The sequence below is a fragment of the Paenibacillus sp. sgz302164 genome (genome assembly GCF_056120505.1).
This window is the reverse complement of sequence record NZ_JBVYOL010000045.1, coordinates 1-41,786: the sequence shown is the minus strand read 5'-3', so window position 1 is coordinate 41,786 and position 41,786 is coordinate 1. Positions and strand designations below refer to the sequence as shown.

Below are 41,786 nucleotides of genomic sequence, written 5' to 3'. Positions count from 1 at the left end.
GGTTCGGGCTATCGTCCTTTTTCAAGCGAATCTTGTACGTATGGAATTCGCTCGCTTTTAACCCCCCATGATGGTAGATCGTATTGCTTCCATTGTCGGCAAGCAGGCCGTCCACCTCGATGTCGTATCTGGCCTCGGGAGCTACGGTATCCCAGGATAATGTGATCGCTTTGTTCGTCACCACCGCAACAACATTAGTCAGGGACAGACTTCCGTCGCTTCCTTCGGGGAATGTAGACAAGGTGACCGGACTGCTCCACTCGCTGCTGCCGCTAATATTGTTGGCTCTGACCCGGTATGTGTGCTTGCTGGAAGGTGCCAGAGCGCTATGAACAAACTGGTTATCCGTGACATTCGTGACGGATGTCCCGTCGATTTCTACTTCATACCCGGCCGCATGAGAAACTTTGTACCAGGTCACGGTGATCGCTTTCTCTTCCGCTGTCGTCATGATATTCGCGGGAACTTCCGGCTTTTCGGGATGTGTCGTTACGCTGACCGGGTCGCTCCACACACTCTTGCCGCCGGCATTGGTCGCTCTGACCCGGTACGTGTGCCCACTCAAAGCGTCCAGCCCCTGATGAACATAGGCCGTGCTGCTGCCGTTATCGATGATCAGTCCGTCTGCCTCAACTTCATAGGCATCCGCTCCATCCGATTTGCTCCAGCTTACCGTCACTTGATGGATCGAAGGGGTCGCCGCAACATGTCCCGGCGACGCAGGGGGATACGGCAATGTTTGCTTCACCACCGGCTGACTCCACTCGCTGACGCCGCCTTTATTGGCGGCTCTGATCCGGTACGTGTGGTCAGTAAGCGGCTGCAGCCCCTTGTGTACGAAGGTCGTCTTGCCTCCGTTGCCGATTACGGTTCCGTCTACCTCAATATCGTAGCTCTCCGCACGGGCAACGACGTCCCACGAAACGGCTATTTCCGTTTGCAGCGGCGTTGCCTGAATGTTCATCGGAATCGCCGGCGGATCAGGCAGCGTGAATTTGCTGATGAAGGCGCTCCAATTCCCTGTCCCTCCGGCATTTCGCACTCTAACCCGATACTTATGCTGCGTATTAGGGGCAAGATCACCATGTAAAAAGGTTGCGGACGTTTTGTTGTCCATAACGACGCCGTCCGCTTCGATGTCATAGCTCGCTCCCGCTGTCGCAGGCCAAGTTACTTTAATCGACCTCTGGGTTGCTTCAGCCATTATATTTACAGGCGGGATTGCCAGCGTGCCGACACTCACCGGCGAACTGAACGCAGTTTCCTCACCGGCATCATTGCGCGCTTTAGCCTGAAAAATGTACGACTTGTTAGGCGATAGCCCTTTTACCGTCACCTTCTTGCCAGTCTGTGTGAACCATGCTGGATTTGTCGTCAGAACTCCGGTCTCGCTGACGTATTGGCCATCTGAAAACAGTTGGTAATACGTGCGGGAAGGATTGGCATCCTGAAACGAAATATCCAACTGATTTTCGCCGATTTGACTTGTACTCAATACGGGCGTCTGCGCCTTTGTATAGATGGTTTGTTGCTTCGACGCTATATGCTCCAGCTTATCTTTAGCCTCAATCTGTACGCTGAAGGCCGTATTAGGCGTTAAATTGCTAAATGTGTACGAATTGGCAGTCCAGGCGCTCGCTATAGATCCGATTGTGTAGCGGTAAGGTTCCGATGCCAAGCCTGATCCGGTATCCGTTGCCGATCCTGTAACAGTAATTGCAGTATCTGTCGATGCCGAGCTGATGCTGTCTATAATTGGCGGTGATTTGTCCAGAATGAAATCAACTGTGCTCGAGACAGGCCCGTTCAAGTTATTGGACAATACAAATTTAAGTGTGTGTTTTCCTTCCGGCAGTCCATTGAATTGAAACGCATTAAAGGCCACAACCTGAGATGTTACGACATTTGTAATTGTTTTACTGTCACGGGGAGAAGCTTCATCATCTAAAAAATAAGTACTGATCAACGTATCGCCATTCCGACCGGTTACTGATATTTTGGGAACTAGATACGTATCGGTTTGACCGAATATTTGATTCAAATTTGGCGAAATGATGGAAATCGATGGCGATACTTCTCTTTTTATATACCAATACCCGTCGCCTGCTTTCCCGTTATCCGGATATGTGCCGTCTGGAGCGACAATATCTTTCTGACTTAAGGCGCCTGCTTTGTAGGCCCCTTCTTTTTGCCTGCTGTCTCTAATATAGGAACTATAGCGACCAACACCGACATAAGTAAGTATTCCATTACTCAGCGTATAACCTGGACCGTCATTTGAGCCTGTCCAGTTGCTTAGAATCCATGTATTATTTACTGTGTCAAACGTTGCTGTTTGGTAACCGGCTGTCCCATAGAAGGAATAATTACCTGTATTGAACTCTGGAGGTTCGGAGTATCTGTATACTGCCTCGTATTTGTCAAAATAATAAAGGGTTGATACCGTTGAAGGTGCAGGTGCAATATTCTTTTTTACATACCAATATCCGTCGTCACCTACTCCATTGTTTGGATATCTGACATCAGAGGCTACAATATTCGCTTGGTTTAAGCTCCCCATTGTACAAGTACCCGTATTTTGCCTGCTATCCATAACATAGCTGCTATGTCGCGAAACATAGGTCAGCATCCCATTGGACAGATTGTATCCCGGACCGGTATTAGAGCCGGTCCAGTTGCTTAAAATCCATGTATTTTTAGACGTATCAAACGTCGCTGTTTGAAAGCCGGCTGTTCCGGAGGGTGAATAATAACCCGTATTAATCGCCGGGGGTTCTACATAAGTACAAGCCAGGTTGTACTTGTCATAGTAATAATAAGTCGTGGACGCCGCATAAGCTGCCGGCGATCCGATTTCCAAAATTGTGCTTAGCAAGAGCACGATGGAACATATCAGTTTTATCGTTCGCATTGATTTCCTCCCAAACCTCGCATTTCGCACGTGCTCTCCTTATTACTCCACTATATAGGTGACCTTCGAATCCTCATTGGTCTTCGCTATAAATTTGATGCTGTTTATGGTTGTCTTATCGGCGTTCTGAACGTTAAATACGATTTCGCCGGGTACAAACTTGCTGACCGTAAAGTTCGTGCCACTTATCGGGCCGGCTTTCAATTCCAACTCCGGTGTGATTGCGCTCAGATCCTGAACCTCCACATCGTCCGGACTATACGTAACAACGATTCTACGTGCTGTAACCCCGTCTTTCTTTGGCGCAATAACGACCAGATTAAATATGTTGTCTTTTCCGACATTAACGATCAATTCGGAAATGGTTTTGGCTTCGAGTTTCTCCGACCATTCACTGTGCTTGCTGCCGTTCGCGGCTTGAATGCGGTAGCGGTGCATCGTGTTGGGCTCCAGCCCTGTGTGCTTATAACTCGTTTCCGTAATGTTATCAATGACCCGGCCGTCCACTTCAAGCGAATAGCTCCTCGCTCCGCTAACTGCATCCCAAGTTAAAGTAACTGAATCCACAGCTGCCTTTGCTTTGAAATTGGCAGGAACGCTTGGAGTGGTGATCTGGATGACGGCTTCTGTCCATTGACTCCGCTCGCTCCATTCACTTACACCGTCATCGTTCTTGCTCCTGATTCTGTAGGTGTGCAGCGTATCTGGGCTCAGATTACGGTGGACAAATGTAGTATACATACCGTTATCCAACATTTGGCCGTCCGCTTCCACCTCGTACCCCGCAGCTCCTTCAACGCTATCCCAAGACACGGTAATAGTGGAACTGGTAGAGCTTAAACGAATGTTGCCCGGAACTCCAAGCAATGTCGCTTTAGATAAAGTCTCAGACCACACGCCCGGAATGCCTCCGGCTATGGCGCGAACTCTGTATACATGCCACGAATATGGCGTTAACCCATCATGCGTGAAGGTTAGTGCCGAGCCATTATCCCGAATAACCCCATCCACCAGTACTTGGTAACTTTCAGCCCCGGAAACAGCATCCCATCCCAAAATTATGGATGAAGTTGTAGCGTGAGCGGTAAAATTTTGCGGTTGCCCGAGAAGTGCGGATTGCATGACCGCCTCGCTCCATTCGCTTGCGCCTCCCTGATTTTTGGCCCTGACCCGATACGTATGCTGTGAATTCGAAGCCACTCCTTCATGGGTGTATAGCGTGATGAGTCCGACATCGACAACATTACCATCCACTTCCAAATCGTAGGATGTCGCTCCCAGAGCAGGGTCCCATGTCACTTCTATTTTGTCGCTTGCGGCAGTAAATCGGACGTTCTGCGGTTTCATCGGCGGCATTTTACGAATTGCTTGAGCACTCCATAACCCGGTAGCTTTCACATTTTTTGAGCGTATCCGGTATGTATGTTCCGAATTGGGTTCCAATGGAGTATGGATAAATGTACGAGTAGTGCCGACCTTAATAATGGCCCCATCCACTTCCAATTCATATTCGCCTGCCTCATCTATACCGGACCAACTAATTTGAATCGCGTTAGCAGATGATAAATCTGTAGTAAGTACCGGGGTTCTTGGAAGCGTTGTAGCCTCGATTTCAGAGCTCCATGGTCCGGCGCCTTCCACATTTTTCGCCCGTACCCGATAGTGATGCGTAGTATATGGCTGTAAATTTCCATGTAAATAAGAAATTGCATGATTCGTGTCGACAACAAGCGCGCCATCTACCTCAATATCGTAGCTTTCGGCGCCTGCTATTCGATTCCACGTCACTTGCACACTCGAATCGGTTGCGATTGCCGTAATTTCCGACGGGACTCCGGGTAAAGTCGATTTCGCAACTACACTGCTCCATTGCCCCGGGCCGCTGGAATTTTTCGCTCTGACTCTGTAGCTGCGCTGAGTATTCGGATTCAATTCATTGTCCAAATAAGTAGTTGCCGATCCATTGTCCACTACATTTCCGCTGAATTCTATATCGTATCCTGTTGCCCCTGCAACCGGATCCCATTCTACTTTTAACGTATGGCTAGTCGAATTTAGCCGCGAATTTTCGGGAATTGCCGGCAGCGTCCACACGGAGGCTAAAGAAGACCATTCCCCAGTGATGTCTCCGCTGGTTGCCCTAACTCTATAGGAATGAAGAGTTCCAAGACCCAGGTTTTCATGAACAAATGTCGAAGTGGGGCCAATCGGGTATATAACGCCATCCGCTTCCACTTCATATCCATCGGCATTAGAGATTGGATTCCAGGTTAATGTATGACTTGTTTCTGTTGGTATTTGCGATACAACCGGTATCCCAAAAGGAAACAGTTGACTCTGTGGAACGCGTTCTTTCTGTTGGGAATTGCTTGACCAGTACAATGCCGCCCGGGGATTACGGTTTGCACTTAAATATTCCACCTTGATATTCTCTCTCTGGCCCGCTGCCAAATAGACGGAACCTGTTACAGTGCCCTGGAAACTTGCATCTTCTTTATTTATTAAAAGATTATTATTTACCCATAGCTTGATCGGTCCGCTCGTTTGCAATTCAAACTGATACATTTCGCTGAACGGAGCCTCAATTTGTCCGGACCATCTGACAGAAATGTCCTGATCATTGAATCCTGCAACAGGGAACTCAGGACTATTTTGCAAATCAATAACCGGATCCACCCTGGTTACGGTATTTCCCTTGAAATTCCCTTCACTAAAATACTCCGCCTTTAATCCATGCAGCGCATATTTCAAACTTGTCGATCCGTTTCCTCCGACCCCTGTATCGATGAACGGCCGTTGATTGGCCGTCATGTTGCCGCCGATGGCAAACAAACCGCCTGTTTGAATATGCAGTTGATTGTTCACATGCACATCGTCGCGAACGAACAAGTCACTGTTATTTACTTTGATGTTGGCAGTACTATTGTTGGAAACGATCCCGCCAACCATCATCTCTTGCTCTACGTTCATATCCGCTTGCGTGTTGATATGCAATTGATCTTGGATCAAGACGCGCTTTGCCCGGACGTTCAACTGTCCGCTGTTAAAAGTAAGGCTGTCAGCTGATAACAAACCATCCACGCTAATCGAGGAATTGTTGTTAAGATGCCAGTTCCCCTTCACCCAAAGGCTTCCATCGGCAGGCTCCGTTGCATTCGAAGACGAATGCACTTGCAAGTTTAGCTCCGAATTGGCATTCATGCTGCCCTTAACAATCAACAGGCCGTATACATCTATGCTTAATTTGGTATTCGTATTGATTCCATCCGCAATGATTACAACCGGTTTGGAGGGACTTCCGAAAACTACCGAAGAATTCAGATTCAAGTGCCCCACCTTAATAAATGAAGGGGTTTGCGTACTATTGTCGATTGCGCGCTGCAGTGAGACCGGATCGCAATTCGCGTATGCAACAGCTTTTTGTTCAAAATCAGACAGCAATTGGTTCACTCGCTGCACTTCTACATCCATATACCTTCCTATTTCCTCCTGCAGACCATCCACTTGCAGATAAGATGGAGCATTATGCTCGTTATTCATCTTGCCCGAAAGCAGTACTTTGTCCCCATGCACTTTTCTCGGTTCGGGCGGCGGCCCTATAACAGGCGTGCTGGCAGCAGAAAGGGCGAGCAAAGTGCTGGGAGAGCCAACTTTGGTTAGCTCTATGAACTGTAAAGCCGTCTCCGCTTCCTCCGCATCGCCGGAACTGACCGTTAATCTGCCGTCCGCAACTTCAACAGATTTTGCTGCAATGACATGCTGCCCTCCCTCAAGAGGGATACGATCGAAAAAGCTTACTCCTTCAACAACTACAGTATTGTTGCTTGAATACACGGACTCGCCGACACTTACCTTAACTTCATAGATGCCGTTGTTTACTTCGAATTCCCAGACCCCGCCTTTATGAACGCGAATTGCGGTATCATTCGGAGTAGTTTGATAAGTACTGCCGCTTACCGTAGAATCCGTGTGAGAACTATTCCACCCATAATTGAATCCATTTTGCGTGCTGAACGGCATTCCCGAGTCTGGCAAAAATCCTTCAGGTACAGGTGAAGTTGCAGGCTGGAAATTAACCTTTACATTCCACGCTCCTGTATCGGCATATGTATACGACGATTCTGCAAAAGGAATGAACAACTGCAGCAGCAGGCATAGACAGAGCCCCCTGACAACAGCTTGAAACCCAAATTTCATATTTGTATCCTCCATTTCCCTTTCAATTTACACAAAAAAGACCAATTGCAATAGGCGGCCCGGCTGCCGTACCGTTTCGGTCTGAAACGGTTTAGGCCCGTGGCTTTGCGTCCCTGTCTTTCGATCAGGTTTGCCTTTTTCAATTTCAATTGGTCTTCGCTTATGTGCGGCACTCAAAACTCGTTTGATGCTATCATAGGTAAAAAGATTTGTTCATACCTACCTTTATACTATAAACAAATATGCCTGTATACCTAGTTACAACATAATATACGACTAGATTTAAATATTTCCTCTTTTTTTGGAATCTTTTGTCGATTTTAATTTGATGCATATTTTGCATAACTAATTTCATAAAATCTCCTTAACCTCGGCGAGTCCTTCGGCGTTTTTTCGCGTATAATTTATCAGACATTCTGCCTCATACCTAATTAAATTAAAGGAGAAGATTTCATATGCAAAAGAAACATCGGCAATGGTGGATTTCCGCCGCGCTTGTTGTGCTGTTGATCGCCTTGACAGGCTGTCAGGCCGTGCAGGGTCTTGATCTCGGGCAGGCTATGCAAAATACCGGAACCGTTAAGTCCTCGGTATCCAAAGGTTCAATTGCGCTGGAGCTAATTACAGGCAGCGGCGATCAGATGGATCCCAAAGAAAAGGCGCTGATTGAAACGTTCAAACATACAAAGCTGACGATCAACAGCGCTAAAATGCAGGACGCTCAGCACGCATCGATCGATGGGGAATGGAATTACGCCAAAGGGACGATTCCTTTTCAGCTCGTCATCGACGGTACCAAGATGATCGTACATATTGACGGCGCCAAGAAGCCTATCGTCTTTGACCAGGCGGCATTGGCGGCTGACGGAAGGGTGGCGCCGTTATCTCAAGAAATCAGGCAAAAGCTGACGAATAGCGCAGAGCAGCTGCGGCCTGCCCTTTATAAGTTTTTCTTCAACAATGCGCCGAACCCGAATACAATCTCCGTAACCGACGCTACGGAGCAAGTGAACAATGAGACGCTAAACATGCAAAAAGTGCATGTGGAGTTAAAAGGCAGCGAGCTCGCCGGTCTTTTGAAACTGTTCCTGACGAACGTCCTCGCCGATGAGCAAGGCTTGAAAGAGCTGCTTGGCCAACTGTACGATGCGGTCGTACCGATTGTGAAGGAGCAAATGAGAATTTCTCAGGAACAATTGAAGGAAGAGTACCCCGATTTGGAGGAACAATCGACTACGTCGGATTTGATGATGGCCTATCTTAACAATAAAAACCTGGCGGTCGAATTCGCTTATACAACGATTCATGAGTACTTGAAAAAAGCTGTAGACGAATTTGATAAAACGATGAAAGACACTGCTGCTTCCGATTCACCGGCCAACGAGGAAGTGTCGGCGATTCTCAGCGATAAATTGACGTTCAAAGCCGATTATTACGTCGATCGGAACAAGCAGATCCGCAAGGTGCAGGCTGAGCTCAATATTCCGGCTCCCAATAAGGATGGCGCAGTGACCGGGATAAAATGGACCTACGCCTTGGAAAACTGGAGTTTGAACCAGTCCGTGACTGCGGATACGATCGATACTTCCGGCGGGGCGTTGAATGTGGATTCCGATACGTTCAGAGGCTATGCGATTTTGAACAATTTTGACAAGAGTTCTTCGTTTTACAAGCTGCTGAAGGAAGATTTGCAAGTTACCAAAAAAGAGCTTCATTTCATTGTCCAAAGCCAAGAAGCCGCGGACGAGGATCCATACGGCTCCTACAGCCCGTATATGAACGACGATGAGGTCGTCATGGTTCCGGTGAGATTCCTTTCCGAGCAGCTTGGGGCTGACGTCAAATGGAATGCCGAATGGAAGCAGGTTACGATTAAAGACGGAGTAACCGGCACAAGCATCGTAATGTCCGTCGACAGCAAGTCCGCAACAGTGGGCGGAACGAACGTGGAACTGGACAGCGCTCCGGTTATGCGAAACGGGACAACGTTTGTTCCTATCCGTTTTATCGCCGAAAAGCTCGGCGCAACCATCAAATACGATCCTGAAACCCGTCTCATCACCATTAAGCGGGATTAGAGGATCAAGGAAGCAGGACAATGGCCAAGGCGAGCGATCGCTTTGGTCATTTTTTTATATGAATAGGCGGCAGCCTATACCTTTCGTGAGCGCGTGAATAGGCTAATAACGTAATAGGCGAATAACACGAGTGCAGAAAGGGGCAAGAACGCATCATGTATATGGAACCCCAGGTTATTTATCAGGCTGATTTTTCGGAGGAGCAGGAGCTGCCGCAAAACAGAGACAGACTCCGCGATACCTTGATTCCCCACATCGGGCGCACGGTTCATGTTCAAACCTTGGACGGATTCACGTATGAAGGCATTTTGGTCTATGTGGATGAACAACATGTGCATCTCCAGGTTTCGATGTATGAGCATCCCTATCATGGCATGTATCGCGGCTTCTACAATCCGGCTGCTTCCACGATCCTGACGCTGGTGCTGTACGAACTGCTCGTGATTGCCCTGCTGGCTTAAGCGGATGCCGAGCCGCCCTCCCCGAACAGGCAAAAACCCGCGCGAAACCGCCCGAGTCCAAACCTCGCAGCGTTCGTGCGGGTATGTTTTGTTATCGCAGCTAGCCGGGCAGCCTGGATAAGTACTGCCGGCTGAAAAAGCGGACCATATCCCCGCGGCTGATAATGCCGGCCAGATAGCCGCCGTTTTTTTCCACGACGACTTTTTGGAGATGCTTTCGGCCGAGCAGGGTCGCAACGTCGTTCAGCGGCGTGTCCACATTGACCGTGATAACCTTGGCTCTGGCGTAATCCATCACATTGGCATCGGCAATGTCGCGGCACTTCTCCTCCATCGTCTGCGTATCCATCCAGGTGGAGGTAAAAAAAGGTGATACGACGACGACATTGCTGTGCGAGCTGACTGCGCGCATAATATCTCCATCGCTAATGTACCCTTTGATCTGATTGCAGTGATTCACGATAGGCATCCCGCCGATTCCACGGCTGACGAACTTCTCCAAAACACATTTGATTGTATCCGCTTCCAAAACTTTCACTACTTGGTCAACCATGATGTCCGATGCTTTCATTATCGCTCGACCTCCTTGCTTGAAACTGTTTATGGAAGCTATCGGGAGAACCGGTTCAAAACGCTGCCGGCTCTCCGGCTTGCACGATAATTAAATTGTAAGACAATTAGCAAAGTTCAGTCAATGGTTGCCTCTGCGTGCGGAAACCTATTTTCGCAAGCTTTCCGCTTGCTGCCGCTTAAGCGATTTGCCGCCCATGAGACTTGCCGAATCCCAGGTCAGCTTGCGGACGTTCAGACCCAGCTTACCGGTAAGCAGTATATCGATCCCCCATTTTTGCGCCCACACGATGCCCTTTTCCGGACCAAGCCCGATGCAAAATAAATTCATAAAGGATGCATGCTCGGGACCGGTCTTTCCCGAATATTCCGCTTTTATGATTTTGGCGAGGCGCTGCGCTTGAGGAATGGCCTCTTTGCAGGTCATACCGTCGGCTTTGCCGGTGACCGAGTCGACGATGTGCGCACAATCTCCGATCGCATACATGTCGGGGCAGCCGCGCACATGATACCTGCCGTCGACGCTAATCTTCCCGTTCGCTTCCGTCGGCAGTCCGAGTCCGGCAATCAGCGGATTCGGCCGAAGGCCCAGCGTCCAGACGCATAGTCCCGCTTGTACAGCGGCTCCGCTGTCCAGCGTCAGACGATACTGCTGATCATGATACACAGCCGCCCTTGTGCCATGCATAACCCGAACGCCCAGTGCGTTCAGTTCTTTTTCGATTCTCCGGCCTACTTTGGCAGGCGCGGTTTCCATCAAACGCGGCTGTGAATTCACCAGGACGACGGATGCCAACGCCGGGTCCAGTCCCGCCTTAGCCGCTTTCTGCCGCAGGGCGTGCGCAAATTCGGCAGCCGTCTCAATGCCGGTAATGCCCGCGCCGACAACCGCGGCGGACAGAAGCGTTCGTCTCGACGCTTCGTCGTCTACGTGCAAAAGAGCCTGCTGCACATTGTGATCCATGCGGCCCCGAATCTGTGCGCCGCTTTCCAGGCCTGACAAGGATATGCCGCCCTTACCGGGAGGAACCGGCACAGCCGTGCTGCCCAGACACAGGATCAACCGGTCGTACGCCATTGCACCTTCCCGCCCGTCCGGGTACTTCAAGGCGAGGCGATTTGCGCCCGGATCAACCGACACAAGCTCCGCCTGCACGATCTCCACCGCAGAATGAAAAAAGCGGGAAAGCGGAATCTTGAGATCAGCCTCACCCACCGCGCCGCGAAACAGCAGCACTTTTCTGAGATGATAGCTTTCTTTATCGATTAAAATGACCCTGTACTCACGCTGTCCTTCGAACTGCTTCAGCAAAGCGTTCGCCAGATTAATTCCGGCGTACCCGCCGCCTATGATTACGATTTTTTGTTCCATATGCCTCTCCCCCTCAAGCTTGATGAACATGAGACGGATTTGCACCTTTCTTTGTGACACGCCGGCTCTGCGAATTAATTTTTGGAAAAAGAGGAATAAGCTCTCATGAAAATGGATATATTAACAAAGCTGTGCATTTCACTTACTAATGAGATACCTTCATCAGGTTTTTCGAAATTACTTTTTGTAACGTGTGAATGCATCACACAAATTAGGGTTGGAGGTTTTTGTACACATGGAAACAGGTACAGTTAAATGGTTCAATGCGGAAAAAGGTTTTGGCTTCATCGAAGTTGAAGGAGGCAAAGACGTATTCGTCCACTTCAGCGCGATCTCGGGGGAAGGCTACAAAAGCCTGGACGAAGGCGAGCGCGTTCAATTCGATGTCGTTCAAGGTAACCGCGGACCGCAAGCCGAGAATGTCGTAAGGCTGTAGTCCTGCACATATCCTTTTTGGAGAACAGCGGTTCCAGCCGGACAAACTGCACCGGGGAGGGCCGCGAACGGCCATGACCAATCCAAGCTGCTTGCTGGGAGTCAGTCCGACGGAGTCACTTTTGCACATGCCGGAGTGAAGTATACCTTCTGCTGAATTCATCGGACAGACTCCCGGCTGAAAAGGAGGAGTTAGTTTGTATTTTTCAAAGAAAACGATGGAACCCGTCCAAGAAGAAGAAACGAGCATCTGGACATGCAGTACGGAGCAATGCTCCTGCTGGATGAGGGATAACTTTTCTTTCGATGAAAATCCGGTCTGCCCGATTTGCAACTCGGCGATGGTGAAAGATACCAAGCTGCTCCCCGCTTTGACGAACACGAGCGGCAAAAAGTAATTGAAAAGCGCCGGTCCCGCGGGATCGGCGCTTTTTATGTTTCTGGGAACGGCGTCCCAGCCGTTCGTGACGCGGCTTGACAGGCCTGGTAACAACGCAAAACCTGCAAAAACTCCCCTGACGTCGTGGACGTCGCCCACAGAATGAAAACCGCGCGCAGCTCCCAGCGTGCGGTGTGAAGCTCGGAATCGGATCGAAAAACCACGAAAACCTGCAAAAGTGCTCAAAAGTACAGGCTTTTCCGTGAGAGCGGCTCGGTTTGGAGAAAGCCTGCGATTGTGCAGGAATCTTCGGCGAAAATGGGGCTCGAGATCGGGCATGCGCTGAAAAACTGTATTTTTGCAGGCTTTCTCTACGCTGCCCGGCAGATTGCGCTACCTCCGGCGTGCAAGCTGCTTCTCCGTCGCTCCAGTTTGCCGCCAAGACGCGGTACAGCCCGTTCGATAGGCGGTTAGCGGCCCGCGCCCCCAAAAGCCTGCGAAAGTGCAGGCTTTTTCCATGAAAGTAGCTCGTTTTGGAGAAAAGCCTGCGATTGTGCAGGAATTTTCGGTGAAAATGGGTCCGGCCCCGGGCATGCGCTGAAAAAACTGTATTTTTGCAGGAATGTTTCACTTCCAGCGCATCAATGGGCAAAAAAACTGCACTTTTGCAGGTTTTCTGCACGTGAACGAGCGCAGTGCCAAGCAGATGTGCCATTTCCAAGCATGCGAGGGTCGCTTCTCGCAGCTTTTCCGGGGCCGCGGGCGCGGGTGAGCCATTTCTACACGTGCGAGATTTGATTTCTCGCAGGTTTTCCGGGGCACAGGCGCGTGTACGCGCCATTTCCACACGTACGAGGGTTGCTTCTCGCTAGGTTTCCGGGGCGCGGACGCGAGCGCTTGTGCAGATGCCGGTAATGTCTTGCCTTTGAGAGCAGGCATTTTCGGCAAAGCACAAGGGCATTCGGCCAGGAGTCTGTCCGATGAACTCATGTAGAAAGTATGTTTATGCGAAGTGATAGAGCAGACAGGGGGACGCAGCCCGCGGTCCGATGGCGTCGAGAACGACAACGCCATTGGGTGTGCGCTCCGTCGGCAACACCGCGAGCAGCCCCCGACGCACGGCGCGACGCCGCGCTGCACAACCTCGCCCGGCCGACCCCAACAGCCCCCTAACTCTCGGTCGGGTGCACCATCAGCTCCGGCCGGACGTAGCTGTCGAACTGCTCGGCCGTCAAAATCCCGCTCCGCAGCGCCGACTCCTTCAGCGTCAGCCCCTCTTTATGGGCTTGCTTGGCGATGCTCGCCGCTTTTTCGTACCCGATGTGCGGGTTCAGCGCGGTGATGAGCATCAGCGACTGCTCCAGATTGCGCCGGATGACCTCGCGATTCGGCTCTATGCCGACGGCGCAGTGGTCGTTGAACGAGCGCATCGCATCCGCCAGCAGTCTGACCGACTGCAGGAAGTTGTAGATGATGACGGGCTTGAACACGTTCAGCTCGAAATTGCCCTGGCTTGCGGCGAAGCCGATGGCGGCGTCATTGCCCATGACCTGGCAGACGACCATCGTCATCGCTTCGCTCTGGGTCGGGTTGACCTTGCCGGGCATGATCGAGCTGCCCGGCTCGTTCTCCGGGATCGCGATTTCGCCGATCCCGCAGCGGGGGCCGCTCGCCAGCAGACGCACGTCATTGGCAAGCTTCATCAAATTCGCGGCAAGCGCCTTGAGCGCGCCGTGAGCAAAAACGATCTGATCATGGCTGGTCAGCGCATGAAACTTGTTCGCGGCCGACGCAAAGCGCGTGCCGGTCAATCGCTCCAGCGCCGCGGCGACCCGGGCGCCGAACTCGGGATGCGCGTTCAGCCCGGTGCCGACGGCCGTGCCGCCGATCGCCAGCTCGCGCATCGTATCGATGCTGCCGCGCGCCATCCGCGCGGCTTGCTCCAGCATCGCCGCCCAGCCGCTGATCTCCTGCCCCAGCGTCAGCGGGGTGGCGTCCTGCAGGTGGGTGCGGCCGATTTTGACGACGTCCCCGTACGCGTCCATCTTGCTGCGAAGCGTGGCATGCAGCAGCTCCAGCGCGGGCAGTAACTCCTCTTCGACCGCGATCACACCGGCGACATGCATCGCTGTCGGGAACGTATCGTTCGAGCTTTGCGAGCGGTTGACGTCATCGTTGGGATGGATGCGCTCGCTGCTTCCCGCCGCTTCCAGCCATTCGTTCCCGCGACGGGCGATCACCTCGTTGACGTTCATGTTCGACTGCGTTCCGCTGCCCGTCTGCCAGACGACAAGCGGGAACTCGCCGTCCCAGCGCCCCTGCGCAATCTCGTCCGCCGCCCGGCAAATGGCGTCCGCTTTCTCCTGCGTCAGCCCTCCCAGGTCGCGGTTCACAAGCGCAGCCGCCTTTTTCAACAGGGCAAAAGCATGGATCAGCCTGACCGGCATCCGCTCCGTGCCGATTTTGAAATTTTCGTAGCTCCGCTGGGTCTGCGCCCCCCACAGCTTGTCCGCAGGCACTTTGACTTCCCCCATCGTATCCCGTTCAATTCGAAAGTTTGGATCCACCGCTCTTTGGGCACCTCCGCTGATTGGTCTAAACTGAGCCCGAGCCCAGGCTCATTTCCTTTTTCCTGTTATAGCATTCCCAGACAACGTGAAAACCTGCAAATTTCAGGCTATTTATCTGCCTGACTGCACGAAAAAACCTGCAAAAATACATGAATTTGCATCCCTTGAGCGCTGACCACGAACAATTCCTGCAATTGTGCAGGCTTTTCAGCGAACACATAGACTCATACTCACTTTCAGCGAAATTCCTGCACTTTTGCAGGTTTTTAGCCAAAACGAGCTAATCTCAGAGAAAAAACCTGTACTTTCGCAGGTTTTCTCCTTACCAAGCTGCTTCCTGCCCAATTATGCATTTCCACGACCTACACCGGGAGAAGCACGCGCCCGGAAAAAGCGGCTGTCCCCCCACCGGTTCCCCTAGCCCTACAGAGGTGTCGCGACTGTGTCCGCTTTTGAAAATCATATATAATAAGCCTAGCAACCGAACCGATGAAGGAGCAGTGATCCCATGGAAACGAAACTGGAAATTATCGTGCGCTCGACCGAAATCGATGTGAACGGGCAACCAACCCAACAGTATAGCCAAGGGAATTTCGCCATGTTTGAAGTAGCTATTTTAGTAAATCGAGGGGGTCGAACTTAATGAAATCATCACTACCGATCATAGTCCGCTCAACGGAAATTGATGTCAATGGGCACGTAAACAACGCGAAATATCTGGAATATCTCGAATGGGGCCGTGAGGAATGGTATGAACAGTGCGGGCTAGCCTACGAGGTTTTCGGAAATAAGGGTATTCAAACGGTTACAGTGAACATTAATGTGAACTATAGAAGAGAGTGTCGACAAGGTGAGGCATTAACCGTCACTTGTCAGCCAGAAAAAGTAGGTCGTTCCAGCTACGTGCTGAAGCAAGAGATCGTGGATGAGCATGACGAAGTACGCGCTGATGCACTCGTGACAAGCGTGACAATGGATAGTTCAACTCGCAAAAGCCGCGAAGTGCCTGATGAGCTGCGGAAGTTTTTTGAGTTTGAAAAGAACCAATAACATCATTCTGTTTTCAAATGTTTGCTCAAGAGCAAAACCATAGCGGACAAGGGAATCGAGTCGGCGAGATGAGCGGGTTGTGGCTCCACGCTGAAGCGATTCTTTTTACTTTAATGTGGTTGTACTGCAATCTTGATTTTATTTAGTGTTACATAGGCCGTGGCGATGAAATTCTCAACCGTACGAGAAACCCTCTGGCTTTACGTTTTGTGGCTTGAATGAGGCTATTGAGCCCTTCTAACAGACCATTGGTCATCTTGGTTTGAAACCATCGCAAAATACCTTCTTCGTGTCGTTTTAGCGATTTCGCTACCTGGGCCATGGGTTCGATCTGGGAGCGAACTACCCAACTGTACCAACTGCCAAAATACAGGTCAGCTAATATGGCAGGGTAAGTCCATAGTTCCTGCAATGCCAGTCTGATTCGATATGCCCTTCCTGTCAGGAGGTTCATATCCTTTAGCTTCACCAGCTTTTCCTTCTGTTCAGGCGTTAAATGATCTTCATTTTTTAACCAGACATAGCGACTCTTTTTGAGTTCAAGTCTATATATTGTTTAATTTCTGATGTGTTTTAAGAAGCCATAGGTCCTGGAATGCATTGTTGGTTGTTTGTAAATGTCAAACAACTTCACAATTGATATAACATAGTATACTATACTAAATAAAGCGAACAGACTTTGCGATGATTAATGCCAAATATGTATTGAAGGTGAATCAGTATGTTTAACAAAAAATCATTCAAACCGCGATATGAACAGATGTATGCCACGTTATACGAGAGAGTTAATTCTGGTGAATACAAGCTAGGGGATCGAATACCTTCGGAGAAGGAATTGTTGGAGGAGTTTGGGGTTAGCCGAATTACCTCGAAGAAGGCTCTTGATATGTTAGTTAACGATGGGTTAATTATGCGGCAGCCGGGACGGGGATCATATGTCATTAATCGGAACCTTAACTCAAACAAGCAACCGGTTCCTGAAGAAGAAGCGAGCGTTAAGCGGGATGGGTTTAAAGACCAGATAGTGATTGGATTGGTCATGGAAGATTTCAGCGATAGCTATGGGAAAGAAATGTTAACCGAAATGGAGAGAATGGCGCAGCAGCGCGGCGTATACCTGATGCTTCGACTGTCCTTCTCTCAACCGGAGATTGAGGAGAAAGCCATTCAAATGCTGCAAGAATTTGGCGTGGATGGCCTGATCATCTACCCGACGCGAGGCCAGTACTTCAGTCCGGAAATTCTTAAGCTGGTTATCAAGCAATTCCCGCACGTGCTTGTGGACCGTTACTTGAAGGGCACCACAACAACAGCAATCAGTACGAATAATGTGGAAGCAGCCTACGTTGGAACGTCTCATTTGCTTGATTTAGGTCACAAACATATCGGAATATTGGCTTCAAGAGTCATGGATAATGTGGCCATCGAGGAACGGATTGAAGGATTTGTGCAAGCCCATGCAGAGCGAGGGGTAATCCTTGATCGTTCTTTCTGGCTCACGGACATGGAGTGGGCAGTTAACGATGATTCCAGCCAGTATTTACTCGCTCAAAATGTAGAGATGGTACAGCAATTTTTGCGCAAGCATCCTCATATTACAGCGTTATTTGCTTTGGAGTATGAGTTGGCGCTGATTGCGAAAGAAGCCGTAGAGAAATTAGGAAAAAAAATACCGCGGGATGTATCTATTATATGCTTCGACAGCCCGCCGGGCAGTTCTGCGCTGTACTCATTCACCTACTTGCGGCAAAATCAGCGCGAACTGGGCAGATTAGCCGTAGATAGCGTATTGAAATTAATTCAAGGGGAAACGGTCCCGAGTAAAATATCTTTACAAGCAGAGTTAATTCAAGGCATATCGACTAGCCAGGTTTTGGAAAGAGCTAATAAGTAAATGGATTAGAAAAAGAAGATTAGGGGGAACTATAATAACGCGAACCGCTTGTTGTAACGGCGGTAAGCGTTTTTTTATGTGTATTTTAAATGATATGTTAAATGGTTTTATTGATATGTTAATATAAATAATGTATTGACAATAGCATGTTATTAGATTTAATATAATTTTACAGCTTCCTTGCAAACGTTTACAAAAGAAAGGGTGTTAGATTATGAATTCAATATCAGATACGCTGCCTGAATCAATAACCCAATTGATTCAAGACGTGGGAACTAAGCTTTCAGATCGTCCCAAGCTGGCGCGTATGTTTGCTAACTGCTTCTCCAATACACTGACAACGACAGTAAAACCCTTGTCAGACGATACGACCTTTATTATTACAGGGGATATCCCAGCGATGTGGCTTCGAGATTCAGCGGCTCAAGTGCGGCCTTATCTGATTTTGGCGAACCAAGACGAACAACTGGCAGAGCTTGTGGAACGTGTAGTTAAACGACAATTCCGATTTGTATTGCTGGATCCTTATGCAAATGCTTTTAATGAGTGCGATAACGGCAAGGGCCATCAAAATGATCTTACTCAAATGAATGGTTCGCTGTGGGAGCGTAAATATGAAATTGACTCGCTTTGTTATCCAATCCAATTAGCCTATCTGTTGTGGAAAACAACAGGCAGGACCGCTCATCTGGATCAGGCCTTCTCTGATGGTTGTGCGGCTATCTTGAAGGTATGGCGGACGGAACAGCAGCACGAAACGGAGTCAACCTACCGATTCGAGAGAACGGATTGCCCGCCGCTTGATACCCTTGTTCGTCAAGGGAAAGGAAGTGTGACGGCGAGAACGGGAATGACTTGGTCAGGCTTTCGCCCGAGTGATGACGCTTGCACATACGGGTACTTGATTCCTTCTAATATGTTTGCTGTTGTGGTACTTGGCTATATGGCGGAAATGTCGCGAGTTGTCCTGCAAAATGAGTCGTTGGCACAGGAAGCGGAGACGCTGCGAACGGAGATCGAACAAGGCATCCGCGATCATGCGGTTATCGAACATGCGGAATTTGGTCCAATCTATGCTTATGAAACGGATGGGCTGGGCCATTATCATCTGATGGATGATGCTAATGTACCGAGCTTGTTGGCACTTCCTTATCTGGGTTACTGCGCACCGAATGATCCGATTTATTTAAACACTCGTAAGTTCGCTTTAAGCGACAGCAATCCTTATTTTTATCGTGGCAAGGAAGCAGAGGGAATTGGAAGTCCACATACACCAGGCAATTATATTTGGCATATTTCGCTGGCCGCGCAAGCGCTTACATCATTAGATCAAGCAGAAGTCTTGCGTCTGCTAGATGTGTTAGAGCGAACCGATGCTGGAACTGACTTCTTGCATGAAGGCTTTGATGCCGATGACAGCACACAGTACACCAGAGAGTGGTTTTCATGGGCTAACGCTTTGTTCAGTGAACTGATTTTATCGCATTGTGGCTACGTGGTTCCTTCCAGTCCGCTAACAAGTATAAAATAGTCTTTCTATTGGAGAGGATTGATTGCAGATTGCGGATACGTAGCTCCACCTCATCTGCAATCTGCCAATGTGAACTTGAGGGCGAAGAGGATACTAAACAGCAAGGTTTTGGGGGAAATATTGCAAGTATGTCATGAACAAATTTAACTAAGGGGAGATCAACAATATGTCAAGAACAAATAAAGGGTTAGCATTGATGGTTGTTAGCTTGAGCTTAATCGTAACGGCGTGCGGTAATAACGTATCCAAACCTAGCGCAAGTAATGAAAGCGGTAACGGAAACAAGACGATTAAAGTGGCCTACGGAAAATGGAATGAAACAGACAAATGGGGTAAATGGCTGACTTCTGTGAAGCAAGAATTCGAACAAACGCATCCTGGTGTTAAGGTTGAGCTTCAACCCATTGAAGGTTCTCAATATGCGACTAAAGCGCCATTGCTGCTGATGGACGAACGGACGGCTCCTGAAGTACTCGCTGAGGATTCCTTCTTGATTAATGCGGATAGCGCAGCGGGTTATTTGCAGGAATTGAACGTGGCTTCATGGCCGGACTGGAGTAACTTTAATGAAGGAATTAAAGCGGCTGTAACGGCTAACAACAAGGTGTACGGAATTCCTTTTTCTACGGATGTACGCGGACTTTATTATAATAAGGAATTATTTGCGAAGGCGGGTCTTCAAGTTCCATGGCAACCGAAGAGCTGGGATGACATTCTCACAGCATCGAAGACGATCAAAGAAAAGCTGCCTGACATTATTCCATTCTGGATGAACACAGGTAAAGCCGGACAGGAAGCAACGACAATGCAAACCTTTGAAATGCTATTATATGGTACTCAGGATAGTTTGTATGAAAATAATAAATGGGTTGTGAAGAGTCCAGGGATTTTAAGCACCTTCCAGTTCATTAACAATATTTACTCGCAGGGATTAGGGCCTAAGTTGTCTCAAGTTCTCACTGCTCAAGCCGGGCAAGTATTGGAAACCGATTTGATGCCGAATCAGAAGGTCGCGATTGTTCTGAACGGGAACTGGTTGACGGGCAACTGGATGGAAGGCGGAGGAAAACCATGGCCGCAAGCGTTGAATGTTTATGATTATGTGAAAATGCCAACACAGAATGGACAAAAGCCTGGTTTTACATCCATGTCTGGCGGATGGACACTAGCGGTAGGCGCAAAATCGAAAGAAAAAGAGCTTGGATTTGAATTCGTTAAGTTGGCAACGAGTGAGAAGCATAATAAGGAATTCGCGCTTCTTGACGGCGCATTAACGCCTAGAAAAGATGTAGCGGCTGACAAGGAATATACTGGACAGCCAGGCACTTTGTATGGAGTTGCAGCTGATTTTATTACGTATACGCACGTTCGTCCGTCGAACTCTGAATATCCAAGTGTATCGACGCAAATTCAAGAAATCGTGGAGAAGGTTGCTGCACAGAAGCTGACCCCCGAAGCAGCGATGGAAGAGTACGCCAAGAATGTAGAGAGAACGGTTGGTGCTGACAAAATAACGAACAAGTAGCTAGTAGGAGAGCCGGTTGCTGCAGGAATATTTTGCTGCCAACCGGCTTCACTCATCAGTCAGGAGGACTCAGGATGTCAGTATTTGATCAGCAAGCCCCCGGGAAGAGGCGAAATAAAATTGGCGGCAATGAGCAACTGCGGGCTATTATGTTTTTATCGCCGAGTTGGTTGCTATTGTTAGTATTTTTTTTCCTCCCTACCATTTTAACGTTTTATTTTGCTTTCACAAATATGTCCTTAACAGGTGCAGCCGCAGCGCAGGCTCAATTTGTCGGCTTTAAAAACTTTACGTATATGTTCAATGACCCAGGGTTTCGCACATCTGCGTGGAACACGATCGTTTTTCTTATATTTTCAGCAGTAATCGGTCAGCAGGTCATGGGATTTTTGATCGCTATTTTAATGAATGGACGCAGCCGCGGCTTTCGCAGCACGATAGGAGCCATTGTTATTGCAGGATGGGTAGCTCCAGAAGTTGTATGTGCTTTCGTGTGGTTCGCTTTTCTGAATGATACGGGGACCGTAAATACGTTTTTAGAGGGTTTAGGTCTGTCACCTGTGGCATGGCTGTTCACTTTTCCAATGGTGTCTGTCATTATCGCAAATATTTGGCATGGAACAGCCTTCTCGATGATGGTCTTCCAGGCTGCACTTGGCGATGTTCCCAAAGAAGTTGAAGAATCAGCGATGATCGACGGTGCAAGTGCTTTTCAGCGTTTATTCCGCATTACGATTCCCATGATTATGCCTTCTGTGGTCACGAATATGGTGTTGGTTACCTTGCAGACGCTTGGTTCCTTTACATTGATCTATGCATTGACAGGCGGAGGACCAGGCAATGCAACGGAAACGCTTCCCGTATACATGTATCATCAGGCCTTCGTAAATTATCAGTTAGGTTACGGGACGGCAATTTCGCTCATGCTGTTATTGATCGGTATTATTGCAAGTCTGGTTTATATGCGCGCACTTAAGGTAAAGATTTAACCTACAAACAAGGAGGTTAAGGGATGAATTCTCAATCTAGGAAGCCCAATAAAATGAATCGTTTTTTCGTTAGAAGAACGTTGCCTTATGTGATACTTACGTTGATCGGGTTGCTGTTTTTCATTCCGTTGTTATGGTTGGTGCTCGCTTCTTTTGATGCCAATGCGACATTATCATTGAAATTTCCCGATCACCTTACAATGAATAATTATGTGATGACGGCAGCAAGCTCAAGTAATCAGCGTTCCTTTGCGAATGGTCTATTGCTGGCGGTAGGGCAGGCACTTCTGGTTGTCATTGTGGCCGGACTTGCTTCTTATCCGTTGTCCAGATACCAGTTGCGTTACAAGCGACCGTTCATGTATGTCATTTTATTCTCGACAGGTCTGCCGATTACAGCAGTAATGGTTCCGGTGTACCAATTCTTTCTTTATCTGCAACTGCAGGATTCGTTATTTTTCACGATTCTGTTCTTGACGGCATCTGCATTGCCTTATTCGATTTGGATGATGAAAAATTTCATGGACTCGGTTCCAATCGAATTGGAAGAAGCAGCGTGGGTAGACGGCGCTTCGATTTGGACCTCCTTCAGAATGGTCGTTATGCCACTGATGCTTCCAGGTATTTTGACGATTGGCATCTTTGCTTTTTCAGGAAGCTGGGGTAACTTTTTGGTGCCGTTCATTCTATTGCAAAGTCCAGAGAAACTGCCCGCGGCGGTTACAATCTATCAATATTTTGGACAAAACGGCATTGTACAATATGGGAAACTGGCGGCTTTCTCTGTGATCTATACGATTCCTGCGATCCTGCTCTATATTTTGGGTCAACGATTCATGTCGCAAGGCTTCAGCTTCGGCGGAGCAAGTAAAGGTTGAGGATTTAGAAATAGCTTCAAGGATAGGAGTGGCTTACATGTCAAAACAGACGGTGCATATCGTTTCACATTCTCATTGGGATCGAGAGTGGTATATGCCTTTTGAAAATCATCGTATGAAGCTGATTCAATTGATGGACGAATTGATAGATCTGTTCGAAAAGGATCTGGAATTTCGCAGTTTTCATCTCGATGGGCAGACGATCGTATTAGACGATTATCTGGAAGTAAGACCCGATCGTCGGGAGCAAGTAAGCAGACTTGTTCAAGAGGGCAAGCTGCATGTAGGTCCTTGGTATATTTTGCAGGATGAATTTCTGACCAGCAGTGAATCGAATATTCGCAACCTGCTGATCGGACATCAGGATGCAGCCAAATACGGTGCTGTATGTAAGGTAGGCTATTTCCCGGATTCGTTTGGCAATATGGGGCAAGCACCGCAAATTTTGCGCCAGGCGGGCATCGATACGGCTGTATTCGGCAGAGGTGTCAAGCCGGTGGGCTTCAATAATGAAGCTCTCGGTCACTATGAATCTGCGTTCTCTGAAATGCATTGGCAAGGGCCGGATGGTTCAACGGTATTGGGCATTTTGTTTGCCAATTGGTATTGCAATGGAATGGAAATCCCGACAGATGAGCAAGCAGCTGTCTCGTATTGGCAGCAGCGAATAGAGGAAGCGAATAACTTCGCTTCTACGAGGCAGTTATTATTGATGAACGGGTGCGATCACCAGCCCGTGCAAGCAGACATTACGAAAGCCCTCCAAACCGCCAGAAGGCTTCACCCGCAGGTTGAATTCATTCATTCTAATTTCCCAGACTATATTCGTAGTGTGAAGGAGCAATTGCCAGAACAAATATCTACGATTCACGGCGAGTTAAGGAGCCAACGAACAGATGGATGGTTTACACTGGTGAATACGGCTTCTGCTCGTATCTATATCAAACAGGAGAATCAACGCTGTCAGACGATATTAGAGAAAGTCGCGGAGCCTTTGGCTGTGCTCGCTCATGTACTCGGTCAGCCTTATCCTCAGCAACAGCTCACCTTTACATGGAAAACATTGATGCAGAATCATCCCCACGACAGCATTTGTGGATGCAGTGTGGATGAGGTGCATCGGGAAATGATGACTCGTTTCGCCAAGAGCTACCGGTTAGCTGAGGACATAGCGAACGATAGTTTGCACTATATCGCTTCTCATATCGATACCACAACAGCATTTAGTAAGCATGATCCGCAGGCGATTCCTCTAACCCTCTTCAATACATCAGGGTGGGATCGTTCAGGCGTTGTAACGATAGATGTTGAGATTGCCAGACTTCGTCTGAACTATGATGGTCAGCAGGCGCAGCTTGTGAAGGAACTCCATGCCGTAGAAATCGATGGCTGCCAACTTATCAATGCTGCGGGCCAACCGGTTTCTGCCAAGGTTGAGGATTTAGGCGTTGTTTTCCACTATGAGCTGCCTAAAGACACATTCCGAAAAGCTTACATGACTAGAAGGATCAGGTTAACGTTTTATGCAGAGTCTGTACCTGCACTTGGTTACAAAACGTATGCCTGGGCTCGCGGACAAGCGCCGATTTCTATAATCACAAGCGAATCGATTACGGATGGCATATTAGAAAATGACCGCTTGCGCGTATCAATCCAAGAAGACGGCACGTATGATGTTCAAGACAAGCGCAGTGGAAAGCTATATAGAGGTTTAGGCGCCTATGAAAATGTTGGCGATATCGGTAATGAATATATATTCCGCCAGGCTGAGGGTGACCACGGGCTTAGTACGCGTGGTCTTGCCGCCAAGATTGAATTAAAGGAACAGACCGATTTCCATACCGTGTATGAATGGGTGCATGAGTGGCTCGTTCCTGCGAGTGCGGATGAGACTCTGGAGAGAGAAATGAATGAATTTGTGCCGTTTTTGGAGCGTAAGGCAGGACGCGGCCCAGAACTGGTTACCTTAAAAGTGACAACCCGCTTAACACTTGAACGAGGAGATGCTCCATTAAGAATCCGTACGACGCTGAACAATCAGGCTAAGGATCATAGGATTCGCGTGTTATTCCCGACGGATATCGATACACCGATCCATCGTGCGGACTCTGTGTTCGAGGTGGCTGTGCGGGACAACCTTCCTGAACGGGAGTGGACGAATCCGAGTAATTGCCAGCATCAGCAAGCTTTCGTAAACATCAGCGACTCGTCAGGAGGCCTGACAATTGCGAATCAAGGCTTGAATGAATATGAAATTGTTAGAGACGGGCGCAATACCATTGCTGTTACTTTACTGCGGGCCGTAGGCGAACTAGGGGACTGGGGGGTATTCCCAACACCCGAGGCTCAGTGTCTAGGTGAGCATCAGTTCGATTACACGCTTATTCTCCATGATCAAGAGGAGATGCTTACATCCTTCCAACTCGCTTATCAGGAGCAAATACCGTGGACAACCAGACAGGTTCCCTTGCAAGCCGGCAAGCTGCCAGCAGAATATGCCTTTGTACGCTGGTCTGGAGAAGGTGTTGCTTTATCTGCTTTGAAGGTAAATGAGCAGGGCAATGGTCTTGTCCTGCGCTGGTACAATTTGTCGAATCAAGAAAAGGCGTTGGACGTTTCGTATGCACATGGTGAATACGGTTGGCATCGCAGTAATGTGTTGGAGGAGATTCATGAACCTGTTAATCTGGAGGATTCTTTGATCCTAAAGCCTCACGAAATATTTACGATTATTAGTTTGTCAACATAAATATTACCATATAAGCCGCTTTACCTTTGAATGAGGTAGGCGGCTTTTCCTATGTGACACTTATTGATCACCCAATAGATTAATCGCCGAGAAATCGCCTTACCTGCTGCAATATGCTCACAACCCTTGGAGCCAAGAAGCATTCGACAAAGCAAAACGAGAAAATAAGCTTATTTTCTTGTTTACTATGAAATTGATATTCGGGGAAGACGAGTGGCTATTGAATTTTACATAAAAGGGAAACGGTTAAAGACGGATTTAGGACCTGCGTGCTGAGAGCGCTGGAATCCGGAGTTTGTTAGCGGTCATGTAGACCATGGCAATTAAATTTTGAACGTTTCTGTAACCGCGAGCTTTTCGTTTGGCTGCTTGAACGAGTCCATTAATACCTTCGAGCAAACCGTTCGTCATCCGGCTGTGGAACCACCGTAAAATGCCCTCCTCATGCTGTTTAATCGTCTTGGCCAAACAGACCATGGGCGCAAGCTTTGAGCGGGTCGCCCAGCCGATCCATTCCCGCAGATAAACATCCGCTAAAATATGCGGAAGCGTCCAATTTGAAAGTGCTACATCTTATACTGGAAGGCTTTATGCAACAAGTGGAAGTACCATTTACGAGATCAACCTTGATCCTTTGATATAATTTATCGTAAAGTGAGATACACTTATCATTTTGACCGTGAGAAATAAATTTCACAAATACGAGGTGAGAATCATATGAGTTTTTTTATTTTTTACTACTACTGCTCCCGCAAATCTGGATTATAACATCCTGTACAAATTCAACAAATGAAATATTGCAAGAAAAAGATATTATTTATTTGCACAATAGCGCAGATAACTTTGATAGATTTTCTGAATTTTTAGCCAATACCCAGAGTAATTCTAGTGATAAAATCAGGATCATTCAATAGAACCAGCTATGTGCTGAAGCAGACGATCGTGAACGGGCAAGGCCAAATTTGTTCCGATGCGCTCGTCACCAGTGTGACGATGGACAGTACCACTCGCAAGAGCCGCGAAGTGCCCGATGAGCTGCGCAAATGGTTTGCCTAAACAGGAATATGGAAAATTCATGTTTCCTGAATAAAATTTTTCCATTTGAGGGATACTTGGATTGTGCTTGAACGAGGAGGTGAATACACTATGACAACCAATAACAACGATGTGGTCAATCATGGATTAAACGCCGCCGAGGCCAATGCGGATGACAGCAAATCCAAACAGCAGGTAGAGCAGCTGTCCTCCGAACTGCAGGAGACGACCGGGGCCGTTTCCTCCGCCGAAGAAACTACCGACACGGAACAATAAAGCAGGGCCAGAAACCGCAGAAGCGCCGGGTGCGTTCTCTGCGGCTTTTGTTTTTCCGGCGGCATCAGGATCGAACCACTCGCCCATTCCCCGAATAAATTGGTTAAAAAAGCAGGGATGGATGAACTAATGAACGGACTGGAGCCCGTTAGCATACAAACCCGCAAAGTACAGCGCCCCAGGCTGAAGCTTTCTTATCCGGTTGTGACGAGTCTGCCGTCGCACGCGGCGGAGCAGCGAATCAAAGCGCTGGTCATTTAACAAAACCATCATATACGACAAAACCGGTTTCCTGTACGTCAAAGGCTAGCCGGTTTTTTATTTGTTTTTTGTGTAAAAATTTGGATTTCCCCTCTGCCCAGGGCAATTATCGGATTGACGTCCGGAAAGATGAAAGATATAATGAGCTAGTAATTTAGTAAATTACTAATTTAGTAAACGAAAAGAGGAAAAGAAAATGAAAATACCAACTACTTTAAAACATAAGCCTGTTGTCGTGTCGGAAAATTATGAGCGGGTTGACGGCCGACTTGCCCAAAACACGGATGCTAAGGGCCTCTCTTTAGGACTCGCCCAATGGAATGACAGAGGAAAGGTCGATATTTCCGCCAAGGTATGGAGATACACAGGAGAAAAATGGTCAAGGCAATCGGAGGAGCTTCCTCTCCATCGCGTTCTTGATTTGTCCATTCTGATTTGCCGGTCCTTGGAGCATTTTCGCGAAGCATACAGATATGAACATTTATATGATCCGAATGAGCCCGTCATCGACCGGGTTGGCCTACAGGGGGATGCCATGACCGTGGCGATATGTACGGACAATGAGAGAATCAATGAAGATATTAAGCTGTTCGGCCAAGCTCTGAGCGACGACGATGAGATGATCAGCGAACGTCTGCGCACATTATCAAAAATTTTAAAAGATATGGGGTATTAACGTGTTTTCCAATCGTTATGTTCGAACTATTATCCTCTCCCGGGTGCTGCTGCAGCTGGGGGTTTGGATTCGGAATTATGCCGTCCTTCTTTATGTTACCGATTTAACGAATAATAATCCGGTTTACGTATCGCTAATTTCGGTTGCGGAATTCGCGCCGATCTTTCTATTCGCCCTTATCGGCGGAACCTTTGCCGACCGATGGCGGCCGAAGCGGACGATGGTTTGGAGCGATCTGCTGTCCGCCTTGTCCGTTGTGGCTGTGCTGCTTGCCGTCATGAACGGCGGATGGATCGCGCTGCTCGTCGGATCGTTTGTTTCCGCCAGCCTGTCTCAATTTTCTCAGCCTTCGGCCATGAAACTGTACAAACGGCATGTGCCAGGGGAACAACTGCAAGGCGTGATGGCGATGTCCCAAACTCTTGTCGCTGTCTTTATGGTTTTAGGCCCGGTCATCGGCACGTTTATTTTCATACAGTTTGGTATTAAAATTCCGCTCGTCCTGACGGCAGTTCTGTTCCTGGGGTCCTCTCTTGTATTATCGACGCTTCCCCGCGACGAGGCGGAACCGAAGTCCGGTGCCGGCAGCTTCATGAAGGAATTGATGGCCGGGTTGCGCTATATCGGTTCCAATCGATCCTTGAGAACGCTCAGCTTGACTCTCGCGGCTGTCGGATTGGCCTCGGGAATTACTCAGCCGCTCCAGATTTTCATTGTCATCGAGAAGCTGGGGCAGAGCAAACAATTTCTGCAGTGGGCGGTTATGACTAATGGGGCAGCTATGTTAGTAGGCGGAGCCGCCATAATGGGGATTGCCAAAAAGGTGAAGCCGCAGCTGCTGCTCATGACAGGCTTGCTTGTCACCGCCGTCTGTACGATCGGAATTGGCGCGTCTACGATGGTTTGGCTGACCATTGTCCTTTTAGTGATCAGCGGGTTGTTTTACCCTTGCATTCAAGGCGGAATCCAGACGCTGCTTGTGCGGAATACGGAAGGAGCTCTTATGGGCCGGGTATCGGGAGCGATCACTCCGGTTTTTATGGGAATGATGGTGATCGGCATGTTTTTATCCGGTTATCTGAAGGATGCGTTCTCCCTGCTCACGGTATATGTGATCAGCGGCGGTTTGATTGTTGTCGGTGCGATGCTGCTGCTCCCTCTTGTTGCCCGGAAAAAAAGCGAAGCTGCGAGGGGCCCGGCATTATGACGGAAAGGAGAAGTGTTATGAATGACCATGAACCCTGTTATTTGTCGCCTGCAAGACAATTGACGGACGCGGAAAAAGGGCTTGTCTGGAAAAAGCCGGCATCTCATAAAGTCAGCGAAGAAGAACGGCGTATTTGCAACGAAATACAGCGCAACTGGCATCGCGGCGAAATGAAAATCGCCAATATTTTGCTAGAGGGCGACGCCGGCTCCGGTAAAACGCAGCTCGCCAAGGCGTTGTCGGCTAATTTCGGGCTGCCTTATACGAAAGTGACCTGTTTTGCCGATATGGATAAATCGGACGTGATTGGCGCTATTTTGCCAGTGATTTCGCACGAGCGGCTGGAGAAGTTTGAGCCTGCGGAACAAACCGTTTTGAAGGCATTGTACGAAAGCGACGGTTTTCAAAGCGCGGCTGAAATTTTGATGGACATTCTGGGGGTCACCCGGGAACAAGCCGCTTTAAAAATGAAGCGGTTGATGAAGCTGGCCGCCGAAAACACCGGGGGCGAAGCGGTTGAGTATCGTTTTTACCCATCCGAGATCGTCAGAGCCTACCAGAAAGGTTATCTCCTGGAAATACAAGAACCGACCGTTATTCGCGATGCCGCGGTGTTAATGGCGTTAAATTCCGCCTTGGAGCCGGATGGCAGCATTAATCTGCCTACGGAAATCGTGCGCAGACATCCGGACTTCATCGCGGTCATCACGACAAACCGCAGTTATGCGGGGTCCAGACCGCTCAACGAAGCGCTGCGCGACAGAGTCCAGCATACCGAGAAGATGGACTTGCCGACGAAAGAAGTCATGATAGAACGCGCCATCGCCAAAACCGGTTATACGGCCGACAAGGTGCTGGGTGTTCTGGCGGATATCATTATTGTTTTGGACAAAACGGCCCGGGCCCATGCGATCAAAGGCGTAGCCGGAATGCGCTCCTACTTCTACTGGGCGGATGCCGTCGCCGAGGGCGCTCCTGTCAGGGAATCCCTGTATCATAAAGTCATATACAAGATAACTACCGATTCCGAGGAAATCGAAATTTTGGAAAATGCGCTTACAAGCAGCGGTTTGTTGGCGAGCCTTGATGAAGTCGGGATGGAAGTAAAAAAAAACGGCATTTTGACGCAGTAGAGATCAGGACGTGGGGAAATATAGACAGTGCCGATTTTGACCGCGGCAACGATTTGGAAGAAGACGGCATCGCCTTAAAAAAATCCGCTGACAGCGACGAAAGTTCATCCGACGGTTCCGAGCATTCCTCCGATACGGAAAGTTCGGATTTGGGAGAGAACGGCTCCCCCATTTATCACCAGGCAAATCCTGAAGCCATGTCAGAGGATGCGGTACAAAAAGAGCGCGATTTCCGCAAAAAACTGAATCGGGACGCGAGGGAAGTTGTATCCGATTCGATTCACGGCCATGTCAGGCTCATCGTCCACCGCCCGGACTACGTTTTGGAAAACCAGCACGAATATGCCGGTCTAAGCAAAGGGCTTATGCCTGTCGTGCGGGAAATCGCCAGAAAGACGCTTCCGCTGTTGGAACATGAGGTATCGTCCGAGTTCGCGAGAAATCATTACTATGGCAGCAAATTTCAAGCGGACAGCATCGCTTACCGGGATTTCAGGTATTTTGCCAAGAAACGTCCGCCAACCGAATCCCCTTCCCTTGCGGTCGGTCTAAGGGTCGACGAATCGGCGTCGATGTCGGCTTTCGGGAGATTGGAAGCGGCCAAACGCGCGGTGATCGCGGTATATGAATTTTGTCAATACTGTCATATTCCCGTATTGATTTACGGCGATACTGCGGATGTCTCCAAAATGGAGCAAATGTCGGTCTTTGCCTATTCCGATATGGATAAACCGGACCCCAACGACCGATTCAGGCTCATGGGGATTCGCGCCAGAAGCAATAATCGCGACGGAATGGCTCTGCGCATTATTGCCGAACGGCTGGCGGCCGCGCCGCAAAAGACCAAGCTGCTGATTAGCATCAGCGACGGGCAGCCCAAAGCAATGGAAGATTACACCGGAAATTATGCGATCCGGGACATGCAGCAAACGATAGCCGCGTACGAACGGAAAGGAATTGCCTTTCTGGCAGCCGCAATCGGCCAGGACAAAGATGTGATTCAGCACATCTATGGGAATGAGCGGTTTTTGGATATTACCGATCTGCATGAGTTCCCGGCTAAATTGGTTCGCATTATCGCCCGGTATTTGTGAGAGGAGAAACATATATGGACAAGAGCAGACGCAAGGAACTGCAAGAGGAATACAAACAAATCAAGACTTACATGGGTGTAATCCAAATAACGAACAACACTAACGGCAAAATTTTCATAGACAGCTATCCCAATCTGAAAAACAAATGGATCATGATCCAAAGCCAACTGGACATGGGGAGATTCGCCAACTTACAACTGCAAAAGGACTGGAAGGAATTAGGCGCCTCGGCATTCACCTACGAAGTGCTGCAGCAAAAAGAAGCCGACGAAATTACAGACATGCGCTGGGAGCTGAAAAAAATACTAAAGCCATGGCTGGAAAAATTACAGCCCTACGGAGAGAAGGGCTACAACAGGCCGCCGAGGGATTGACCCTCGCGGCACAGGCGGGGAGACGGCAGCCTGGCGGGTCCCAAGGGGGCTCCCAGGGCAGAGCACACCGGGGCAACACCCAGGGACACCTAGACGCACCCAAGGCTACTCCTTGGTAGCCCTCAGGGCAGCACCTAAGCGGCTCCATGGTAGCTCCTAGGCAGCACCTCAGGGAAGCACAAGGCAACCCCCGGGTAGCACCCTAGGGCAACACCTAAGTAGACCCAAGGCAAGCTCCCAGGTAACCCTCCCCGGCGGCTAGAGGTCTGTCCGATGAACCCGCACACACGCTGGAAAGCAGCAAATCTACTGGAAATACGGAAAAAACCTGCAAATGTACAGTTTTTGCTCGGTTGATACGCTTGCCACGAGAAATTCCTGCAATTGTGCAGGCTTTTCGCCGCGAACATGGGCTCAGGCTCAATTTCACCGAAAATTCCTGCACAATTGCAGGTTTTTCGCCAAAACGAACCATTTCCATGAAAAAAAACTGCACTTTCGCAGGTTTTTTCCCTGTCAGGCCGTCTTGTCCCCCTTCACTTCAGCTCCACAACCTGTGCAGGAGAGGCGAGTCCTTCTTCAGCTACGCAACCTGTACTGGAGAGGCGAGTCCCTCTTAAGCTACGCAACCTGTACTGGAGGGGCGAGTCCCTCTTAAGCTACGCAAACCGTACTGGAGAAGCGAGGGCTGGGGAATAACCACTACGCTCCCCGGTACTTCCCTAGCCCGTAACTGTATCAACGAACGCACAAAAGTAACTCCGCCTGCCGGACTGCTACTAAGAGGATTCGGCCACTATAACGTGACGGCTGAACCGGCCCTTCCGTACGATGCAGCGGTCCGCGATGCGGAAGCCCGCTTGTTCCACGGCCGCGTCGACGGGCTCGGTCGTGATGATGACCGCCCTGTCTGCAAGGCGGCGGGCGCTTTGGAGCATTTGAAGCTGCTCGTCTTCCGGCAGCTTCGAGCACAGGTTGTACGGCATGTCGAGGATGAGGGCATCGCAGCGGCCCGTCAATGTCCGCATGTCGGCGAGGCTCACCACGTTCGGCATGCCGAAGTGGGCCAGGTTCGCCCGCGCGCNCTTCGAGCACAGGTTGTACGGCATGTCGAGGATGAGGGCATCGCAGCGGCCCGTCAATGTCCGCATGTCGGCGAGGCTCACCACGTTCGGCATGCCGAAGTGGGCCAGGTTCGCCCGCGCGCCGCGCACGGCCAGCGGGTTCGCGTCGCAGCCGGCGATGTCGATCCCCATCGACATCGCCTCGATCAGGACCGTGCCGATGCCGCAGCACGGGTCAAGCGCCCGCGTGCCCGCAATCTCGGGCACGGCGATGTTCACCACCGCCCGCGCGACGCGGGTGCTCAGGGCGGTGGAGTAGTTCTGCGGCTTCTGCTGATGCCGCAGCCATACGGCTTCGCCGTAGGAGCAGCTGCCCAGCAGCCACCGGCCCTGCAGCGCCGTCACGGCGAAGCGCTGCTCCGGCCGCCGCATCTCCGCCCTGCCGCGGAGATGCCGGCCCAGTTCGCGTTCGATCTCCCGCTGGCGGTCATAGCTGACCGCAGCGTCCGTCTCCGCGAACACAACTTTGAACGTTGACCCCGTGACGGTCAACGTCTGCGCCAGCGCGGCCAGCTCCTGCAAGCTGCCGGCCGCCAACTGCACGTCGAGCCGCAGCTTCAGGAACGGGCTGCGGCTCGGCTCGATCCGACGCGCGCTTCGCAGCCAGCGCGCGCCGGGTTCCGGCGCTGCACCCAGCAGGGTGCGCAGCTCCAATTCACACAAAGCCTGCTCATCTTCATGGCAGGCGAATACATACACATATTCCACGCTTCCTTAGTCCTTCCTAGGAGTCTGCCAGACGGAGTTACTTTTGTGTTTTTACCTTCTGCGCGCTTCATCGGACAGACCCCTCAGTTCTTCGTCCGCAGCCGCTCCATTCGGCGTCTTGCATGCCTGCGATAGCAGACCGTCCAGACGGCGGCTTAGTTTCTGTATTACTGGAGCGAGCGGAAAATAAACCGGAACACGTCTTCCTCCCGCAGCGCATACTCGGAATCCTTGGCGATGACGTTTTGCACGCGCAGGCCGTAGCCGAAAGCCATGAACATCGCCGCCGCATGCGCCGCGTCCACTCCTTCCGGGATCGCGCCCGCTTTTTGCCCGACCTCGATCCAATTGCGCGCCATCGCCGCGGAGAAGTCGAACAGCTCTCTCATGACCGCCGCAATCTTCGGATTGTCGTTCTGGCTAAGCAAATAGGTGAAAATTTTATTGGTTACATCCTGACTATCGCTATTGGCAATCATGCCTTTGGTAATCGTTTGTATCGGCGGGGCCGCATCTTTGCCGACCGTCCCTTCCACCGTTTGTTTGAAACGTTCATTGACCGATTCCACTTTGGATTTCAAAATCAAACCGAACAGTTCGTCTTTCCCTGAAACGTAATGGTAAATCGCCCCTTTGGATAAACCGGTTCGGTCGATAATATCCTGGAGCGTCGTCTGCCGGCATCCTTTTTCCCGGATAAGCTGTTCCGTCGTATCTAAAATAAGCTGAAAGCTTGCGCTTCGCTGCGCAGCATCTGCGGTCATCAGCAGGACACCTCCCTCGGCATTCGCTTCTTCTATTGTATACTAACGCATGACCGGGTCAAGCGCCTATTGTGCGCGGTCGCGTTTCATTCGGCCCGAAGCAGCCAAACGGCCACAGCCGTCCACGATCCCTCTACCCACCAGATAGAGTTATCCACAGATACTCTGGCCAGCCGGCCCTATATGAGCCCGACTTGGGAATTCTCCTTTGTTTTTAAATTTATACGGCTGCCGCCCGGGCTTCTGCGTCTGTGCTCTGCATTGCGCTGTTTTTCACTGTTCGGCGATACGCCGCATACATGTACAAGCGCCAAGCGAACGTGTAGACAACCAGCACGGTGATGTACAAAGCCAGCATGAGTTCGATGTCCGGATGGTGTGCTGCGGTCAAAATCGGATGATTATGGAACACGTTATCGCGCACCATGTATCGGACGTAAGGAAACCCGAACAGGAAAATGTAGAACAGGATGTTCGTTTTAAAAAAGATTTTGCCGTCCGCCTTGACTTCGAACTTCGAGGTCAACATATACGGAACCGCGAGCGCCAGACCCAGGCCGACGGCCCAGCCGATTTGCCCGATCGTTGCTCTTGTGCCTGCGCAGTAGATAATCCAGGGAAGCGACGTGAACATCAGCCAGTCCCCGAGCAGCAGCTTCAGCCCCTTTCCTTTGATTTCTTTGCGGGACTGGATGAATTGCTTGAGCGTCACCCAGATGATCAACGCCCATACGCCATAACCGATCAAATCCCATTGTTGTTGTGTCATTTGCACCACTTCTCCTCTTGAATAATTTTGTCCAGACCGTCGGTCGGTTTGTTTATATGGTTATCATACAGACCGTTGGTCGGTTTGTCAAGGGGTGTCTATTTAAATAAATTAAGGCAGCCGACCAAATTTAGATCGGCTGCCTTCTGTGCTTTATACGTCCTTTGGCGCAGATTTTTCCAAAGCTGCTTTCAACAAATCAATATATACCAGAAGATCTTCCGGCAAAAACACATCGTTTCGTTTCACCAAGCCCAAGAGCCAGGAACGAAGCCCGATCCCCGAATCCGGGATTTTGTCGTGAGTTTGACGCAATAGAAACAAGCTGAATGAAGAGCCTTCGGAATCGGTCGGGATTCCAGGGCTCTTTCTGTTTATTCTCTGTTTATTGTGTTTTTGTATAATAAACCTGATTTTTGTCGAAAGAGGAGACGTGAGCTGTGAATCATCAAAAAAAAGCCAAACAATGGTTGTGGAAGCTGTACATATTGGGCGTGGCGCTGTTTATTGCCTGTACAAGTATTGTAGCAATTCCGGTATATGCAGCTGAGACATGGAGTCAATTTGGCCGGATTGGGCCGGTCAGCAATTCAAACCCGGGAGGCTTTACCTCTCCAAAAGGAGTGGCGGTTGACAGCAGCGGGAATGTGTATGTGGCCGATACTTCCAATCATCGCATTCAGAAGCTGACCATATCGACGAATACATGGAGTGAGTGGAAAAAGGTCGGCGGCGGCTCAGGAAGCGGCTTAGGTGAGTTTAATGGTCCAACTGGAGTGACGGTTGACCTTAACGGGAATGTGTACGTGGCCGATACTGGTAACCATCGCATTCAGAAGCTGACCATATCGACGAATACATGGAGCCAGTGGGGGAAGAGTGGAGGTTTAAATGGACTTGGTTTGGGCGAGTTTTACTTTCCAAGAGGAGTAGCGGTAGACAGCAGCGGGAATGTGTACGTGGCCGATAGTAGCAACCAGCGCATTCAGAAGCTGACCATATCGACGAATACATGGAGCCAGTGGAAAAAGAGCGGTGCCGGAGCAGCCCCAGGAAGCGGCTTGGGCGAGTTTAATTCTCCTAATGGAGTGGCGGTAGACAGCAGCGGGAACGTGTATGTGAGCGATACTTTCAACCAGCGCATTCAGAAGCTGACCATATCCACGAATACATGGAGCGAGTGGAAAAAGGTCGGCGGCGGCGCGGGAACCGGTTTGGGCGAGTTTACTAGTCCAAGAGGAGTGGCGGTAGACAGCAGCGGGAACGTGTATGTGGCCGATAGTTCCAACTATCGCATTCAGAAGCTGACCATATCGACGAATACATGGAGCGAGTGGAAAAAGAGCGGCGGCGGCTCAGGAAACGGCTTGGGCGAGTTTTTTGGTCCAAATGGAGTGGCGGTAGACAGCAGTGGGAATGTATATGTGGCCGATGACAGTCATAACGTTCAGAAGCTGAACGCAGCCAACAATACATGGATTCAGTGGGGTGTAATAGGGCCTGTTAACGGGAGTAGTCCGGGCGAGTTTGCTTTTCCAAGAGGAGTGGCGGTAGACAGCAGCGGAAATGTGTACGTGGCCGATGTTAGCAACCATCGCATTCAGAAGCTGACCATATCGACGAATACATGGAGCGAGTGGAAAAAGGTCGGCGGCGGTGCAGGAAGCGGCTTGGGCGAGTTTACTAATCCTTATGGAGTGGCGGTTGACAGCAGCGGGAACGTGTATGTGGCCGATTCCGGCAACCAGCGCATTCAGAAGCTGACCATATCGACGGATACATGGAGCGAGTGGAAAAAGGTCGGCGGCGGCTCAGGAAACGGCTTGGGCGAGTTTTATAATCCATATGGTGTGGCGGTAGACAGCAGCGGGAATGTGTACGTGGCCGATTCCAACAACCATCGCATTCAGAAGCTGACCATATCGACGAATACATGGAGCGAGTGGAAAAAGAGTGGCGGCGGCGCAGGAAACGGCTTGGGCGAGTTTAATTTTCCTAATGGAGTGGCGGTAGACAGCAGCGGGAATGTATATGTGGGTGATGTTGGCAACCAGCGCATTCAGAAGCTGACCATATCGACGAATACATGGGGCGAGTGGAAAAAGAGCGGCGGCGGCGCAGGAAACGGCTTGGGCGAGTTTAGTAGTCCTTATGAAGTGGCGGTAGACAGCAGCGGGAACGTGTATGTGGCCGATTACGGTAACCATCGCATTCAGAAGCTGACCATATCGACGAATACATGGAGCGAGTGGAAAAAGAGCGGCGGCGGCGCAGGAAACGGCTTGGGCGAGTTTACTAATCCTTATGGAGTAGCGGTAGACAGCAGCGGGAACGTGTATGTGGCCGATACTTTCAACCATCGCATTCAGAAGCTGGAAATACCTGCATCCCCGATCACTGACTTTGCAAGCACAGCGAAGACGAGCACAACGGCAACGTTCAACTGGACAGCAGCAAGCGGAGCGACGGGGATCATCATCGAGCAGTCCCCAACGGGAACGAATACGTGGACAACGGCTACGACCGGCGCGATTGCAACCAATGCGACGACCGCTATGGTAACGGGATTGAGCGCGACCACCGCGTATGATTTCCGGTTAGTAGTTACCGGTGGGGCGAACGCAGGCAACTCGAACACGATAAGCGTCACGACCGATGCGGCACAAACGTACACGATAGCAGCGATAGCGGAACAAACGGCAACGGCACTGACGGCAGGTTACGGATCGGGCACTCAGGACACGAAAACGATCACGATTACGAAAACCAGCACCGGAGATTTGACCAATGTAGCCGCAGCGTTAAGCGGAACAAATGCGTCTGATTTTGTCATCACGCAGCCGGGAGCGACGACACTGAACAGCGGCACCACGTCGACGACGTTTACGTTGAAAGCAAAGGATGGCCTGGCAGCAGGCACGTACACCGCAACGGTGACGGTATCGGCGGACAACATGACGAACGTGACATTTACGATTACACAGACAGTCAATCCGGCGCCCGTGGCACCGTCGATCACAAGTCAGCCGGGTAATAAGACAGTGACAGCGGGACAAACTGCAACGTTCAATGTAACCGCCGGCGGCGACACGCCGCTTAGCTATCAGTGGATGAAAGACGGCAATGCGATGACAGACGGCGGGAACATCAGCGGAGCAACGGCGGCAACCCTAAGCATCTCTAACGCACAATCGAGTGATGCGGGTAGTTATACCGTCGTGGTTACCAATGCAGCGGGGAATGCGACAAGCAACGCGGCAACCCTGACGGTCAATCCGGCGCCCGTGGCACCGTCGATCACAAGTCAGCCGGGCAACAAGACAGTGACAGCAGGGCAGACTGCAACGTTCAGTGTAACCGCCAGCGGCGACACGCCGCTTAGCTACCTGTGGAAGAAAGACGGCAATGCGCTGACAGACAGCGGGAACATCAGCGGAGCAACGGCGGCAACCCTAAGCATCACTAACGCACAATCGAGTGATGCGGGCAGTTATACCGTCGTGGTTACCAATGCAGCGGGGAATACGACAAGCAACGCGGCAACCCTGACGGTCAATCCGGCCCCCGTGGCACCGTCGATCACAAGTCAGCCGGGTAACAAGACAGTGACAGCGGGACAGACTGCAACGTTCAATGTAACCGCCGGCGGCGACACGCCGCTTAGCTATCAGTGGATGAAAGACGGCAATGCGATGACAGACGGCGGGAACATCAGCGGAGCAACGGCGGCAACCCTAAGCATCTCTAACGCACAATCGAGTGATGCGGGCAGTTATACCGTCGTGGTTACCAATGCAGCGGGGAATACGACAAGCAACGCGGCAACCCTGACGGTGAATGCGCTGACCGATGCGGCAACGCCGAGCATCGGCACACAGCCAGCGGACCGAATGGTGAGTGTGGGTGGCAGCGCGCCTTTGAGCGTAACGGCAACGGTGAGCGACGGCGGAACGGCGAGCTACCAATGGTACAGCAACGCGATCAACAGCAACAGCGGCGGAACGCTGATCAGCGGTGCCACGACCGCAACATATAACGTACCAACAACCACGGCGGGAACGACGTACTACTACGTTATGGTGACGAACACGAACAACAGTGTAAACGGAACGAAGACGGCGACGGCAACGAGCAGCGCAGCCAAGGTGACGGTGAACGTTGCACCTACTTATACGATTGCCGCAATAGCCAACCAAACAGCGTCGGCGCTTATTCAAGGCTACGCCTCGGGTACGCAAGAAACGAAAACGATCAGTGTAACGAATACCGGCACCGGCAATTTGGCGAATCTCGCTGCAGCTTTGAGCGGCACCCATGCAAATGATTTTGTCGTGACGCAGCCGGAAGCGACGACACTGGACAGCGGAATCACGTCGACGACGTTTACGGTAAAAGTAAAGGACGGCTTGCCAGCAGGCACTTACACTGCAACAGTCACAGTAACGGCGGACCACATGACGGCTGCAACCTTTACCGTGACTCAGGTGGTAAACTTGCAGAATGCTCCTGCGAATCCGCAGAACCTTGTGGCTGACGGAGGAGATCGTCAGGTTACACTAAACTGGAGCACGGTAACGGGAGCGACCTACTACAACCTGTATATGTCAACAGCTTCGGGCCAATTTAGCAACGCTTCAGTTACGACAGTGAGCTCTTCCACCTATAACGTCCAAAGCTTGACCAACGGAACTACCTACTACTTTATAGTGAAAGCAGGCAGCTTGGGAGGTTTGAGTGCGGAATCCAACCAGGTCAGCGCAACTCCTGCAACTGTTCCGGTAGCGCCAACGAATGTGACGGCAGTTGCTGGAAACGGACGAGCTACCATTTCATTTACGGCTCCAACTGATGATGGCGGAAGTCCAATTATGGGGTATGAGGTAACGATTTCACCGGGAAATACGGTCATAACCGGAACGGCAGGTCCGATTACCGTAACAGGCTTAACCAACGGAACGAGCTATACTTTTACGGTAAAGACAGTCAATGGTGTGGGAAGAAGTGTCTCTTCTGCCCCATCCAATGCCATTATCCCAGCAGCGCCATTAAGCAGCGACAATGGCAGCGGCAATGGCAGCGGCAACACGACAACCGAACCTGCGGCTCCTTCTACAACGGAAACTGGGAATACCGGAGTGGATGTGCTCGTCAACGGTAAAGCGGAGAATGCGGCAACAGCAACGATAACCAAACAAAACGAGAAAACCGTAATAACCATTACGGTTGACGAAAAAAAGCTGAATGACAAGCTCGCGCTGGAAGGACAACATTCGGTCGTAGCGATTCCGGTCAATATGAAGTCAGATGTAGTCGTCGGTGAATTGAACGGTCAAATGATTAAAAACATGGAGAACAAGCAGGCGGTCTTAGAGATCAAAACCGACCGGGCAACGTATACGCTGCCAGCCCATCAGATCAACATAGATGCCGCTGCCAAACAAATCGGCAGATCTGCAGTCCTGCAAGACATCAAGGTACAGATCGAAATCGCGACACCGACAGCGAATACAATAAAAGTTATGGAAAACGCGGCAGCCAAAGGAACATTCACACCGGTCGCGCCGTCAATCGATTTTACGGTTAAAGCCACATACGAAGGCGCAACGGTCCACGTATCGAAGTTCAACGTCTACGTGGAACGAACCATTGCGATTCCGGATGGTGTTGATCCGAACAAGATTACAACAGGAGTTGTTGTTGAACCTGACGGAACGGTTCGCCACGTGCCGACCAAGGTGGTTGTAATCGATGGCAAGTATTACGCAAAAATCAACAGCCTGACCAACAGTACGTACTCGGTTGTCTGGCATCCGCTTGAGTTTATGGATATAACCAATCATTGGGCGAAAGCCGCGGTGAACGACATGGGATCGCGGATGGTCGTCGATGGTACTGGAAACGGCATGTTTAATCCTGACCGAGACATGACTCGCGCTGAACTTGCAGCGATTATCGTCCGTGGATTGGGACTTAAGCTGGAAAACGGAACGTCACCGTTCTCGGATGTCAAGACGTCAGATTGGCAAAGCAGCGCGATTAATACAGCATATGCATACCATCTGATCGATGGGTTTGAAGACGGAACGTTCCGCCCGAACGATAACATTACCAGAGAACAAGCCATGGTGATGATCGCCAAAGCGATGACGATCACCGGGTTGAAAGCGAAGATTTCTAACCAACCGGCAGGCGAAATATTACAGCCGTACACAGATGCGTTGGATGCATCCGCTTGGGCGCTAAGCAGCATTGCAGACAGTGTTCAAGCGGGGATCGTATCGGGAAGAAACGGCGCTGAATTGGATCCAAAAGCGCTTATTACGAGAGCTGAAGTAGCAGCAATTGTACAAAGACTGCTTCAAAAATCAGAATTGATATAAGTCCGTTATACGGCCTACAACTAGAGTAAAAGGGCTATCCGCAACAGTAGAGAAAGCTGCTGCAGGATAGCCCTGTTTTTTAAATACCATTTTGCTTGCCGGGTTTTCGGGGCAGCTAAACTAACTACCGCGGGAGAGCGCATCGCTGGCAGCGATGAGGTCAGGGGTTCGATCCCCCTATTCTCCACCAACACCTAACACAAACGGCAGAGATGCCGTTTTTATTTTTAGCGAGCGGTTCGTATTTTATATCCCATGAATATCCATTTACTTTGCGGGTGGTGTCAGTTTCGCTGGTACTACCCGTGCGCGTTGTTCCTAGACAACCTGCTCAGAAATGAACAACAAAACTAGGGGGTTTCTAAAGAGACCTAACTTCATATCTGAATGGATGGG

At 50.1% G+C, this 41,786-nt stretch carries 33 protein-coding genes and 1 riboswitch; of the genes, 23 read left to right on the top strand and 10 right to left on the bottom strand.

Annotated features, from left to right (window positions below; translation table 11 throughout):
• Together AC0LWT_RS37160 and AC0LWT_RS37155 are read right to left on the bottom strand one after the other, a co-directional pair.
• The coding region (locus tag AC0LWT_RS37160; protein ID WP_474686843.1) for a fibronectin type III domain-containing protein at window positions 1-2,911 on the bottom strand (2,911 nt) is incomplete at its 3' end.
• A 42-nt stretch (window positions 2,912-2,953) separates the two neighbouring features.
• Entirely contained in the window at window positions 2,954-7,108 is a 4,155-nt protein-coding gene (locus AC0LWT_RS37155) for a fibronectin type III domain-containing protein (protein ID WP_474686842.1), read from the bottom strand.
• A gap of 50 nt (window positions 7,109-7,158) precedes the next feature.
• Window positions 7,159-7,253, bottom strand: a riboswitch (cyclic di-GMP riboswitch).
• A 310-nt stretch (window positions 7,254-7,563) separates the two neighbouring features.
• Between AC0LWT_RS37155 and AC0LWT_RS37150 the strand changes: the two genes are divergently transcribed.
• On the top strand, window positions 7,564-9,186 hold the full coding sequence (locus AC0LWT_RS37150) for a copper amine oxidase N-terminal domain-containing protein (protein ID WP_474686841.1): 1,623 nt from the start codon (window positions 7,564-7,566) through the stop codon (window positions 9,184-9,186).
• Between the two features lie 155 nt (window positions 9,187-9,341).
• Entirely contained in the window at window positions 9,342-9,647 is a 306-nt protein-coding gene (locus AC0LWT_RS37145; protein ID WP_474686839.1) for an LSm family protein, read from the top strand.
• A 100-nt stretch (window positions 9,648-9,747) separates the two neighbouring features.
• On the opposite strand, the gene AC0LWT_RS37140 is transcribed toward AC0LWT_RS37145, so the two are convergent.
• Together AC0LWT_RS37140 and AC0LWT_RS37135 are read right to left on the bottom strand one after the other, a co-directional pair.
• Window positions 9,748-10,218, bottom strand: coding sequence for a CBS domain-containing protein (locus AC0LWT_RS37140; protein ID WP_474686838.1), 471 nt, complete (start codon window positions 10,216-10,218; stop codon window positions 9,748-9,750).
• 147 nt (window positions 10,219-10,365) lie between these two features.
• The gene (locus AC0LWT_RS37135) at window positions 10,366-11,589 is read right to left on the bottom strand and encodes an NAD(P)/FAD-dependent oxidoreductase (RefSeq protein ID WP_474686836.1); all 1,224 of its coding nucleotides are present in this window, start codon (window positions 11,587-11,589) and stop codon (window positions 10,366-10,368) included.
• A 235-nt stretch (window positions 11,590-11,824) separates the two neighbouring features.
• On the opposite strand from AC0LWT_RS37135, the gene AC0LWT_RS37130 reads away from it, so the two are divergent.
• Complete coding sequence (locus AC0LWT_RS37130; protein ID WP_474686834.1) at window positions 11,825-12,025, top strand: cold-shock protein; 201 nt, start codon at window positions 11,825-11,827, stop codon at window positions 12,023-12,025.
• A gap of 196 nt (window positions 12,026-12,221) precedes the next feature.
• The gene (locus AC0LWT_RS37125) at window positions 12,222-12,422 is read left to right on the top strand and encodes a cold-shock protein (RefSeq protein ID WP_474686832.1); all 201 of its coding nucleotides are present in this window, start codon (window positions 12,222-12,224) and stop codon (window positions 12,420-12,422) included.
• A gap of 1,150 nt (window positions 12,423-13,572) precedes the next feature.
• On the opposite strand, the gene fumC is transcribed toward AC0LWT_RS37125, so the two are convergent.
• Window positions 13,573-14,970 (bottom strand): class II fumarate hydratase, encoded by a 1,398-nt coding sequence (fumC, locus tag AC0LWT_RS37120; RefSeq protein WP_474686831.1) that lies wholly within the window; start codon window positions 14,968-14,970, stop codon window positions 13,573-13,575.
• 511 nt (window positions 14,971-15,481) lie between these two features.
• Here fumC and AC0LWT_RS37115 point away from each other — a divergent pair.
• Window positions 15,482-15,616, top strand: coding sequence for a hypothetical protein (locus AC0LWT_RS37115; protein WP_474686830.1), 135 nt, complete (start codon window positions 15,482-15,484; stop codon window positions 15,614-15,616).
• Window positions 15,616-16,023 (top strand): acyl-CoA thioesterase, encoded by a 408-nt coding sequence (locus AC0LWT_RS37110; protein WP_474686828.1) that lies wholly within the window; start codon window positions 15,616-15,618, stop codon window positions 16,021-16,023. Before AC0LWT_RS37115 ends, AC0LWT_RS37110 begins: the two co-directional genes overlap by 1 nt.
• A gap of 148 nt (window positions 16,024-16,171) precedes the next feature.
• Here AC0LWT_RS37110 and AC0LWT_RS37105 read toward each other — a convergent pair whose 3' ends face one another.
• A complete protein-coding gene (locus tag AC0LWT_RS37105) occupies window positions 16,172-16,576 on the bottom strand; it encodes a transposase (RefSeq protein WP_474686852.1) in 405 nt (134 codons plus the stop codon).
• Window positions 16,577-16,744: 168 nt separating this feature from the next.
• Here AC0LWT_RS37105 and AC0LWT_RS37100 point away from each other — a divergent pair, with 168 nt between their 5' ends.
• The 7 genes from AC0LWT_RS37100 to AC0LWT_RS37070 all read left to right on the top strand — a co-directional run bounded on the left by AC0LWT_RS37100 (window position 16,745) and on the right by AC0LWT_RS37070 (window position 25,824).
• Window positions 16,745-17,917, top strand: a complete 1,173-nt coding sequence (locus AC0LWT_RS37100) for a GntR family transcriptional regulator (RefSeq protein WP_474686827.1) — start codon at window positions 16,745-16,747, stop codon at window positions 17,915-17,917.
• A 214-nt stretch (window positions 17,918-18,131) separates the two neighbouring features.
• Entirely contained in the window at window positions 18,132-19,448 is a 1,317-nt protein-coding gene (locus tag AC0LWT_RS37095) for a glycoside hydrolase family 125 protein (RefSeq protein WP_474686826.1), read from the top strand.
• A 166-nt stretch (window positions 19,449-19,614) separates the two neighbouring features.
• The gene (locus tag AC0LWT_RS37090) at window positions 19,615-20,973 is read left to right on the top strand and encodes an extracellular solute-binding protein (protein ID WP_474686825.1); all 1,359 of its coding nucleotides are present in this window, start codon (window positions 19,615-19,617) and stop codon (window positions 20,971-20,973) included.
• 149 nt (window positions 20,974-21,122) lie between these two features.
• The gene (locus AC0LWT_RS37085; RefSeq protein ID WP_474686851.1) at window positions 21,123-21,962 is read left to right on the top strand and encodes a carbohydrate ABC transporter permease; all 840 of its coding nucleotides are present in this window, start codon (window positions 21,123-21,125) and stop codon (window positions 21,960-21,962) included.
• A gap of 23 nt (window positions 21,963-21,985) precedes the next feature.
• Window positions 21,986-22,840, top strand: coding sequence for a carbohydrate ABC transporter permease (locus AC0LWT_RS37080; RefSeq protein WP_474686824.1), 855 nt, complete (start codon window positions 21,986-21,988; stop codon window positions 22,838-22,840).
• Between the two features lie 37 nt (window positions 22,841-22,877).
• Window positions 22,878-25,589 carry an alpha-mannosidase gene (locus AC0LWT_RS37075; RefSeq protein ID WP_474686823.1) on the top strand — a complete coding sequence of 904 codons (2,712 nt, stop codon included), beginning with the start codon at window positions 22,878-22,880 and terminating at the stop codon, window positions 25,587-25,589.
• Between the two features lie 82 nt (window positions 25,590-25,671).
• Window positions 25,672-25,824 carry a DUF255 domain-containing protein gene (locus AC0LWT_RS37070; RefSeq protein WP_474686849.1) on the top strand — a complete coding sequence of 51 codons (153 nt, stop codon included), beginning with the start codon at window positions 25,672-25,674 and terminating at the stop codon, window positions 25,822-25,824.
• A 23-nt stretch (window positions 25,825-25,847) separates the two neighbouring features.
• On the opposite strand, the gene AC0LWT_RS37065 is transcribed toward AC0LWT_RS37070, so the two are convergent.
• The gene (locus AC0LWT_RS37065) at window positions 25,848-26,111 is read right to left on the bottom strand and encodes a transposase (RefSeq protein ID WP_474686847.1); all 264 of its coding nucleotides are present in this window, start codon (window positions 26,109-26,111) and stop codon (window positions 25,848-25,850) included.
• A gap of 275 nt (window positions 26,112-26,386) precedes the next feature.
• Here AC0LWT_RS37065 and AC0LWT_RS37060 point away from each other — a divergent pair, with 275 nt between their 5' ends.
• The 9 genes from AC0LWT_RS37060 (at window position 26,387) to AC0LWT_RS37020 (ending at window position 31,645) form a co-directional block, all read left to right on the top strand.
• Complete coding sequence (locus AC0LWT_RS37060; protein WP_474686822.1) at window positions 26,387-26,503, top strand: DUF4362 domain-containing protein; 117 nt, start codon at window positions 26,387-26,389, stop codon at window positions 26,501-26,503.
• The gene (locus tag AC0LWT_RS37055) at window positions 26,478-26,645 is read left to right on the top strand and encodes an acyl-CoA thioesterase (RefSeq protein WP_474686821.1); all 168 of its coding nucleotides are present in this window, start codon (window positions 26,478-26,480) and stop codon (window positions 26,643-26,645) included. The genes AC0LWT_RS37060 and AC0LWT_RS37055 overlap by 26 nt, the downstream gene beginning before the upstream one ends.
• 90 nt (window positions 26,646-26,735) lie before the next feature.
• Window positions 26,736-26,900, top strand: a complete 165-nt coding sequence (locus AC0LWT_RS37050; RefSeq protein WP_474686820.1) for a hypothetical protein — start codon at window positions 26,736-26,738, stop codon at window positions 26,898-26,900.
• A 129-nt stretch (window positions 26,901-27,029) separates the two neighbouring features.
• Window positions 27,030-27,161, top strand: coding sequence for a hypothetical protein (locus tag AC0LWT_RS37045; protein ID WP_474686819.1), 132 nt, complete (start codon window positions 27,030-27,032; stop codon window positions 27,159-27,161).
• 196 nt (window positions 27,162-27,357) lie between these two features.
• Window positions 27,358-27,837: a DUF6530 family protein gene (locus tag AC0LWT_RS37040; protein WP_474686818.1), complete on the top strand. Its 480-nt coding sequence runs from the start codon at window positions 27,358-27,360 to the stop codon at window positions 27,835-27,837.
• Window position 27,838: 1 nt separating this feature from the next.
• Entirely contained in the window at window positions 27,839-29,044 is a 1,206-nt protein-coding gene (locus AC0LWT_RS37035; RefSeq protein ID WP_474686817.1) for an MFS transporter, read from the top strand.
• A 17-nt stretch (window positions 29,045-29,061) separates the two neighbouring features.
• Window positions 29,062-30,177 (top strand): AAA family ATPase, encoded by a 1,116-nt coding sequence (locus AC0LWT_RS37030; RefSeq protein ID WP_474686816.1) that lies wholly within the window; start codon window positions 29,062-29,064, stop codon window positions 30,175-30,177.
• 53 nt (window positions 30,178-30,230) lie between these two features.
• Window positions 30,231-31,271, top strand: coding sequence for a vWA domain-containing protein (locus AC0LWT_RS37025; protein ID WP_474686815.1), 1,041 nt, complete (start codon window positions 30,231-30,233; stop codon window positions 31,269-31,271).
• A 14-nt stretch (window positions 31,272-31,285) separates the two neighbouring features.
• Window positions 31,286-31,645 carry a GIY-YIG nuclease family protein gene (locus AC0LWT_RS37020; protein ID WP_474686814.1) on the top strand — a complete coding sequence of 120 codons (360 nt, stop codon included), beginning with the start codon at window positions 31,286-31,288 and terminating at the stop codon, window positions 31,643-31,645.
• A 779-nt stretch (window positions 31,646-32,424) separates the two neighbouring features.
• On the opposite strand, the gene AC0LWT_RS37015 is transcribed toward AC0LWT_RS37020, so the two are convergent.
• From AC0LWT_RS37015 to AC0LWT_RS37005, 3 genes are all read right to left on the bottom strand, one after another.
• Entirely contained in the window at window positions 32,425-33,141 is a 717-nt protein-coding gene (locus AC0LWT_RS37015; RefSeq protein ID WP_474686845.1) for a TRM11 family SAM-dependent methyltransferase, read from the bottom strand.
• A 503-nt stretch (window positions 33,142-33,644) separates the two neighbouring features.
• Window positions 33,645-34,241 carry a TetR/AcrR family transcriptional regulator gene (locus tag AC0LWT_RS37010; protein WP_474686813.1) on the bottom strand — a complete coding sequence of 199 codons (597 nt, stop codon included), beginning with the start codon at window positions 34,239-34,241 and terminating at the stop codon, window positions 33,645-33,647.
• 220 nt (window positions 34,242-34,461) lie between these two features.
• Entirely contained in the window at window positions 34,462-35,010 is a 549-nt protein-coding gene (locus AC0LWT_RS37005) for a CcdC protein domain-containing protein (RefSeq protein WP_474686812.1), read from the bottom strand.
• Between the two features lie 440 nt (window positions 35,011-35,450).
• On the opposite strand from AC0LWT_RS37005, the gene AC0LWT_RS37000 reads away from it, so the two are divergent.
• Window positions 35,451-41,390, top strand: a complete 5,940-nt coding sequence (locus AC0LWT_RS37000) for an immunoglobulin domain-containing protein (RefSeq protein WP_474686811.1) — start codon at window positions 35,451-35,453, stop codon at window positions 41,388-41,390.
• The last annotated feature ends 396 nt before the right edge of the window (window positions 41,391-41,786 follow it).

Excerpts from the sequence above, each read along its gene's own strand:
- AC0LWT_RS37155 (WP_474686842.1), bottom strand. The coding sequence starts at position 7,108 with ATGAAATTTGGGTTTCAAGCTGTTGTCAGGGGGCTCTGTCTATGCCTG.
- AC0LWT_RS37150 (WP_474686841.1), top strand. The coding sequence starts at position 7,564 with ATGCAAAAGAAACATCGGCAATGGTGGATTTCCGCCGCGCTTGTTGTG.
- AC0LWT_RS37145 (WP_474686839.1), top strand. The coding sequence starts at position 9,342 with ATGTATATGGAACCCCAGGTTATTTATCAGGCTGATTTTTCGGAGGAG.
- AC0LWT_RS37140 (WP_474686838.1), bottom strand. The coding sequence starts at position 10,218 with ATGAAAGCATCGGACATCATGGTTGACCAAGTAGTGAAAGTTTTGGAA.
- AC0LWT_RS37135 (WP_474686836.1), bottom strand. The coding sequence starts at position 11,589 with ATGGAACAAAAAATCGTAATCATAGGCGGCGGGTACGCCGGAATTAAT.
- AC0LWT_RS37130 (WP_474686834.1), top strand. The coding sequence starts at position 11,825 with ATGGAAACAGGTACAGTTAAATGGTTCAATGCGGAAAAAGGTTTTGGC.
- AC0LWT_RS37115 (WP_474686830.1), top strand. The coding sequence starts at position 15,482 with ATGGAAACGAAACTGGAAATTATCGTGCGCTCGACCGAAATCGATGTG.
- AC0LWT_RS37110 (WP_474686828.1), top strand. The coding sequence starts at position 15,616 with ATGAAATCATCACTACCGATCATAGTCCGCTCAACGGAAATTGATGTC.
- AC0LWT_RS37100 (WP_474686827.1), top strand. The coding sequence starts at position 16,745 with ATGTTTAACAAAAAATCATTCAAACCGCGATATGAACAGATGTATGCC.
- AC0LWT_RS37095 (WP_474686826.1), top strand. The coding sequence starts at position 18,132 with ATGAATTCAATATCAGATACGCTGCCTGAATCAATAACCCAATTGATT.
- AC0LWT_RS37090 (WP_474686825.1), top strand. The coding sequence starts at position 19,615 with ATGTCAAGAACAAATAAAGGGTTAGCATTGATGGTTGTTAGCTTGAGC.
- AC0LWT_RS37085 (WP_474686851.1), top strand. The coding sequence starts at position 21,123 with ATGTTTTTATCGCCGAGTTGGTTGCTATTGTTAGTATTTTTTTTCCTC.
- AC0LWT_RS37080 (WP_474686824.1), top strand. The coding sequence starts at position 21,986 with ATGAATTCTCAATCTAGGAAGCCCAATAAAATGAATCGTTTTTTCGTT.
- AC0LWT_RS37075 (WP_474686823.1), top strand. The coding sequence starts at position 22,878 with ATGTCAAAACAGACGGTGCATATCGTTTCACATTCTCATTGGGATCGA.
- AC0LWT_RS37050 (WP_474686820.1), top strand. The coding sequence starts at position 26,736 with ATGACAACCAATAACAACGATGTGGTCAATCATGGATTAAACGCCGCC.
- AC0LWT_RS37045 (WP_474686819.1), top strand. The coding sequence starts at position 27,030 with ATGAACGGACTGGAGCCCGTTAGCATACAAACCCGCAAAGTACAGCGC.
- AC0LWT_RS37040 (WP_474686818.1), top strand. The coding sequence starts at position 27,358 with ATGAAAATACCAACTACTTTAAAACATAAGCCTGTTGTCGTGTCGGAA.
- AC0LWT_RS37030 (WP_474686816.1), top strand. The coding sequence starts at position 29,062 with ATGAATGACCATGAACCCTGTTATTTGTCGCCTGCAAGACAATTGACG.
- AC0LWT_RS37020 (WP_474686814.1), top strand. The coding sequence starts at position 31,286 with ATGGACAAGAGCAGACGCAAGGAACTGCAAGAGGAATACAAACAAATC.
- AC0LWT_RS37010 (WP_474686813.1), bottom strand. The coding sequence starts at position 34,241 with ATGACCGCAGATGCTGCGCAGCGAAGCGCAAGCTTTCAGCTTATTTTA.
- AC0LWT_RS37005 (WP_474686812.1), bottom strand. The coding sequence starts at position 35,010 with ATGACACAACAACAATGGGATTTGATCGGTTATGGCGTATGGGCGTTG.